Annotated in this window: 32 protein-coding genes and 4 tRNA genes (1 of these 36 running past the window's edge); 20 read left to right on the forward strand and 16 right to left on the reverse strand. The window is 32.6% G+C overall.

Translation table 11 applies throughout. The features are described from left to right. Positions 1–1,119 precede the first annotated feature (1,119 nt). Positions 1,120–1,191, reverse strand: a tRNA-Thr gene (locus P856_RS00950). Positions 1,192–1,620: 429 nt separating this feature from the next. Between P856_RS00950 and murA the strand changes: the two genes are divergently transcribed. The 5 genes from murA to P856_RS00975 all read left to right on the forward strand — a co-directional run bounded on the left by murA (position 1,621) and on the right by P856_RS00975 (position 7,526). Beyond that, positions 1,621–2,886 (forward strand): UDP-N-acetylglucosamine 1-carboxyvinyltransferase, encoded by a 1,266-nt coding sequence (murA, locus tag P856_RS00955; RefSeq protein WP_025300310.1) that lies wholly within the window; start codon positions 1,621–1,623, stop codon positions 2,884–2,886. A gap of 502 nt (positions 2,887–3,388) precedes the next feature. Next, the gene (hisG, locus tag P856_RS00960) at positions 3,389–4,051 is read left to right on the forward strand and encodes an ATP phosphoribosyltransferase (RefSeq protein ID WP_025300311.1); all 663 of its coding nucleotides are present in this window, start codon (positions 3,389–3,391) and stop codon (positions 4,049–4,051) included. Then, complete coding sequence (gene hisD / locus P856_RS00965; RefSeq protein WP_025300312.1) at positions 4,041–5,336, forward strand: histidinol dehydrogenase; 1,296 nt, start codon at positions 4,041–4,043, stop codon at positions 5,334–5,336. The genes hisG and hisD overlap by 11 nt, the downstream gene beginning before the upstream one ends. A gap of 1,338 nt (positions 5,337–6,674) precedes the next feature. Continuing rightward, the gene (infA, locus tag P856_RS00970) at positions 6,675–6,893 is read left to right on the forward strand and encodes a translation initiation factor IF-1 (RefSeq protein ID WP_025300313.1); all 219 of its coding nucleotides are present in this window, start codon (positions 6,675–6,677) and stop codon (positions 6,891–6,893) included. 24 nt (positions 6,894–6,917) lie between these two features. Then, positions 6,918–7,526 (forward strand): Maf family protein, encoded by a 609-nt coding sequence (locus tag P856_RS00975; RefSeq protein ID WP_025300314.1) that lies wholly within the window; start codon positions 6,918–6,920, stop codon positions 7,524–7,526. Between the two features lie 478 nt (positions 7,527–8,004). Here the strand turns inward: P856_RS00975 and P856_RS00980 are convergent. After that, positions 8,005–8,077 (reverse strand) — tRNA-Phe (locus P856_RS00980). Between the two features lie 925 nt (positions 8,078–9,002). Between P856_RS00980 and P856_RS00985 the strand changes: the two genes are divergently transcribed. Continuing rightward, complete coding sequence (locus tag P856_RS00985) at positions 9,003–10,166, forward strand: phosphoserine transaminase (RefSeq protein WP_025300315.1); 1,164 nt, start codon at positions 9,003–9,005, stop codon at positions 10,164–10,166. A 2,126-nt stretch (positions 10,167–12,292) separates the two neighbouring features. Here the strand turns inward: P856_RS00985 and P856_RS00990 are convergent. Both P856_RS00990 and P856_RS00995 read right to left on the reverse strand, forming a co-directional pair. Then, positions 12,293–12,982: a ribonuclease HII gene (locus P856_RS00990; protein WP_025300316.1), complete on the reverse strand. Its 690-nt coding sequence runs from the start codon at positions 12,980–12,982 to the stop codon at positions 12,293–12,295. A gap of 1,224 nt (positions 12,983–14,206) precedes the next feature. Further along, positions 14,207–15,847 carry an electron transfer flavoprotein-ubiquinone oxidoreductase gene (locus P856_RS00995; RefSeq protein ID WP_025300317.1) on the reverse strand — a complete coding sequence of 547 codons (1,641 nt, stop codon included), beginning with the start codon at positions 15,845–15,847 and terminating at the stop codon, positions 14,207–14,209. A 108-nt stretch (positions 15,848–15,955) separates the two neighbouring features. Between P856_RS00995 and P856_RS01000 the strand changes: the two genes are divergently transcribed. Both P856_RS01000 and P856_RS01005 read left to right on the forward strand, forming a co-directional pair. Beyond that, complete coding sequence (locus P856_RS01000; protein WP_025300318.1) at positions 15,956–16,831, forward strand: uracil-DNA glycosylase; 876 nt, start codon at positions 15,956–15,958, stop codon at positions 16,829–16,831. A 902-nt stretch (positions 16,832–17,733) separates the two neighbouring features. Continuing rightward, complete coding sequence (locus P856_RS01005; protein ID WP_025300319.1) at positions 17,734–18,621, forward strand: 4-(cytidine 5'-diphospho)-2-C-methyl-D-erythritol kinase; 888 nt, start codon at positions 17,734–17,736, stop codon at positions 18,619–18,621. A gap of 470 nt (positions 18,622–19,091) precedes the next feature. Here the strand turns inward: P856_RS01005 and P856_RS04460 are convergent, their stop codons facing one another. The 3 genes from P856_RS04460 to P856_RS01015 all read right to left on the reverse strand — a co-directional run bounded on the left by P856_RS04460 (position 19,092) and on the right by P856_RS01015 (position 21,616). Continuing rightward, positions 19,092–19,229 (reverse strand): hypothetical protein, encoded by a 138-nt coding sequence (locus tag P856_RS04460; protein ID WP_158380568.1) that lies wholly within the window; start codon positions 19,227–19,229, stop codon positions 19,092–19,094. Between the two features lie 321 nt (positions 19,230–19,550). Further along, positions 19,551–20,489, reverse strand: coding sequence for a 4-hydroxybenzoate octaprenyltransferase (gene ubiA / locus P856_RS01010; RefSeq protein ID WP_025300320.1), 939 nt, complete (start codon positions 20,487–20,489; stop codon positions 19,551–19,553). Positions 20,490–21,031: 542 nt separating this feature from the next. Next, the gene (locus P856_RS01015; protein ID WP_025300321.1) at positions 21,032–21,616 is read right to left on the reverse strand and encodes an SCO family protein; all 585 of its coding nucleotides are present in this window, start codon (positions 21,614–21,616) and stop codon (positions 21,032–21,034) included. A gap of 911 nt (positions 21,617–22,527) precedes the next feature. Here P856_RS01015 and P856_RS01020 point away from each other — a divergent pair. The 6 genes from P856_RS01020 to rplI all read left to right on the forward strand — a co-directional run bounded on the left by P856_RS01020 (position 22,528) and on the right by rplI (position 29,335). Next, positions 22,528–22,603, forward strand: a tRNA-Ile gene (locus tag P856_RS01020). 3,422 nt (positions 22,604–26,025) lie between these two features. After that, positions 26,026–26,101, forward strand: a tRNA-Thr gene (locus tag P856_RS01025). Positions 26,102–27,117: 1,016 nt separating this feature from the next. Next, positions 27,118–27,504, forward strand: coding sequence for a 30S ribosomal protein S6 (rpsF, locus tag P856_RS01030; protein WP_025300322.1), 387 nt, complete (start codon positions 27,118–27,120; stop codon positions 27,502–27,504). Further along, positions 27,504–27,758, forward strand: a complete 255-nt coding sequence (gene rpsR / locus P856_RS01035) for a 30S ribosomal protein S18 (protein ID WP_025300323.1) — start codon at positions 27,504–27,506, stop codon at positions 27,756–27,758. The genes rpsF and rpsR overlap by 1 nt, the downstream gene beginning before the upstream one ends. A gap of 58 nt (positions 27,759–27,816) precedes the next feature. Continuing rightward, positions 27,817–28,743 (forward strand): DUF2232 domain-containing protein, encoded by a 927-nt coding sequence (locus tag P856_RS01040; RefSeq protein WP_025300324.1) that lies wholly within the window; start codon positions 27,817–27,819, stop codon positions 28,741–28,743. A gap of 109 nt (positions 28,744–28,852) precedes the next feature. Then, positions 28,853–29,335 (forward strand): 50S ribosomal protein L9, encoded by a 483-nt coding sequence (gene rplI / locus P856_RS01045; protein ID WP_025300325.1) that lies wholly within the window; start codon positions 28,853–28,855, stop codon positions 29,333–29,335. A 568-nt stretch (positions 29,336–29,903) separates the two neighbouring features. On the opposite strand, the gene P856_RS01050 is transcribed toward rplI, so the two are convergent. Further along, a complete protein-coding gene (locus P856_RS01050; protein WP_044214831.1) occupies positions 29,904–30,713 on the reverse strand; it encodes an inositol monophosphatase family protein in 810 nt (269 codons plus the stop codon). A 930-nt stretch (positions 30,714–31,643) separates the two neighbouring features. Between P856_RS01050 and P856_RS01055 the strand changes: the two genes are divergently transcribed. After that, the gene (locus tag P856_RS01055; RefSeq protein ID WP_025300327.1) at positions 31,644–32,402 is read left to right on the forward strand and encodes a 3-deoxy-manno-octulosonate cytidylyltransferase; all 759 of its coding nucleotides are present in this window, start codon (positions 31,644–31,646) and stop codon (positions 32,400–32,402) included. 456 nt (positions 32,403–32,858) lie between these two features. On the opposite strand, the gene P856_RS01060 is transcribed toward P856_RS01055, so the two are convergent. Next, positions 32,859–34,007: a DNA recombination protein RmuC gene (locus P856_RS01060; protein WP_025300328.1), complete on the reverse strand. Its 1,149-nt coding sequence runs from the start codon at positions 34,005–34,007 to the stop codon at positions 32,859–32,861. A 1,490-nt stretch (positions 34,008–35,497) separates the two neighbouring features. On the opposite strand from P856_RS01060, the gene def reads away from it, so the two are divergent. The 4 genes from def to dapF all read left to right on the forward strand — a co-directional run bounded on the left by def (position 35,498) and on the right by dapF (position 40,493). Beyond that, positions 35,498–36,040 carry a peptide deformylase gene (gene def, locus P856_RS01065; RefSeq protein ID WP_025300329.1) on the forward strand — a complete coding sequence of 181 codons (543 nt, stop codon included), beginning with the start codon at positions 35,498–35,500 and terminating at the stop codon, positions 36,038–36,040. A 14-nt stretch (positions 36,041–36,054) separates the two neighbouring features. Further along, positions 36,055–36,993, forward strand: coding sequence for a methionyl-tRNA formyltransferase (fmt, locus tag P856_RS01070; protein WP_227028676.1), 939 nt, complete (start codon positions 36,055–36,057; stop codon positions 36,991–36,993). Positions 36,994–37,005: 12 nt separating this feature from the next. Beyond that, complete coding sequence (gene truA / locus P856_RS01075) at positions 37,006–37,761, forward strand: tRNA pseudouridine(38-40) synthase TruA (protein WP_025300331.1); 756 nt, start codon at positions 37,006–37,008, stop codon at positions 37,759–37,761. Between the two features lie 1,889 nt (positions 37,762–39,650). Continuing rightward, the gene (dapF, locus tag P856_RS01080) at positions 39,651–40,493 is read left to right on the forward strand and encodes a diaminopimelate epimerase (RefSeq protein ID WP_025300332.1); all 843 of its coding nucleotides are present in this window, start codon (positions 39,651–39,653) and stop codon (positions 40,491–40,493) included. Between the two features lie 1,983 nt (positions 40,494–42,476). Here the strand turns inward: dapF and hisS are convergent. From hisS to fabI, 5 genes are all read right to left on the reverse strand, one after another. Continuing rightward, entirely contained in the window at positions 42,477–43,838 is a 1,362-nt protein-coding gene (hisS, locus tag P856_RS01085; RefSeq protein ID WP_025300333.1) for a histidine--tRNA ligase, read from the reverse strand. Positions 43,839–46,032: 2,194 nt separating this feature from the next. Continuing rightward, complete coding sequence (locus tag P856_RS01090) at positions 46,033–46,638, reverse strand: cyclodeaminase/cyclohydrolase family protein (protein ID WP_025300334.1); 606 nt, start codon at positions 46,636–46,638, stop codon at positions 46,033–46,035. Next, positions 46,638–47,480, reverse strand: a complete 843-nt coding sequence (locus P856_RS01095; protein ID WP_025300335.1) for a bifunctional 5,10-methylenetetrahydrofolate dehydrogenase/5,10-methenyltetrahydrofolate cyclohydrolase — start codon at positions 47,478–47,480, stop codon at positions 46,638–46,640. The genes P856_RS01090 and P856_RS01095 overlap by 1 nt, the downstream gene beginning before the upstream one ends. Positions 47,481–49,319: 1,839 nt before the next feature. Then, complete coding sequence (gene argB, locus P856_RS01100) at positions 49,320–50,234, reverse strand: acetylglutamate kinase (protein ID WP_025300336.1); 915 nt, start codon at positions 50,232–50,234, stop codon at positions 49,320–49,322. 2,037 nt (positions 50,235–52,271) lie between these two features. Then, positions 52,272–53,084: an enoyl-ACP reductase FabI gene (fabI, locus tag P856_RS01105; RefSeq protein ID WP_025300337.1), complete on the reverse strand. Its 813-nt coding sequence runs from the start codon at positions 53,082–53,084 to the stop codon at positions 52,272–52,274. A gap of 1,551 nt (positions 53,085–54,635) precedes the next feature. Here fabI and P856_RS01110 point away from each other — a divergent pair. Then, the gene (locus tag P856_RS01110) at positions 54,636–55,325 is read left to right on the forward strand and encodes an orotate phosphoribosyltransferase (RefSeq protein WP_025300338.1); all 690 of its coding nucleotides are present in this window, start codon (positions 54,636–54,638) and stop codon (positions 55,323–55,325) included. Between the two features lie 126 nt (positions 55,326–55,451). Here P856_RS01110 and gatB read toward each other — a convergent pair whose 3' ends face one another. Both gatB and gatA read right to left on the reverse strand, forming a co-directional pair. Next, positions 55,452–56,912 (reverse strand): Asp-tRNA(Asn)/Glu-tRNA(Gln) amidotransferase subunit GatB, encoded by a 1,461-nt coding sequence (gene gatB / locus P856_RS01115; RefSeq protein WP_025300339.1) that lies wholly within the window; start codon positions 56,910–56,912, stop codon positions 55,452–55,454. Beyond that, a protein-coding gene (gatA, locus tag P856_RS01120) for an Asp-tRNA(Asn)/Glu-tRNA(Gln) amidotransferase subunit GatA (RefSeq protein WP_025300340.1) crosses the window boundary here: on the reverse strand, positions 56,905–57,671 show its 3' portion. 727 nt of this gene lie beyond the right edge of the window; only the last 767 of its 1,494 coding nucleotides appear in the window; its start codon lies beyond the right edge, outside the window; the stop codon is at positions 56,905–56,907. The genes gatB and gatA overlap by 8 nt, the downstream gene beginning before the upstream one ends.

The following is a 57,671-nucleotide window of genomic DNA, read 5'->3' on the forward strand; positions in this document are numbered from 1 at the left end:
TTACGGAATTAAATTATTTATTTAAAAACCAAAATAAATAATTGCCTTTATACATCAATAAATAATTGCCTTTATACATCATTTTCTTTATGAACTGGAGTAATATTTATTACTAATATAGTAATATTATTTCTAATACTGGTGTACTAACTTGCATTAGTTAGTAATTAACCTTAAGTTTAAATCTTTTTAATAGGCTCTTTGATTGTGTTTAGCACATCATGGATGCGATATAATACCTTTGTATGGTGAATAATTTTTTATATAATTATTTGTAGAGCTAATATTCAAACATAGCATAACATATAGCTAAGGATTGTATTATCGGTAATTCTTAAAGAGTCAGTATTATAATTACTTAGATATTGTTTGTTATGTTAAATTAATTGATTTTCAAATCGAGTTTTAAAATAATGTGCGAAACTAGTTTATTACAGTATTTTCGATAAATTTTTTAATGGATTTGTTACATCAATTTATTATTAATCTAGGGGCGGTTTGGCTTAATGTTTCTGCTAAAACATTACTTTTGAAATCAGTAATTGCTTAAATTTTTCTATTGTAGAATGTTTTTGTTTATTATTTTAAAGATTTTCTTTAAAATATATGGTTGAAAGCAAACTTACACAAGTTTTATAGTCTATTGTATTGTAAATTAACTTTTACAGTAAACATATCATTGAAGTAAATATGGCATTTGAAAAACTCCCAATTTACCATCTGTAGTTTATAAACCAATTACTAAGGGTTAAACTGTTAGTTTTAGAATTGGTTATGGAATTTCATAGTTTAAAAGATGTATACTGGGTACAATATAAATATCTAATCTCAAATAGCAAATCAATCTATAGCCTAATACTTAAGTACAGGCTATAGATTGATTTGCTATTTTTTGCATTCTTTTAAACTATAATATAGGCTAACAAGTAGAATAGGGGCGTTTATATATTTCTTGAATTTATAATTGATTTGCACAATCCTTCTACAATTAACATAACATTATATTGGGAATTAACATAACATTATATTGGGATATGGGATAACAGAGTCTAAGCCTGTTATCCCATATTACAAGAGAATTCTCTTGTCGTAGGTTGAGAAAAATTTTTACTTAACTTATGCTGCCGAAGAGATTTGAACTCTCGACCTCTCCCTTACCAAGGGAGTGCTCTACCTCTGAGCTACGGCAGCATCTACTAACTGGCAAAATAATGGTGTTAAAATGCGAAAGCCACTATCTTACCCTATATACATTGCCAGAGAAAATGGTTAAGCGCAAGTAGATTGATAAAATTAATAATGATGTATTCAAACTATTCTAAAATGCTCTAGTATAATTAGAAATTATCCGCGAAATTAGGCAGATGAATTGTTAAATTGATTTATGTAAAATAGAAGATGAAAAAAATTTTTATAGAAGCTCAACTAACTGTTAACAATTTGCTAATTATAATGATTGTTGAAAGCTTGGGATAAAAATGCATTAGTAATAAGCAAGAAATTAACATCATATTGCTAATCCGTCAGCGGATTAAAAAATTCATAGAAACATGTATCGAATTTGAGCTTTGCTGGGTTCATTAATTTAGACTAATTTATAAAAATATTTTTGTGTTACATATGCATCAGATTCGTGTACGGGGTGGAAGACCTCTCCGCGGGATCATTCCTATAAGCGGCGCCAAGAATGCTGCTTTACCCTTGATGGCAGCATGTCTATTGTCCTGTAAACCAGTGAATTTGAGCAATGTTCCGGATGTAGCTGATATTGCCTCAATGACTAATCTCTTACGTGAACACGGAGTACGCATAGAGCGGGATGGTGGAGATATGACAATGAATGCTGCTCAGGTTGAGAGTACTACCGCTCCTTATGACCTCGTGCGAAAAATGCGTGCTTCGGTTCTTGTACTTGGACCATTGGTAGCACGATTTGGAAAGGCTCAAGTATCTTTACCTGGTGGTTGTGCCATAGGCAATCGTCCGATTGATTTGCATTTGAAAGGTCTTGCAGATCTTGGTGCTGAGTTAAGCATCGAAGATGGTTATATAGAGGCTAAGGCGCCAAAAGGTCGTTTGCAATGCGGGCGATTTACTTTTCCTTTTGTCTCAGTCGGAGCGACTGAGAATCTTATGATGGCAGCGTCTTTGGCTCAGGGCGAGACAGTGTTAATCAATTCAGCACGAGAGCCGGAAATTAGTGATTTAGCAAAATTACTCGTTGCTATGGGTGCTGAAATTGAGGGGGCTGGTAGTGATACTATCTATATCCAAGGTAAATCAGAGCTAGGCGGTGCTACTCATCGAGTGGTTGCAGATCGTATAGAAACAGGCACTTATGCTATGGCAGTAGCTATTGTAGGCACTGAAGTAATCCTTAGCAATACCGATTTATTGCTGATTAACGCAACTGCTAAAACTTTAAGGCAGGCAGGAGTTACTTTAGAAACTGTTGAAGGTGGTGTTCGTGTTTCTAGAGGTGATGAACCTGTACTGGGCGTCGATATGATGACCGAGCCATATCCTGGTTTTCCTACTGATTTGCAAGCGCAGTTTATGTCGTTGATGAGCGTATCTCGGGGTAAGTCTATGGTTACTGAGACTATTTTTGATAATCGTTTTATGCACGTACAAGAGTTGTCGCGTATGGGTGCTAATATCACTGTGCACGAAGCTTCAGCCATTATACGCGGCGTAGAGAAATTGAAGGGTGCGCAGGTTATCGCAACTGATTTACGTGCTTCTGTTTCTCTAGTGCTAGCCGGGCTAGTTGCGGAAGGAGAGACAATAATTGATCGAATTTATCATCTAGATCGGGGCTATCAAGATTTGATTGGCAAGCTATCCGCTTGCGGTGCAGATGTGAGTAAAATAGTTTCTGGTTAATCTGTATCTGCTACTTTTACATAGATATTGGTAGAAAATAGGTTGATTCTTGTTAATGCATTCAGCTTGTTTGTTGTATATACAGAAAACTTTATGGATTCCTGTACATTTAATAATAATATAATCACTTCTATCTTTGAAAGACATTGCTAACTTTTGACTAATAGTTTATATATACTATGTTAATCTTAGATGTTTTCGTAAATAGTGTATGTCGCTATATGCATTGTTATTAGGTTGAAAAAGATACATTGAACTAGCAATAATATCGTACGGTATTATTGCTACTAAATAATAAGTATGTGCTTGTAGTAGGTTACTAGTATATTATGCTACTTTTACTATTATTAGTTGAAATTTTATGGATATTTTACCTCAGCAGGAAAAAATTTTTATTTCTATTTAGCTAAAATTATGTTTGATTGCGTTGACGCAGATGGTGACTTTATTTCAATAAATAAACAATTTTGTTTAGCTTAATCTTTGTACGGTATTGCATTGCATGAACACGAATGATAAGCTGGTATTGGCTATACCTAAGGGGCGTATTTTGAATGCGATTACACCGCTAATGTTGCGTGCTGGGGTCGAGTTAAAAGATAGATTATCCGAAAAATACGCACGTCAGCTTCAATTTGCCACTACTGACCCAAACGTTGAGATTGTCTTAGTAAGTAGCTTTGATGTTGTCACTTTTCTGGCTTTTGGCGCTGCTCATCTAGCAATAGCTGGTTCGGATGTTTTGATGGAGTTTAATCATCCGGAAGTTTATACTCCAGTAAATTTAGATGTTAGTATTTGCCACTTAGCAGTTGCTGCTCCTGCGAAGCAGTGTTCTAAAAAAGATTCGTATCGTTCTTCTTATATGCGTGTGGCTACTAAGTATCCAAATCTTGCTCGTAACTATTTTGCGCAGTATGGAATACAAGCTGAGTGTATTAAATTAAATGGTGCTTTGGAAATGGCTCCAAATCTAGGCTTGTGTTGCCGCATTGTTGATTTGGTACAAACTGGCTCAACCCTAAAGGCGAATGGTTTAGTTGAAATCGCCAAAATCGCAGATGTAAGTGCACGACTTGCAGTGAATCGTACAGCGCTAAAGATTAGACCTAGGCTGGTTAGCGAGTTAATCGAACGTTTTCGAGGGGCTGTCAGTGCCACGTAGACTAGTGACTAGCAATACCGATTTTTCTACTGCATTTGATGATTTAATTAACTGCAAGAGTGTCAATAGATATTATATAAATGAATTGGTGTCGAGGATTATTGCAGATGTCATTGATAGTGGTGATTTAGCATTGCTGGATTACACTCGCAGATTCGACTTTTTTGACCCTATTGAGATAGGGCTATCAATAGACAATGCAGAAATTAAGGCAGCAGTTGCGCGCATCGACTCTGATACTCGGAAGTCACTAGAATTAGCTGTTGAGAGAATCGAAAATTTTCATCGCCGTCAACTTCCTAAGGATTTTGAAATTAATGAAATGCTTGGAGTACGCGTAAGCATGCGCTGGTCTGCGATAAACTCAGTTGGACTTTATGTTCCTGGTGGCACTGCAGCATACCCTTCATCAGTGCTAATGAATTCACTGCCCGCTAAAATAGCCGGTGTATCGCGTAGAGTTATGATGGTACCAACCCCAGATGGAGTGGTTAATGATTTAGTGCTGGCTGCTGCTCATATTGCTGGTGTTAATGAAATTTGGCGAATCGGAGGAGCTCAAGCTATTGCTGCACTAGCATACGGTACGCAAACTATTACTAAGGTTGATAAAATTGTTGGCCCCGGTAATGCCTATGTAACCGCTGCTAAACAGCATGTTTTTGGGAAAGTAGGGATAGATAATTTGGCTGGCCCGTCCGAAATTTTAGTGGTTGCCGATGCTCAAAACAATCCACACTGGATTGCAACTGACCTATTGAGTCAGGCAGAACATGACCCTTTAGCGCAAGCTATTCTCGTTACTGATGATAAAGCTTTCGCTAATTCTGTAGCTACTGCTGTGGAGGATCACCTTGTTACTTTACCTCGCATTGAAATAGCTGAGAAAAGCTGGCGTGTTTATGGTGCTATAATTGTTACCCAATCAATGGAAGAAATACCTGAAATAGTTAATCGGATAGCTCCTGAGCATTTAGAGTTGGCTATAGCAGATCCGGAGGCCATGGCTTTACAAATTCGTCATGCAGGGGCAATTTTTTTAGGTCGATTTACACCGGTTGCGCTAGGAGATTATTTAGCTGGACCAAACCATGTGTTACCTACAGCTGGAACAGCACGGTTTTCTTCCGCTCTTAGTGTGTTTGATTTCATGAAGTATACAACAACCGTAGCTGCTGATCCAAAGGGGCTTGCATATTTGGGCCCAGCAGCGATTAAACTAGCTGAAATGGAAGGTCTCAGTGCGCACGCGCGTTCGGTAGCAATTCGAATAGAGCAGCCCTAACTGGAATTATAAGCTACAATAATTATCTTTAAGAGATAATTATTGTAGCTTATAATTGGCTTATCGATAAAAGCATTGGCATTACAAATTTATTGTCGATGTAGTATGATTATTTATTATATTATCTTTAAAGAATAGACTAACGATTCAATTCTTTATTATGACGATTTTTGATCATATTTTTGTGAATTGCTACTCATGAATAATTCGTAGAATAATTTTTTAATCAAGCTTGGCGACGCTGTTAAATAGCCACTATTTTTAATAGTTAAAGTTATCGAGCCTTCCTAGAAATTATCGAAAATGTAGATAGTCTATAAATTTATTTTTAATTTTTGCTAGAGAAATTGCAGCTACTAAATAATCAAATCTTAGTGTAGATTATTTCAATACATATTGTTTTGTTTAATGTAGTTACTATAACATTAGTATTTTTAATAAATAATTTCTATTAAATAAATATTTAATATTAAATGGCTGAACTGTATTATATGACTTAGAAATGGTATGTATATGAGGTTGATTCTCGCTAAAAAATTCTTTAATTACGTGCTTAAGCCTACTTCATTAAATTTATTATTTTCTTAGCTGATATCATCAGTTTTTTATCACTTTGATTATGATTATTAAATCATGAGCTTATATATTTTTGATAACTAGTCAATTAGCTAACTTTTGCAGTTAAAATCTTATCTCTGAATTGTTAACGTAGTTGTTGGATAAAATTATCCATCACGCTAGTAAAGAATTTATTTAATAAAAGGCTGAAGATGCAAAATAACGCGGCGGTTTTGTTGTTATAGCTAGAAAAAGAGTAATTTAATTAAGAGACTTAAGGATTTCTTGATTATAATTATTATTTCTTTGACAACAGCCTTATATGTTTAACGGATTAAGAGCGTAGTATTTGTGTTAGTTAGAATTTTATTCACTAAATAATCTTACATATTGTTATGCAAATCAATTTATGATTAAAGCAAAGAGATTTAATAAATTTATTATTTACTTTTACTCTAAAAGTAATGATTCCACTGCTTTGTTAGCGGGCTTAGGCTAAAAGTAAGAGAATAATTGATTGATGCCAATTTAGTTATAATTTACTGCTTGAAATTTATTCCTAGCGAATTAGTATATTACGTACCTTTTCTATTATCCCTAGTAAGGATTAGTTGACTTGATAAATCAATACAAGGTGTTTTGGCCTTTTTCATTATTTACAGAGTGACTTTCACAGATCTAATAGTTGCAAGTTATTTTTAATGATTTGTTAAAAAAAACTTGATCTTTGCTACTAGCATTAGCACTTAAGGCTGGCTTAAACTGCGATAGGGCGCAATGATGGCAAAAGAAGACATGATCGAGTTTTCAGGCACTATCGCTGAACTTCTACCGAATGCGATGTTTCGTGTTAGGCTGGATAACGACCACGAAGTTCTAGCCCATACCAGCGGTAAAATGCGAAAGAATCGTATTCGAGTATTGGCTGGTGATCGAGTAAATGTCGAAATGACTCCTTACGACCTAAGCAAGGGCCGTATTACCTTCAGATTTAAGTAATCTTTTCTAACTGACATTATCAGGATGACCTCACCGATATTATTCCGTGCTCCAGAAGGCAGTCAATTTGTATTTGCATCTACTTCTAAGCTACTTAGGAATTTGTTAGCACAAATTGGACTTTTTCCTGACTTGGTAGATAATCCTAAAGTTAATCAATTTCCATTTCCGACCGAACGTGTTCGCATCTATGCAACGCGCATAGCTATATCCCAAGCAAAGTTAGTAGCTCATCGTTATCCCGATAGTTTTATATTGGCCGCTAATACAGTGGTAGCCTGCGGTCGCCGGATTTTACCCAAAACATATAGAGCTAATGAGGCTAGGCAATGCTTAAAGTTGTTGTCCGGCCGACGTCACAGAGTAGTTGGTGGTATTTGCGTAATCGATCCGCGAGGTAGGGGTTATGAGCGCTTGGTGGAAACAAGAGTTGGCTTTAAACGATTATCAGATACTGAGATTGATGCTTATCTTAATTCTGGTGAGTGGTTTGATAAAGTTGGTGGTTACGCAGCCAATGGATTAGCCGGTGCTTATGTTAATTTTTTAAACGGCTCTTATTTTAATGTGCTAGGTTTAGCCTTAGCAGAGACTTATTCCTTGTTGCATGGCCTTGGTTTTACTTATTTATAAACTTTCAATGTAGAAGTATTAAGTAATCTTTTTCTATCAGGCCTTTTAAAGATTATGGATATAATTTTTTAAAGAAATAGAAATACAATTAGCGATTTTATTCCATAAATTGCTTATTTAAGTTGCCTAATGTGTTTTATTATACGACTTACTGGTAAGTAAAACGCTAGTAAAGTATGCAGCATTTATTGTATCAATCAGACTATACTAGCAATGCGGATTGCTAGTATAGTCTGATTGATACAAAGCAACTATCTGGCAATATAATCATTAATAAATCTATTGCCAGATAGTCTACTATTGAAACTTATTATAAAAATAAATGAAGCTATATTCAGTGTATTGATATATCTAAAAAGTTAACTTCATTAATGAATCAACTAATAAGATCAATATTAATCTTTTATTATAACTATTTAAAGTTATTATTTTATTACTTGTATATCTAGGATGAAAAATCTAGACAATATGATGGCGATGCCCAGGGGAGGAATTGAACCACCGACACGCGGAACTTCAATCCGCTGCTCTACCAACTGAGCTACCTGGGCTTTACAAGGGGATGTATCGTAGCAAATATAGTAAAATTTGTCTAGTAAAACTTATAAAAAATTCTGAAATTATGCAATTCGAAGCAACCATAAATGTAGATAATTTAATTTTTATGTTCATTTTCTATGATATAATGTTCTGATATTATTTAATTTGAAACGCAAATGTTATTTTTTTTGCTCTTAAAAATAAAATACTATCACAATTGTTATTAACATTATTAACTCAGCTTCTGTATCGAAACAGAATGGATCGCACTTAACGGTAACTTTTAGCTGATTGCACAAGGAACTGCAGTGAAGAAATAAGATAAGATCGTATAATAATTAATCAAACTATTACAAATGAATGCATTCTACGATAAAGTTTAAAATGTAACATAATTAGCTTCATTAATGGTTGATTAATTCTTCATTTTACTGAATACCATGAGACATAATCTTGTATTCTCAAAAGTAATTTATTTATCAGATAAATAATAATGCTTATGCATTTTTAAATATATTTTATTGTTTGATATATTAGTTCATTAATTTTGCCTATTTCTGCAATGAATATATTGATAAGGTAAGTAAACGTGTTGTATATACAGTTTAGGATGAAACAGTTTTATTGCTAAATAAATCGATTAATTCTACGTCAAAGTCTCCAAAGTTTCTAAAAAGATAAGCATGCTTATCTTTTTAGCGGTCTATGTTTTTTTGTTTTTAACAACCAATATAACTTTTCATAAAATTGATAAAATACTTATAGTATTGTGCTTGTTTATTTTTGATTTGCTAATCAATGCATCAATTATCGTTTAATTGATTACATATTTGTAATTTACTGATATCTAAAAATAACATAACGATATTATGTCTTAAATAAGTAACATTCGTTAATACGTTTTCTATATAACGATCAATTCGAAAGATAATAGTTATGAAGCCACAGCAGTTACCTTCAGTACCATTATTCTCTTCTGGGCCATGCGCAAAACGTCCTGGATGGGCTAACGATGTACTCTCAGGTGCTGCTCTTGGGCGTTCTCATCGCTCGAAAATAGGAAAAGCTAAACTGTGTGAAGTTATTAATCGCTCACGCAATATTCTTGGCATTCCTGATAACTATCTAGTCGGTATAGTACCTGCTTCTGATACGGGGGCTATGGAAATGGTACTTTGGTCTATGCTTGGTTCTCGTGGTATTGTAATGCTAGCTTGGGAAAGCTTTGGGGCCTGCTGGGTTAATGATGTAACTAATCAACTTAAACTTAACAATGTTCAAGTCATGGAGGCTCCTTACGGTCAAATTGTTAATCTAGCGGAGGTGGATTTTTCCAGAGATGTAGTCTTTACTTGGAATGGCACTACTTCAGGTGTACGTGTCCCCGATGGAGATTGGATTCTAGCCAACCGTAGTGGGCTGACTATTTGTGACGCTACCTCAGCAGTATTTGCTATGGATCTTGCTTGGGAAAAACTGGATGTAGTTACTTGGTCTTGGCAAAAAGTTCTAGGTGGTGAGGGAGCGCATGGCATGCTAGCAATGAGCCCTAGGGCAATTGATCGACTGGTAAGCTATGTACCTCCATGGCCAATACCTAAATTGTTTCGCATAGTTAATGGCGGTAAACTTAACAAAGGTATCTTTGTTGGTGAAACCATTAATACTCCTTCTATGTTAGCTGTTGAAGACGCTATTGATACTTTGACTTGGGCTGAAAAGATAGGAGGCTTGATTACTTTGATTAATCGTTGCGAAGCTAATCTTGCGGTAATTGAGCATTGGGTTGCAAATTCTGACTGGGTAAGTTTTCTTGCAAATGATAAATCTATCAGATCTTGTACGTCAATTTGCCTATCAATAGTGGATCCTGCATTTCTTGCACTTTCTTATTTTAATCAAGCTATTATAGCTAAAAATATTGCTAAACTAGTTGAAGATGAAGGTGCTGGTTATGATATTGCTAGCCATCGGGATGCTCCGCCAGGGTTACGAATTTGGGGTGGGGCCACGGTGGAAACTCAAGATATTAACGCACTGCTTCCTTGGCTTGATTGGGCTTGGGGCAAGGTTAAACCTAAAATTACAAACTTTACTTAACTTATTTTATTGTATGTTCTATGAATACGATAACTTTGCTTAATCAACTTTTGTTACTGATTATATATCGTAAGTATTATTCGCAAAATGCTTAATTTAAGCCTGCAGAATACATTCTATCAATAAATATTTGCGATTTAGCTGTTTAGTCAATGCTCTTTATTGTGTATAAGTAATTATAAAAAACCAACATTAGTTTAATTTATACTATTTTTTAGACTATAAAATCAAGACCAGTTCTCGATAATATAGATTATATTTTATAATTTCTATATATTCGTATGGCTGTATTTATACGACTTATAAAGTTTTATATTTATATTTTACTGTATAAATAATGAGGGAATGGATTTATATCATTCTTAAAAAGAATCAATATTTAGCTAATAATGGCAATGTTGTAGTCAATTTTTATCAGTTAAGCTAAACTAAAAAGGCTAAATTAGCCATTATAATCGTCAAATAATCAATAGTTAATTTACTAGAGTATGGTATAGGGAGCGTTCGTTCATTGAACGCTTATTACACAAATATAGTACTAACCGTAGCAATAAATTAGATATAAATAGAGGATAATTAAGTAATAACATTTAATTTATTTTGTATTGATATATTTAAGTATCATTTTTATTTATGACAATATTTATTGTTATCGACTTAAATTATAAAAATATTGTTTAATTTTTAGTTTATATTATGGTCAATCAATTTTTAAAGAAAATTACCAAATTATCTTTAAAAAGACTAGTAAAAACTAGTCTACGATAAAAGCCACCCAATTAAGGTTCTTATTAAGAAAGATTTGCTATAAGCGTATGCCTGTTTGTACCTGGATAAAAGTATTCAGCACTAGTGTTGGCTTAAGCTATCCTTGTTCATTTTAAATTATAATCAAGCAGTAGGCTAAAGTACCATAAAAGATTATAATTACTTATCTTTACGTGTGTGCTTTTTTAAATAAAAGTTATATAAGCTAACCTTTAAAATTACGTTACTGTGTATGGATTTAAACTAATTGTCACCTTGAGGCTGATTGAAATAATTGTACTCTAGTATAATTTTAGCAGTAATAATGTTTAAAATTATACTAGCTAATAATAAAAGATAATTCAGCGCTATATTGATCTTATGTAGTAGCTTTTTCGCAAATTAAGAATTTTATCGATTTGTTTATCAAGCTTCATTTTCGAATAATATTAAAATATTAATGCGGTGCTGACTTGTTATTATTATTAGAGAAAAAATGAAAATAACCATCTTAATCTCTATTTATCTTATACAGAGTTAAATTTCTATCAGCTATTTGCTTTAAAATCTAGATAGTTAACAAAGCTATTTTACAAAAGATAATCTATAAATCTGCAGTTTTTATAATTTTATTAAATGAATTTTTCATAAGCATTCAGAGTATATTAGCTATAACATTTTAATTGTTATGGTATTCATTATTGTAGTGCAATTCTTTAATTAAAAGAAAGCTTCATTAAATCTCATAGAAAAAAGTTACTAATAAGCTCTGATTTTTAGATATTTTTTATACGGAAGCCTACTACATTGAATTATTTATATGTACTGCAATAAATACCAAATGCCAACCTATTCATAATAAAATTTATAAATAGATAATATCATAAGTTATATAAAAAATATAAATAAAATATTTGGGTTATTTTTGATGCTAGTGCTCGGAGTTTTTAAATATTAAATTATTAGACTAAGTCTATTAGTAATTAGATTTTACGCTAGTAAAATTGTTTGATTACTTAATCTTTTCAATACTTAAAAATGACATTATTGCCATTAGTATTGCTCGCTCGTTTTGTTTTATATTTTGACTAAGTTAAAATGTCTTTTAATAATCAATAGACTAATATTGTCTATCCTTTAATAAAAGATAGGGAAATATAATATTTCAAATGATGTTTTTCTATCCATAATTGATTTTATACAAACTATCGTAGGCTATGTAGAATGGTTTATTTGAGAAGATTCCCATTGTTGCCAGTAATTATGATGCTTGCTTATACTTAGATTGATTTATTTTGTTTACTGCACACAGCAATACGATTATAATTGAAATTTTTCAATTATAATTTCGAGAAAATAGAGAAATTAATTTGATTCTCTTACAGAGAACAAGTTGTAATACTAGGCACTTCTGGTTGCTGCAATAATGCCCTGATGGGAGCAAAGTTTTGCCGATGATGTTGGGTTACACCTAATTTTGCTAGTGCTTTTTTGTGTTCTACCGTGCCATATCCAGCATTACGTTCCCACCCATAACCCTGATAGCTTTTTGCTAGAATTGACATTGTAGAATCGCGCGTTTGCTTTGCCATAATGGATGCAAGGGCGATTGATTTGGATATTTTATCGCCTTTTACTACAGCCTGAGTAGGCCAATGGCAAGTGGGAAGCTTATTGCCATCGACTAACACATTAGTTGGTTCTCGATTTATAGTATTTACAAGAGCATTTATTGCACGCTCCATTGCCTTTAGTGTAGCAACTAAAATGTTTGTAGCATTGATCTCAGCAACCTCTGCTATACCTAATTCAATTACTGCATAAGGTTTTGTTGAGATTATGACTTTTGCTCGAGATTTTTGTGTTAAAGCTTTACTATCAACAATCATATAAGATATCGCTTCTGGAATAAGGTCTAGATTGATCCAGGACGCGCCTGCTATTATAGGGCCAGCTAACGCTCCACGTCCAACCTCGTCTACACCAAATACGGTAGCTCCTTTATTGGCGCCGGAAGCTAACTCTAGATTAAAACCCTGATTATCAATCGTGTTTTGCTCAGCTATCACTTTTTATTTTTGGTTTTTTCGCAGAAAAATAAAATTTATACTTTGCTTAACTTTTGCTAAGCAGGCTAAATTTGTCTTTAGTGACTTACAATAGATATTTTGCACTTATTGACCTGACGATTGTATGAACAGCTTTGCCATAACGTTAAGGCAATTTTTAGATGAATGGTTCAATTTTATATCCAATATTGTGATCTACTTATTATTCTGAATAATGAATTCGTAGATATTCGGAATATTGCTAATAAAATTGATTACACTGTTAATCGTGACATCTTTTATTAATATAACTTTAGCTAAAATCATAATGATGACAGAACAGAAGATAACTGCTATTTTCGCTATGAATTTTGATCTAATCATTGCTTAATCTATATTATTGAGAACGGCAGCATACCTGCAGTATGGCATATAAAATATATTTTTTTAAATTAGATTGATTGCCCCGTAAAAGAAAGAAATTTTAAAGAAAAATTATACCAGAGAATATTATTTCATAAATTAGAATTATAGACTGGATTTTGCTTAAATTAGAATGAATTACGATTCACTCAAAACACTATGGATAACACATATTTAATTTCTAATTAGATACAATTATACTAACGCTTATTTTAGATAAGCAACAGCGCGTGAGTAAAATCTTTCAGATAAGTTTACACTTTATAGCTATTGGTAAATTTTATTGACAATCACCCATAACGCCTAAATGTCTAGTTAAGATAGGTATAAAAGAACATACATAATTGTAGACCGATTCAAGCTAGGCGATAATAATTACTATACCATTAAGTATTTTTATATTGTAACTGGTTATTTTAGGCGTAATATTATTTACGCAGTAAGCTTTTGAAAAAACATTGATAACATTTATAAATGTAATTAAATATACACAAAAGTATATTAGTAAGTAAATATTCGAATTTAAAAAATTTTTTCATAAAACCAAACGAAAAACAATCTGATGTATAAAGTACAAGCGTATCCATTATCACGTATATTAATCATCTTATAAGTAAGATATACAGAAGTAAATTAGCATTCTAATCGACAAGAAAGTTCCTAAACCTGTTGGTACTTTAAAAGCAATTCAATATTATAAGCAAAAGTGTAAAGTATAGTACCTCGGTACTATACTTTACGAAAAACAGACACATTGAGTAAATTATATTGTTTCAAAAATACAAAATTACTTGTCGAGTAGCTAGAATAAATTAGAAGATTTTACATATTTTGATATATAGGACCTTCACCTCCTTGCGGTACAACCCACTTGATATTTTGCTTTGGATCTTTAATATCGCAGGCCTTACAATGGATGCAGTTCTGAAAGTTGATCTGCAGACGTGGATTTTGGCCATTCTTGTCACGAATAATTTCATAAACACCAGCTGGACAATAGCGTTGTTCTGGACTATCATAGATTGTCAAATTAAAACGGACCGGCAGGGATGGATCCTTCAGTATAAGATGTGAGGGTTGATTATCCTCATGGTTAGTATTAGACAAAAATATAGAAGAGAGCTTGTCGAAGCTAATTTTTCCATCCGGCTTAGGATAAGAAATTTGTTGCGCTTGTGAAGCTGGCATCATTCTCGTGTGGTCACAGACATGGTGGAAAGTCCAAGGAGCCTTGCCGCGAAATATATAAGTGTCAATAGCAGAATAAGCTATTCCAGGTAAAAGTCCAGCACGAAAAGCTGGACGTATATTGCGTGCTTTATAAAGCTCGTCGTATACCCAACTCTTCTTGAGCCTACTCACATATTCTGATAGCACAATCCTGTGCGATACTTTGTTACCGCTTAAAGCCTCGAATATGGCTTCAGCAGCAATCATACCAGATTTTATAGCGTTATGACTACCCTTGATCTTAGGTACGTTCAAAAACCCGGCTGCGCAACCAATAAGGGCGCCTCCAGGAAATGTTAGTTGCGGAATTGATTGCCAACCGCCTTCGTTTAATGTACGTGCACCGTAGCCGATGCGATGACCTCCCTCAAAAATTGCTCGAATGGATGGGTGCTGCTTAACTCGTTGAAACTCATCAAACGGCGAGAAAAAGGGATTATTATAGTCTAAGCCCATAATAAAGCCTACCGTTACTTGATTGTCTTCCAAGTGATACAGGAATGACCCGCCATAGGTATTCCTCTTCATTGGCCATCCGAGTGTGTGAATAATCTTACCTGCTTTATGCTTTTTCGGTTCAATTTCCCACATTTCTTTTATGCCTATACCGTAAGTTTGTGGATCGCAGTTCTTACGTAAATTAAAGCGCTCCATTAACTCCTGACTGAGCGAACCGCGGCAGCCTTCTGCAAATAGCGTAATTTTAGCGTGCAGCTCTATGCCTGGCTGATATCTAGTAGTTTTTTTGCCAGTTTTGCTAATTCCAAGGTCTCGGGTAGCGACACCTTTTACACTACCGTCCTCGTGGTAAAGTACCTCAGAAGCGGCAAAGCCCTGACATATTTCAATATCTAATTTTTCAGCTTGCTTGCCAAGCCAACGCACTAAGTTCGCTAGGCTTACAATATAATTACCATGGTTATTCATATTTGGCGGGGTAGGTAATTGTATTGAGGAGTTTTTAGTTAAGAAAAGTAGATGATCCTCGGTAGCTGGTGTATTTAGTGGAGCTCCTTTTTTTTGACAATTAGGAATTAATTCGTTTAGGGCGCGAGGCTCAATAACAGCTCCGGATAAAATATGGGCGCCGATTTCAACACCTTTTTCCAAAACAATAACAGATAGTTGCACACCATTTTCAACACACTGCTGTCTTATTCTGATCGCTGCTGCTAAGCCTGATGGACCGCCTCCGACAATAACTACATCGTATTCGATCGATTCTCGATTCATTATTCATTCTCGCTTAAAATTAAATTGTATTATGCATTTTTGTTATTAGTTGGTAATAAATAATCTTTTAGTCTATAATTAAAGCTGGTCGTGTATTTTTAGGTGAATATGCTTGGCAGAATACCTAACATAAAAATGAGAATAACTGATACTGACATTGATGTGGTAATTAAAACTCTTCTCGCTTGGTATGAGGAGGCTGGGGTAGATGAGATAATACTTGACAGACCAGTAAATCGAACAAGCACAGCGCCAAATTCAACACAAAGATCAAAAAAAAAGTACGCGGCGCCGAGCTGTAGTTTATCTAGAGATTTTTTACGATCTGTTGATAGATCAGGTAACATACATTTTGATCTTAAGGAGGCAGTTCAGGCTGCTCGTACTGCTGCGAATCGCGCAGGATCTTTGGATGCATTAAACGTTGCTGTAGAGAGATTTGATTACTGTAGTCTAAAGATTACGGCCAACACTACTGTTTTTGCAGACGGTATCCCTGGCGCAGAGGTTATGATTGTTGGTGAGGCGCCAGGCGCAGATGAGGACCGCCAAGGTAAGCCTTTTGTCGGAGTTAGTGGCCGTTTGCTTGATTGTATGCTAGCTAGCATCGGCCTTTCGCGTTCTAAATCAGTTTATATAACTAACATTATTCCTTGGCGTCCACCTGGGAATCGGCCGCCTACATCTGCTGAAATTAGCATTTGTATTCCATTCGTAGAGAGGCATATCGAATTGGCAGCACCAAGAATCTTGATGTTAGCTGGAGGGACGTCAGCTAGAGCATTGATGAGAATGCAGGATGGTATTGCTAGCTTACGCGGTAATTTTATGAATTGGACCTCACCAAATCATCAGGAAACTATTCCGGCCTTAGCAACTTACCATCCTGCTTATCTTTTACGCACTCCAGGACAAAAAGCTAGTGCATGGAATGATCTGCTTACATTACGCTGTCGTTTAGATGCTATTGCTAATAAATTTTAATTTTTATTGTAATGCTGATATTCAAATTAGGAAAATTGATTAAATAAACAGCGATTCGTTTTTCATATAGTTAAGGATACTGATTGTATATTAGAAATATCCCTTTATTTAAATTTTTATTAAAAATTTTTTAACGGAAAATTTATTTTACAATACTGTTTAAGAGTTAGAACGTAAATAAAATTTCATCAAACACTATTTTACGAATACACAAAAATGTTGTTCTGATTGTATTAAAAATTAATTCGTTTTAGTTATTTTTGCGTATAAATGGATAGCAATTGCTGTTATTGTGCAACTAGATCAAATATACTAGTAATAAGCTGGACATTCTGTAGTTTGTTTATAAACTTTTGGACTTTAACTGAAATGGTCATAATTAAACATGAGGGAGTATTTGTCGATCATATGCTAGTCCATTCAAAATCTTTTCTATAATGCAAATTATGGATGCTATCCTTTAATATAGAAATTTTTTACTGGAAAAATATTTTAATAGCTTTTTACAAGCTATGATATTTTGTGTTAAATAATTAATTTAATCAAACTTTTTCATTAAATTTCCGGATCAATATTGTTTTACTGTATTTTTACTAAAAGTTTTACTTTCTTATTAATCAAGCTAATTGGCACTTTTTGTATTGTATTTACGATTGATTTAAATTTAAAATATAAAATTTTATCAAAATGACAGTGTATTTGAGCGTTATTGGCCGCCAAATTGCTTGAATCTATGCTATGATGCTTGCTGTATTACTAATCTAGTAAAAAGCTACTATCGGGCTGAGTTTTTAAAGCTAGTTGTGTGATTTTTTGCTGAAGTTATTAATTTTTTTATTATTCTAATATAAACTGGCATTTTTATTGCTTATTACAATTAGTCAAGAACAACAGTTTTAACAATGGAGTGCTTTTCTAAGTTTGATACTCAGCCTCGCATTCGTCTTTCGCCAGCAAAAGTTAACCTTGCCTTACACCTGACTGGCAGAAGATCGGACGGTTATCATTTTATTGACACACTTGTAGCATTTGCTGATTTTGGTGACTTAGTGACCTGGCAACCAGGTGGTTCTGCCTGTTCATTTGAAGTAAAAGATTGTTTTAATCGGTCTAAACCAATACCAAGAAACACTTCTAATCTAGTATGGCGGGCTTTGTCACTTTCAGGAAGGCTTAATCAGTCTTTACTATCTGGATCTTTGATCTTAGAGAAATTCTTACCTTCAGGCGCTGGGATAGGTAGCGGGTCAAGCAATGCCGCTACTGTTATGCATTTAATACTTGATGATCTTAATATAGAAAACGATATTTTGTATAGTAAAGCACTAACGCTTGGAAGCGATGTACCAGTTTGCCTATCTGGTTGTCCCAGTCGGGTAGAAGGTGTTGGCGAACAGCTAACCACCATTACTTTAGCTAAACCATTGCCAGTGGTCATGGTTTGGCCCGGAGCAAGCCTTTCTACTGCATCTGTTTTTAGATTAAGAAAATTGGATAATTGCGGCAATATACCAGCAACAGCTATTAACTGTTTAGCTACTGATCCTTTAAGCGCTATTGCAGGATTACGTAATGACCTAGAATGTATATCTTGTTATTTGCTCCCTGCTGTTAAGGAAGCGATGCTAGCGCTGCAAAATTGCAGCGGTTGCCGTGTCGCTCGAATGTCTGGGAGTGGATCTATTGTAGTAGGCTACTTCGAAAATCAAGGCAGTGCCAAGGCTGCTGCAAAATTGCTAGCATTTTATGCACCAAGTTGGTGGGTGTGTGCTTGTACCTTACTGCTATAGTGATTTATTTAGCGTTAGTTAACAATTGTGCTTTAGTAAGTTTTAATAACAATCAAGATGTTTAATGAATTGCTGTCAGATTGATTAGATCCATTAATTTACTAATGTTACAAAATATATATTTTCAGTCATTAAGTTAGAAATTTGCTAAGAATTCATTGAATGATAGTAGAATAATGCCATCGTGATAAAATGTTTTTATTAATTACTGTTAACTTAGTTAGCATTATTATAATTTTAAATTTATTCTAATTTATCAAAATATTTGACTAATTTATTGCCTAAGGCGGATACTACTATTCGAGATGTAATTGTCATGTTGTATATTTTCTTAAATAGAGTGAAAACACTCTATTATTTTCAAGCTTACTAGCCTTTTAGAGTAGAAGGATATTTCTATATAAATAAATTAGCTTGTTCTCTATAATCGTTTATCAATTAAAAATTTACGGTAAGCAAACACTTAATGATTAAGTTACTTTATGAGTAACTATGGCTAATATTGTTACTCTTACGATTTGAAGCTTATTTTCCAAAATAGCCTCACAGTGCAGTGCAATTATCTTAATAGATAAAAACTCATAGGCTTCCCTAAAAGGAATTGTCATTGCTATTATCTAGAGGATTTATACTGTGTTTATTCCTAGCATTGTAGGAGAAATGCTAAATAACTGTCCGAATATGTTTTATCAGCCGTATATTTTAAAATTGCTGCATACAATTATGCGATAGTAATTTATAATCTTTTAGCAATAAAAGAAGCTGTATCATACAATTTTGCTTTTTAGGTTTCTATAATTAAAATAATTGTTAGATGATACATGCATAATTTAGACTGAAAAAATTATGCATTACTTATAATATAAGATATTTAGGATAATTAAATTAATTAATACTACTGTCTTTGGTTAATTTACGATCGTTAGCATTTAGCCTAATACAATAGCCAAGGCTATTATAATACCCGCATTTCTGTTTGATAAAAAGGTCTTCAAACATATACGAGGATTGTCCAGATCTATATTCCATAATTGACATGAAAAATTAACAGCAGATAAAAGGATTCCAATATAGGCTATTGCTCCTAAACCAGCTTGCCAAACACTAGCAATAAGCAGGATTACTGTAAGAACATAAAACATAGCGAGCGCTGGTTTGGTTATATCCCCCAAAAATAGTGCCAAAGAGCGCACACCAACTATGAGATCATCTGTCTTATCTTGATAAGCGTAAATTGTGTCATAACCTAGTGTCCAGAAGAATCCAGCTGCATAAGCTAATAAAGCGGCTGGTGAAATAGCTTCTTTCACTGCCAAAAAACCAAGTAAAACTCCTGAGTTAAATGTTAAGCCAAGTACCGCTTGTGGCCAATAAGTTACTCGTTTAGCTGCTGGATAAAAAATGACTAATAACAATACTAACAACCCTAATACACAGGAAGTTGGATTAAGTTGTAATAAAATAACAAGGCCAACAGAGAGTTGAGCAATCAGAAAGACTATAGCTCCAAAAGTCATCAACTCGCCGCTAGCTAACGGTCGATTTGCGGTACGTGCGACTTGTGAGTCGATTTTACGATCCCAAAGATCGTTCAACGTGCAACCAGCACCTCGCATTACAAATGCGCCAATTCCAAATAGTAATAAGATTTGTAATATATCTAACAAAGGTGTAGCCGAAAGAGGTCTCCCCATTTCCTGCCAAGCTAAAGCTATACCCCATAAGCAAGGCAAGTAAAGTAGCCAGGTACCGATAGGTCGATCAATTCGGGCTAGTTTTGCATAAGCTCGCCAGGACCGCGGTAGCCATCGATCAATCCAATTATCTTGAGGAATATCACTTGCACTGAGCAAAAATTTTTTATTCATAGGTTAGTAAATTAAGTCCATTCGGAAAAAAGATTAAACTATTTACTCATCTAATTTAAGTCGGAGCAAATTAAATATTTTAAGGGAAATTGCTTAAGATGCTTCCCACAAAACATTATGGCCAATAGTCAATTTTCACTCTGTTATTTTTAATCTCAACATAAATTTTTGCATTTCGTTGAAAAATATCAAAAGTATTCTTTGTGTCTTCGACAGCAAGCAACTTTGATAAAAGTTTTTTTAGATAGTTCCTTTGCCCGGAAAGAGACTCAGAGATCGAAGCATAGCATTTAAAATTTAGACTTAATTGTTTACAAAAATTAGCTGCACTTAACTAAACTCATAAGTAAGTACGTTTATTATTCAACCATCAATATATTTATTACAATAATAATTGTACAAGCTTATCTATTATTGTAGAAAGAGTTCATTGTATAACTCAATCCAAAAAAAATCATCTCAAAATCTCCTAAAATTATAATAAACTAGGCCATTATTCCTAAAATTATAATAAACTAGGCCATTAATAATAAACTCGGTCATTAATGGATATATTTTCTTAAAGTTTCCGTCATAATATCAGGATTAGTTCCGTGACTAAAATAGGTTACATAATTGCCTTTTGGATCAAGCAAATAAGTGATAGACGAGTGATCTATCAAATATTCTGAACCAGCTTCATTTTCGGTTTTATTATAGTATACTCGGAAATCCTTGGCCACTTTAGCAATTTGTTGCGGTGTGCCGGTTAGCATCGCAAATCTAGGGTGAAAATACTCGTGATAACTAGCCAATTGCTTAACAGTATCGCGTTGTGGGTCGATTGTAATAAAAATTGGTGTTACTTTATCAGCCAATGGACCAAGTTTGTTGAGCGCCTTTGTAATTACCATCAGATTAGTGGGACAAATATCAGGACAGAAAGTATAGCCAAACAATACTATCTGCCAAGTGCCTTTATAGGTATTTTCAGATACTTGTTTCCCGGTATGATCAATTAATCTTAGGCTCCCACCTATATTGATCTGCCCATCTCTTGCTTGCCAAATATGATATCCTGCTGTAACAGTTCCTATTATTGTCATGGCGAGTAAACTGATGATAAAAAACAAAATTCGGGAGGACATTAGACAACTTTCCTAAATTCCGAAATAATAATTATTCAGTAAAAATTATTAGTAAATCATTATGTGTAAAGCTAGTGAATGGAGTGAACACAACTCATTACAAGCTTAACTTATTAGCTGATTGCTACACTTATTATGTTTCTTGAACTAAAAATAAAATAGTTTCCGTACCTTAAAAAATAAAATAGTTTCCGCACCTTAATTTTATAAGCAGTAGATAAAACCTTTATTTTTTATAAGTCGACAACTAACTGATTTATAATCATAAATCTATTATCTCAACAAGTTTATTACTTAATATTTTTAAGCATTCGTTAGTTATAGATTATTTATATAGTAGTTATAGATTATTTAATAGTTAATCTTTACGTCGTATATTGTCTCATAGCTTATCTATAAAAAAGTTCCAATAATTTATTATTAAAAATAATTGCGTGTTGTCGAACAATTTTAATCAGAAAAATTCAAAATAATTTAATGCTGTATATCTTAGAATATTTTATTAATTAAAATGATCTTATTAATTAAAATGATCTTAAAAATTTACCAATTGTAACGTAGATATTGATTAATTGAATATTTTGCGCTGAAAATAGAATCCTTCTAAAGAAGATTAAGTCATTATCTAAAGAAGATTAAGTCATTAATGGTATTAAGGGAGCATGTACAATGGTAGGTTTATATTTTAAATGTAAAATCTACTTAAGGCCATTATCTTTTAAGGATTTATGATAAAGCATTTATTAAAAAAATTTTATTTACAAAAAATTCCAATTGAGGTGATTTGTTATTATGATTATCAATCTTGCTGATTGAACAAAAGTTGTAAAATAAGTACATGTGGGAATGTAGATAAAATACGAAAGATTAACGATAGTTATAAAACTGAGGTTTTTAGCACAACTGAAGAAGGGCCCGTAGTTCAGTGGTCAGAACGCGCCGCTCATAACGGTGTTGTCACAGGTTCGAATCCTGTCGGGCCCACCATTTTAATTAAACTCTTAATAGACAAACTAAATGATTCAAAACGCTGAATATTGATGACTATTAGTAATTTAAGCTTGAAAATTATTTTGCTAGTTGTGATCTAATTGAAAATTTAAATGCCATGCGAAGTTGCTGTATATAATCCTAATATTGCTTAGTATCATTTGCACGTGGGTTTTATTTGTCGACCCGTAAAAATATTTAACTGGGAGTTAATCTGATTAATAATATCCTTGTAATTATTGAATTTTGAAATGAAGTGCTATAATTAATCATAGCATAATAGAATAATTAATGTTACTTCCCTAATAACCATTAACTGATGCTATCCATTACTTTAGATATGAGTAACAATCATGTGTTTTTGTTTATTTCATCAATATCCAGGCTAAAGGATTAGTATATTTTAATATTGTATAAAATGATACTTAAGGACATTAAAAAGATCAGCATTACCTCTAGCTAAAAATTATTTGAATCGAGTTAAAGTATTATGAGCTAAGAATTATTATTCTCTTAGCACTTTCTAAAAAGATTCTATCCACCGTATTAAAGTGTGCAGAAGTTTATGTTGAGCTATGAAATTCTTCTGTCAAATTGTCGCTATTTGTTTTAAGTTTATAGCTAAATTTTTTATTTTAGTGGAGAATAAATGCATTGCTGTTTTGCATTTTGAAAACAATTAAAATACTTAACTTAATTGTTTTATTTAAGTTATTTGCCAGTGTGCAATTAATTAATAAGCGATTCGGTAAATTTATAGATAGTTCGACTGAACGCTCATAGATTAGCGAAAAATAGTGTTAGGTTGTTATTATAAGAATCAATAGCTTATATAAAATGATACTATAGTTAATCTGTGTCAGACAAATTTTTAATTATATCTAGTATTTTTAAGATTTTAAAAACTCCAAAGACAACTACTTTATCAACTTGATGTAAAAATTAAAGTAAGACTTACTTTACAGGTGTTTAACAGACAATCAATTAAAAATATAGAAATTAATTTAAAGATATCTTAAATTAAGTAAAGTAGAGTACTAATTATTCGTTAAATTTATAAAAAGATTAAAAGGCTATCTCCTTTAATTGCGCTTTTAGGAAAATAATATTTAAATTATAGTACAAATTAGCGCTTATTATAACAAAAATTATCCAATTCATGCTGCTTAACTTAGGATAATTACGCATTAACGCTTACATATGACACTCTATTAAACTCTTCTTTCGAAGAAAAACTCTTTAAATTGTTTCCTTCGTTACGGCGCTTGCTTCTTAAGCAAAGATGAGAGATTTTTTCAACACAAAACAATAGTTTTTTCTTTACTGGTCTAGATTGTATACTTTAGTAGTACTAGGTTGTATAGTAGAGCGATATGATAATATCAAATCTTTTGATTTTCATTAGTTGTGAAAATTATCAAGCTAATCTTTGTAAAAGATTACGCAAAGCTAATTTTTTATTTTTGTCTAGGCAGTTGAGCTAAATGCATCAAATTCTTTTAGATATGCTTTGGATTTTGAATGAAAATTTTTAGTTTTTTAATGATACCTGGAATTAAATAACATTTGTGTAAATGATTGTTATTACCGACAATTTCACTTTATTTTTCAATTCTACCGATAAAAAGTTTTTTGCTAATTATTGTATTTAGTAAATATTTTAATATTTTTTCATTATTTTCCCTCAAACGACATTTGATTAATGTATTACAGTGCAAAGTTAACCTAATCTTTATTATTAGAAAGGTGAAATTAGTGCATTTTATTATAACTAAACATCGTATTTTATAGATTTTTAATATGTTAGAGCGTCTAATATTTCAGACGTATGGAAGCAAATACTATGCCATAGTATTAAGATATCAAATATCTGTTTGTTGATTTGATTCCAGCTATTTATTTGATTTTATTTTAGGTCAAGGTAATATACTATCCTTAAATTACTCTTAGTTTATAATTTTTGTACCTTTACATTAATTTGATAATTATAAATTTTTAACTGATTTAGCATAATGTATTTTGCAATTTATTAGTACTTGGAATTACATCAAAAAATATTTGAGCAACAAAAGTTTAAGATACTAGAGTTTCTGCAGCTTTTGCTTGCTTATTGAAGCAGATTAAATTTTATGAAAACAGAAAATATTGAGGATACTAGGTCAATAAAAAGAAAATTTTTATTGTAATTTATACAATTTAGTCGATTAGTAATGATTATTTAACGTTTTTAGTAGGGTCGCTTATCAATAATATTGATATAATAAACTTCATCTTGCTTATGATAAAGTTAGGGTGTAATTATCAAATAATTATTTGAAATACAATAAGTGTTTAATAAATTTTACTGGTTATAAGCAATGAATCAAATAACCCAAAAGCTAACAATTCGCAGATGAGTTTTATCGAGACCTTTCAAGCACTATAATGATAGGAAGGATATATTTTATAAAGCAGTAATTATTATAATTTGCTTAGCTTCTCATCATGCGGTTTTTTTATTTACGATAACAAAGTAAATTTTGTTGTCGAATAGAATTTTTCGCTGTTTTACACGATAGCTAGATGACATTTACTCTGTTTAAATCTCTACAATAGACTATAATCTATTTGCTTATTAACGAAGATAAGCTCATCTTATTGCTAGTTATGGAAAACCACTTGTTGAGCTAAGCAGCATATCCACTATAACTTGACAAAATTTTCTCCTCTTTAATTATAGTCAATGTATTAGTATCTAGAAGTATTATAAAAAATTATAATAACCTCCTATACAGCATTTGCACCATGAAGAATACAGAAAAACGCAAGAAAAAACATTAAGCGCACGCTTAATGTTTTTTCTACTTTAATATATCAAGTCTCAGATGCTATCTATTTTTAGATACGGACCGTTTGTTAATATGGTGTAGTGTACTATTTTAAGCCAATATTTGATTAAATAGCCTATAAAGCAACTCTTAGATGCTAATAGCGTTTTTTATGTTATAAAATTGGAATAAAATTCGCTCCTATTCTACAGCCCGAATTGTTTATTTAGTGGAAATTGCCGTTTTTTTGGGTAACGGCGAATAAAAGAATGCAAGAGCATGGGATAGATTAAATAAGTATAGTCATGTATTTTTGTAAGTAAAAATCATACACATATGTAGTGAAAATGATAATATTCATCACCGGTACTCTGGGTAGAGAAGTATTTAAGTATTTTCTTGTGATATTCCTTAATTAAGGGGCGGCGAATATAATTTTTTTAAATTATTTAAAATAAAGTAAATTGCTTTGACCAACATGAATTCAGAGACGCTACTGCATTTTGCATGTAAATTTCTTTAACGGATATTTGTGTTAGACACGTATTTTCTTTAATGTTGTGTCAAATCTAATAATATCCCTTAATCTATCTAACAAATGCTACTTCGTGCGCCGACATAGCTCAGCTGGAAGAGCATCTGATTTGTAATCAGAGGGTCGCGGGTTCAAGTCCTGCTGTCGGCACCAAAATAGTTGTGTGCTGTCGGTAATTCTTTATATTATGCACAGGTAAATTTTGCTGCATAAGTAATAATCTATTGTACTTAACTGTTAATAGCTTGTAATACATTATCAATCTTATTGATATCGCGTTACCGTTAAATGTGTTAAGATACACAAAAGCTTTTGTAAAAAACAATTGGTGCGCTATAAGCAATTTGGGTTATATTAAGGATATAAATTGCTCTGATTAAGCAGAGTAGGATGGCTATTTCATTCAAGATTTTAGTTAATTTAGTTTTATACTCAAATTTTTAATTGATTTTTAATAAGCGAATATTTGCCTATTAAGCTGTTTAAACATAGCATAATTTTTATTTTACATAACAGTGCTGGTTAATTAGTAGGTAATATTTAATTAGTAGGTAATATAAAGTATATTGTAAACGTACATGTAGAATCTTATAGTATGTTTGCACTATTTTTAGACGAAGTTTATTAGATTAATTAAAAAAATTAGCTCTAGACTAAAAGAATTTTATTTATCAACAGATAGTTAATTTTTTAATGTAGCTAAATATAAAGTTTTATGTAAAATATAGTTACTAGCTAAATAATTACGCGGGTTATTTTTATAATAAATATTAGTTATTCGAATAGTTATTGCACAGAATAAAATATTTATGTCATGATAATCTTTAAAATGTTTGTTGATTGATTACTCGCATGCACAATTCTCATCTATTAATTTTTAATTAATCGATGATGAATATCTAAATTCAAGCATTACTTAAGGGTAATTGAGATACTATTGTTACGTGCAGTTGTGCTTTTCTCTAATAGCCTTCTTCATAATTTTTAAAAAAACCCTTGCTTGTGGTGGAATTTTACGTATTGTAATGGCTATTATCGGCAGTTTGGAATCCTAATAGAGCTTATAGCTATTGGCCGCCGTATTTAGTTTAAATTATGTTGCATCAATTAGCCCTTTCCTAAGGGGCGGGTGATGGCTTCGGTTGTGATATCCACTTAAGGAGTTAAGGATGGGATATTATGAAAGCGTTTTTATCGCACGTCAGGATGTTTCATCCGCCCAAGTGGAACATCTGACAAATCAGTTTGCTGACGTGGTGACTGCTTTGGGCGGAAAAGTCAATAAGCGTGAGTATTGGGGTTTACGCACGCTCGCCTACAAAGTGAATAAAAATCGGAAGGGCCATTATGTACTCTTTAATTTAGATGCACCTTTCGAGGCAGTAACTGAGATGGAACGTTTAATGCGCTTGAATGAAGACGTGCTTCGTTATATAACTATCAAGATTAAACGCTTTGAGGAAGGCCCTTCTATTATGATGTGTATTAAATCTAATCGTGATCGTGGCCGCGGAGAGCGACGTGAACGTGAATATTTTAGCAAAAGAGATACATAATGAGCAAATTACAGATTGTTCGTGCAGCTGTGCGTCGGCCTTTCGTGCGGCGTAGGAAGTCTTGTCCATTATCTGGAACTAACGCACCAGATATTGACTACAAGGACGTTAAGCTGCTCTCTCGTTTTATTTCCGAGCGAGGTAAGATTGTACCAAGCAGAATTACCGCTATATCGGCCAAAAAGCAGCGTGAGTTAGCTTGTGCTATTAAACGTGCTCGTAACATAGCGCTTTTGCCGTTCGTAATAACTTAGAGTATTAGATTGGTATCTAATAGCATTCTGGAACGTTCTGACACGACGGCAGTCATTGATGAATTATGATTGGCTAAAAGTTGGAATGGCGGCGACAGCTAGTGCTCTGATGGCTGTTGCTGTTCATCCTTCACCTTTATTTGCTGTTCTTCAGTTATCTCTAACCTCTTTGCCGATTTTTTTGATAGGACTAGCATACGGTGCATTTCTGGGCGTAACGACAGCTGCTTCTGCTTTTTTTTCATTAGTATTTTCGTTAGGCATAGAACCCGCAGTTTATCATGCGATACTAACTGGTATTCCAACTGCTTTAATGATTTGGCAGATAGAACGAAGCGGTAGTCATCCAATGGTTTTACTGTTTACGTTGATTGCTTATGCTTGCGGGATGATAGCTTTAGCTGGTGTGTATTTATCAGGTAGTCCTAATGGCATGCAGGGAGTAATCGCCAATGAATTGCAGCGAATATACGAGAAAATTTTGCTTTATGCGAATAAAGATGGACAATTACCAATTACCGCAAATGAGCTACACGACATACTGTCTGCATTAGCTGGTTTATTTCCGGCTTTCAGCGCTGCTGGCTGGGTGATGGCAACAACAGTTAGTGCTGTTTTGGCGCAGTTTGCTTTACGCCAATTTGGAAAAGCAATTTTTTCTACACCAGACATCGCTGATTTGCGGATTCCACGCTGGATTATTTTTATATTTTTAGCGGTGTTAACTTTGGCTTACTTACCTCATGGCGTTGGTTTTGCTGCTAAAAATATGGTTCTAGTTGTATTAATGATTTTTTTATTTACTGGGCTTGGTGTTGTACACGCTTTTGCACGATGTAGCACTAATGGTAGATTTTGGCTTAGCGGGGCCTATACTTTGCTACTAATTTTTAATTGGGTGACGGCAGCAATTATTGTGTTGATAGGGGCTCTGGATGTGATTTTTGATTTTCGTCGTCATACTAGGTCTCCTACTCAGGAATGAATTGTCACGGAGGAGTAATTGGTGAGCTGTTTGCTTCACAAGGCTATAGACCTAATGTAAGAAAATCAACGGAGGTGCGTAAGAGCAATCAAGATTAAGGAATAAGATTATGGAAGTTATTTTGCTGGAAAAAATTGATAGCCTCGGTCAAATGGGCGATTTAGTGTCAGTTAAAAGTGGATATGCACGTAACTACCTAATACCGCAAAAAAAAGCTTTACGTGCTGATCATTGCAATGTAAAGCTTTTTGAGGAACGTCGTGCTCAGCTTGAGGCTGATAATCGTGAGCGTAAAGCTAAGGCAGAAGAAACTTTAATAATCCTAAAAAATATGGCTGTTACTTTAGTTCGTGCAGCTAGTGATACTGGAAATCTTTACGGCTCAGTATCAGCTCGTGATATATCTGATGCAATTACTGAGGCTGGTATCAAAATACATCGCCACCAGGTCAAATTGGATAAAGCTTTGAAAGGACTTGGGGTAGAGCTAGTGCGTATTATTTTACACCCGGAAGTAACAGTTAATGTAACTGTTAATATTGCCCGTTCTCAGGATGAAGCTATTAGCCAGCTAAAAGCGCATAGCAAATAAATATAGTTTGATCTTTTATTAGTAAAAATATTTAATTAATAATTTTATTTTTGTACTCCAAATTGGATATCTTGTAGATGCTATATTATTCCAATTCATGATCAACGATTGAATTCATGTATTATTTCTTTGGGAGAATTTCTGCAACATTGATGCTTTTTGCATAGCCCGCTTAATAGCTAATGATTTATATAATGATTGTTTATTAGTTGTTGTTGTTCATACTAGCATGCGATCAAGTTGTATAACCCAATTAATTAATTTGAAATTTGTTCTTAGATATGCAGTTGATTGACGTATCGTATATTTATTCAACAAATCTTTTGTGATATAAAAGTAATTTTTATTGTTAATCAATAGAGCATAAATATAACCTCTGAGAGAGATTGTATTATTTTAAAAGTAGTTTAATTTTTGACCTTTGGTGTTGGCGGAAGTTGGCAATTATAAAATTGGACATTATTTAGATTTGATTAAAGCATAATTTTATCTTACTTAAAAAAATTGAGTTAAAAAAAATAATGCAGTAATAAAAAAAATTAAAGGTCTGAAATAACTCAATATATCTTCAACTCTGTTGATAAGAGCTAAAAGCCTTACTTTTTATCTCCTTTGTTGAAAGGATCTTAACTGCAGCAGAGTGCAAAGAATGATTACGAGCAGCTACGATGTGTGTAGTAGATCCGAGTTTTACCGGAAGACCACTCCAATCTGTTAGCAAACCGCCAGCGCCAGTAATTATAGCGGATGGGGCAAGATAGTCGTAATCTTTGAGGTTTGATTCTACAACTAGATCAATAGTACCAAATGCTAACAAACAAAAATTGTGGCAATCTCCGCTAAACAATGTAAGCTTGCATTTTGATTTCAATGCGTTAAATATTTCAGCATCTAAGCAATTAAACATATCTGGTGAAGTAACAGTTAAAATAGCCTGATCAAGTGTTTTGTGAACCAAGGACATTAATTTATTCCCATTTATTGTGGTGGTAACTTCGGGGCCACCAATCCATCGCTCGTTTAAAATCGGGCAGTCAATTAACCCCAGTATTGGGTTGCCCATATGTAGCAATCCTATCATAGTGCCAAAGCTTGGACGACCTGCAATAAATGCTTTTGTTCCGTCAATTGGGTCAAGCGACCACACATATTCAGCATCCAGATTCTTTGGAGCAAATTCCTCGCTAGCGATACCGTGATCAGGAAACTTATCTTCAATCATTGCTCTCATGATCTTTTCGATCCTACGGTCAGCTATGGTCACTGGGGTATTATCGTATTTTATGTCAACAATATTTGGGGTACGGAAATATTGTATAATGATAGGACGAGCCGCGTTTGCTAATTCGATTGCAAAATCCATTGCTGCTTTAAGCATAAAATTTACCACAAGTGCTAAATTCTTAAAAATTTAAGATTTTTTCTAAAAGCTTTTTAATTTTTTATTTATAAATCTCTTTATCTCTGAGCAAATTGTCTAAAGAGTGAGCAAAACATATCTTATACTAATAGAAGACTAGATATTTTCTGTCCGTGATATGCAGCTGCTTATTATTGGGGAGACTCGATAGATTCGCCCATAGGATCATATGCTCTGCTGTATATTCAAAAAAAATCGTTTTCATAGTAATAAACTCTAAAAGCTAAAAAATATTTGTAAAATTTTTTACAGTATTGTGTAATGAGTAATTATTAGGCCTATGTCCTAATGATACTTGCATCCAACTAAATCATATTTAAATATATTAGCAGCCAATTGTTGAATCTACGAGACCAAAAATATTTATTTGTTTATTTTTCCCCATTCTTCGGCTTAGCATTTCTGTAATATTTAAATATTAATTAGTTATTTAAGAAGCAATTATACTAAAAGATAATATAGAAATGTTAATAACAATTTTATCCTTTAAATAAATCCTTACTTTTGTTTAATTTTTCTAGATAAAATTGTATGCGATTAATATTTTTAGCTTAACATAATTATCAGCAGGCTAATTTATCTAACATATCATCTTAATATGTTTAGTTGATTTCTAGCAAAGGTATTGCAGCGTTTAAGCTTTGTTGTCATCTTTCACTTTATTTATTAAACAGATTAACTTCATAGAAATTTTTTGTTATTATACGGCTATTGTAGATAAAAATTGCATCACGCATCTTAGATGATTGAAGATATTTGTAAATTGGTACATTTTAATCGATAATTTTCTACGTTATGTTTTTTTTGCTTAAATATTGCATGGAATATTTATATAATATGAATCTAAGATTATTTTGTGGCCCGAAATAGTAAAGCATTTGCTCTTAGATGAATCCAATCTTGCTTATTCCTGCTCGGTTAAACTCGTCGCGCCTACCGCAGAAAGTACTTGCCGATATTAACGGAATGCCGATGATTCTCCAGGTATTGCGCAACGCTCAGGAGGCTGATATCGGCCCTGTAGTAGTTGCTGCTGGAGATCAAGCAATCGAGGACGTGATAGTGCAGGCTGGTGGACGCGTTGTAATGACTGATCCTAGCTTACCTTCAGGAACCGATCGAATTCATCAAGCTTTAGGCAAAATTGATCCGGATGGTATTTATGATGTGATCATTAATATCCAGGGCGATATGCCTATTTTTGAAAGTAAAATTGTGCATGCGACTATTAGAGCTTTAGTTCGAATATCGAACGCTGACTGGGGAACAGCAGCCAGTGCAATTACAGATCCGGATCATTTCGACCCAACTAGTGGTGTTAACAAAGTAGTAACCTCATGGGAGGCTAATGGATTGTTCGGTAGGGCGTTATACTTTTCTAAGTACCCAATTCCTTGGGGTGATAGTGAAGTATTTCATCATATAGGCCTTTATAGCTATCGTCGAGCTTCGCTTGAGAGATTCGTTACCTTACCGCAGTCACCATTGGAACTTAGCGAGCGCTTAGAACAGCTTCGAGCTATTGAAGCGGGAATGCGTATAGAAGTTGCTCGAGTGGAAACAGTTCCTCTTAGCGTTGACACTCAACGCGAACTTGATCAAATCCGCGCTCTTGGGCATGTGATAAAAAAAAGTGCTATTAATTAATATTAATTATTTAAAATAATCTTTAATTACATAAGTAATTGCTCTTCATAGTTACAAAGATCATAGATCTTTAGAATAATTTGCATATATTGGGTATGTTTTTAGTAATCCTATTTACGCATCAATATAAGAAGCATTTGCATCAACACGAAAAGAATATATTGTTGAGCGTATATGATTTATTTAATATAAGCTTAGGTAGAATTCTCTTTTTCGAGAACGAAGATCATTTCGCTTAAAAACTAATCCAGCAATTCTAACATTAGATTAGCCCGACATCATAAGAATAACAAAATAATTATACTACTAAGTGACTATTATTATCGTTTTATATAATGTTTTTAATTTTGATCTCGCGGTTAATCAATAAAGGATTTTACTACTAAGTATCTTAATTATGATAAAATTTTTTTCAGTCTGAAAATTTTATTTTTCAATAATATGAATAGAAGAAAATTAATCTTTAATAGTAGCTAATGTTGTTTTGTTCATACCTGAATCTCCAGCAACGTTTGGTTGCTCTAGTTCCAGCTCTTGAATACGCTCGCTGCGCTTTGTAACTTTTTCGGTAGAAATTCTAATTTGGCGAATATCGTCGATTGTTTGCATAAAATGCCTATCAAGCTTGCATACACGTTCGTCTAGTCGTATTATGTCATCTAATAGCTTGTGAACCTCATCTTGTATTACATTAGCTTGCTCTCGCATGGAAGCATCTTTCAGTATTGCACGTACTGTGTTGAGCGTAGCCATCAAAGTAGTTGGTGATACGATCCATACTCGACGACGAAAGGCTTCCTGCACTACGTTTGGTAGATTTGAGTGCAGCTCCGTATATACAGCTTCAGAAGGCAAAAACATCAGCGCTGATTCTGCAGTTTTACCGGGTAAAATGTATTTTTCAGCTATAGCTCGTAAATGTACGCTAACTTCTTGAGCTAAACGCCGACGTGCAGCTGCGCGCTCATCATCCTTTTTGGACGCTTGGAGCAAATAATATGCTTCTAACGGAAATTTAGCGTCGATAGCAATTACGCCTGGTGGATTTGGTAGATTTAGCAGGCAATCAACCCGAAAATTGTTGCCTAAGGAAGCCTGAAAACTATAAACGCTTGGTGGCAATGTCTGAGTGATTAGATCTTTAAGTTGGATTTCTCCAAATGCACCGCGAGCCTGTTTGTTTGAAAGTATAGATTGTAATTCATCTACTTGACTTGATAAATCTGTAATATTTTTCTGAGCGCGATCAATTATAGCTAACCGCTCCTTTAAATTACCAATGGTTGATTCGGTTGATTTTGATGATTTTTCTATGTCTTCGCTGATCCATCTGTTCATATCATTTAGTCGTTTGTCTAATTTATTTGAGATTTCGCGTTCTTGGATCTGAAGGGCTTCTGCTATGCGCGCTTGGGAGGTGATTTGACTATCGGCAATTTGAGCTATGCGGCCTGAGAGTTGCTCTTGGCTAGCCGATATACGCTCTGTTAAAGTTTGCTGTTGTTCATCTTTTTTTGAACGAGCATTCTGCCCTAGAATAAAGTAAGTTACGATTAAGATACCTGCAATAACAGTTACTAGTAAAATAATATTTATTTCTGTCATGCTTTATGTTTAAAATTTAATTTTTAATGAAATTTTAATATTTATCAGCAGTTAACTAAGAGCACCCCATGACAGTACATTTAATTTAATGCTATGCTAAATATCATTATTATTCTTTATTGCATGGTTATATGCTAATTAAAATTCTTTAATTTTATTAGGAAAAGCTTTATGATTAACCATTATATTGCTCATATTGTATAATACTATGAGATGATAATGTTAACAAGATAATGAAATCTTGTAGGCTGCCTATATCTACTTGTATTGTTTAGACAAAAATTAATGATTGACTTGATATTATGTATTTAGATCTTGATATTTGCAGTAGTATGTTTGTTTTATAATGCAAAGACCAGATCTCCAAAGTGATTATTAGTGATTTAAGGTAATGTACATCTTACTGTATTAAGTCTTATAAACTATAACTAGCATGAGTAACTTTTACTAAAGGTAGTAAATGCAGTTCTAGATTAAGATTAAAATTTTTATAATGTCTGATAATAGATTATCTTTTAACAACTTATAACAAAAAAATTTTTTTTGAAATATTTTCTCTATATTGTTCGCCTGTAACAATCGGGAAAGTTTTTTTTAATTGAAAAATAAGCTATTTTGCTTTACTCAATAAATTTATCAATAATATACGTTAATTATAAATAACAGATGCACTGTTAGTTTAACCTAAAACAAGATTCATAAGAAAATTTTATTTTTATGCATTTTGATATAGAACCTTGGGCAAAGTAAATTGTTTTCTCAAGTAGCATCAGGCCATCGAATGCAATTAATTCTGTTGTTGGTTAGATAATTGTTAATTATGGCTAACTTATTTGACAACATCAAGTGATGTTGTCAAATAAGTTAAACCTACGTTTTTTAATTTGTACAGTAAGATTAGTGTATAATTTTTTACATAAAATAAATACCGAGTTACTAACTGCTAAAACTATATTTTAGCTTATATTAGGTCGCAGTTTAGATATTGTCATGCAGTTAGCTTCTTTTTTACGATTATTGCTCTGATGATATCTTTAAGAAATTTACTTATTACTAATATTAGTAAACATTAGTATTGGAAATAGATCAAGGCATAAAATTTCTGCAAATTTACAGGTTAATTTGATAATAATCAAGTATTTTAGGTAGATACGTGTTTATAACTTTTAATAAATTATAAAACTTTATGATTAGCCGTAATTAAGTTGAAAAAATATACCAATAATCTTCATATTTTTATAATTTTATCCTTGTGTCTTATTTTACTACAATGAGCAAATTACTTGACGTTTGGCATTAAATTCGATATTAATTTTACTTGCATTCCATGAATTTTGGATAACTATTGCTATTAAGCTTATTAAAATGCCTTATAAACTTTAATAAATTTATAATTTCACGGTATCTGACAGTAGTTATCATATTCTTGATATAGTAACTAAAGTTTATATGGGTTGATTTTGATCATACTGTCAGACAGGTATATTAACATGGCAAAACAGTCAATAATCTGGGCACCAGATCCTATTCTAAAGGTTAATTGCACTCCTGTTGCATCTGTGGACAAGAAGATTATTAGTCTGATGGAAGACATGCTTGAAACCATGTATGCTGCACCGGGCATCGGTCTTGCTGCCCCGCAGGTTGGTGTAACCAAGCGTGTTATTGTCCTAGATATTTCTAAAAAAGATGATCAACAAGCTCCGCTGTGCTTAGCAAATCCCGAGATAATTTGGAGATCATGCGAGAATATTGTCTATGAGGAAGGCTGCTTATCGTTGCCTGACTTTTATACGGATGTAGAGCGTTCGGCTGCTATAAGGGTGAGTTATACTGATCGTAATGGTAATAAGCGACAAATTAATGCCGAAGGACTACTAGCAATTTGCTTGCAGCATGAGATTGACCATATTAATGGCATACTTTTAGTTGACAATGTTTCCACCTTAAAAAGAAATATCTTTCTTAAAAAGATGATTAAAGTAAAAAAAATCGCGCGCGAAAATAGACAATCCAACATAGCTACTGCTTGATTGTGATGATATCAATGAATTATCCCCCATTAACAATAGCCATGATGGGGAGTTCAGATTTTTCAGTTCGGATTCTTCGTTCCTTGGTTGATGTTGGTCATGATATCGTTTGCGTTTATGTACCGTCCTCTCGCTCTAGGGGTGGTTGCATAAAAAAAAAATTAACTTCGATTGAAGATGCTGCGATTAAGCTAGGGATATCTGTGCGTACACCATGTAGTTTGCGCGATCCGCTTGAACAGGAGATTTTTTTTTCTCTTGGCCTTGATCTTCTTGTGGTTGCAGCTTACGGATTGATATTGCCGAAGGAAATCTTGAGTGCGCCAAGGCTCGGTAGTATTAACGTTCATGCTTCTTTGTTGCCTAGGTGGCGTGGGGCTGCTCCTATTCAGCGTGCAATCTTGGCTGGTGATACGAAAACTGGCGTTACTATTATGCAGATGAATTTAGGGCTGGATACTGGTAATGTGCTTATTAGTGGTACGGTGCCTATCACGAGGCAGAGTACCTTTCAGAGCTTGGAAACTGAATTAAGCCTCCTTGGTGGGGAACTTATCGTTTTAGCAGTTGAAGCTTTAGCACACGGCGAGCTGATTAGTATACCCCAGCTAGAAAAAGGGGTAACGTACGCCAAAAAGTTAAATCGTGAAGATGCCCGACTTAATTTCCACTTGTCAGCTATAGTGCTTGAGCGATTAGTTCGTGCTTTTAATCCTTGGCCAGGAGCTTTTTTTAGATATAATGGTGTGTCTATTAAGGTGTTTGAGGCAAATACGCTTAATGTTGGACGAATTACTAATTTTCCTGGTACTGTCCTAGATTCAGAACTGAAGATCTCTTGCGGTGATGGAATATTTTTGCCGAGCGTTGTGCAGAGACCAGGAAAGAAAATAGTAAACGTAGAAGCTTTTTTGCGTGGTTTTCCGATTAAGCCTGGAAGTATATTGGATTAGGAGTGTTGATTTGTGCCGCGTTTTAAGCTAAAAATTGAATATGATGGACGGCCCTACATTGGCTGGCAACGTCAGTTATATGGCCCTACAATTCAAAATTTTTTGGAGAATGCCGTATTTAATTTTTCAGGTGAACGCGTGGAAGTAGCTGGAGCTGGGCGAACTGACAGGGGAGTGCACGCTACTGGTCAGGTTGCTCATGTTCAGTTAGCTAACCATAAATTTGACGCTCAAAGAATTATGAAGGCTATTAACGCTTTAATTAGTCCTGAACCTATTGTGGTGGTGGAAGCTGAAGAAGTAAAAGAAAGTTTTCATGCACGCTTTTCTGCTGTCGAACGTTGTTATCGCTATGAAATTTTAAATCGACGAGCACCGACAGCACTTTATCGTGGTTTAGCTTGGCACGTAAAGACTCCGCTCTTCTTGGATGCAATGCAGGAAGCTGCCCAACGCCTGGTTGGACATCACGACTTTACTAGTTTCCGTTCTAGACAATGTCAATCGAGATCCGCTGAAAAGACCCTGGATCAATTGGATATTTTTCGTGAAAGCGAAAATCGAATTTCCATTATTGCTCGTTCTCGATCATTTCTTCATCATCAAATGCGCAACATCGTTGGCACGCTCGCATTGGTAGGCATAGGGAAATGGACCTCTTGTAAAGTATCTGATGTGCTTGCTGCGCGTCAGCGTTCTGCAGCTGGTCCAACTGCTCCAGCTGGAGGACTTTACCTAACTAGCGTCAAATATCCAGATGAACACTAAATCTATTTATTAGCGATTTACGATTTGTACATTACTATACTACACACTATAACTAAATTTTTGAATACTGATTTAGTAAATTAGTTCGAGGAAATTGGTAATGATCAGGGAGGATTTTTTTAAATTTAGCTAAGATAATATGAATAGTAAGCTATGCTATAATAACGAACATACAGGAAATACCTATAGTTTTTATTTTGATACAATTTAATTAAAAAACAATAACTTAACGATTATTTATCTATTAAATAGAATCAATCAATGCTTTAATTGATATAAATTATGAGAATACATACAAATAGATTATTACTTTTATTAACTATATAAGCCAATAGTATAAAATTGGTCTTATCGAATAAATTTACATTATAATTAGTGAATATTTTATTTATTAGTTATACTCATCAATAAAAATATGATCCTAGTTACTTAATATTATTAAGTTAAATTCAGCGGATAATGATTAAATTTATTTTAAAATAGGCAATTATGCAATTAATTATATTTTTGTTAGATTTTGTAAATCTTAGTTACTAGGCAAGCTTTGCTTTTGCTTAATTTTTAGTAAAAATCATCCGGATTTATCTGGGTTATTGTTGGAGCTGATTTATTATTACTAAAACGTTATTGTTGAAATTCATATAAGTAGCTTTTTACTTACGCGGGTTTAATCTATAAGATGTACACGCAGTTGCGTTTTTTTCTTCAGGATTATTTATGCTAAATTATACGTGTATAACTGTGATTATTATTTCCTCTAGCTTGTTAACAAGGTATCTTCGTTGTCTTTGACGCTTAAAAATTAAATGTCTTTCTTAATTAATTGACTATGATGAATACTCTAGCGGGAGTAATTGTTAATTAGACAGTTGACTTTACTCGATTTGAGTATTTTGGCATTTTCTCTTAAATGCAGTACTTGCTGCGCCTATAAGCGAATTTTTTATCTAAATTTCTAGTGCTTTTTTATTTTTCGCTATTAATAACCCACTTAGCTTGTCTTGGCTAGCTATAGTAGATTTTCTTTTATTTCTCACAATAGTATTTTATATAACGTAACTGTATTATAAAAATACATTTGCGTTGTTCAATTTACTTAGTTAGCTTAATCATCTATTTGTAGAACTAGTGAAAGTTGCTGTTTTAAGCAGATCATGGTAGTTAATTATATTAAAATTTTTACCTGAAGATGGCTTTATTTTAGTAAAGACTATTAATCAGTTCAATCCTTGCAAGGATTGTCCGCTTGAGATATAGATTATCAAAAAAGCACTAACTGTGGAATTTGTTTTTGGATTAGTCTTATTCTTTAGCTTAATCTCAGTCTTTTTTTTAACTAAAAGAACGTTAATATCAGTCTTGAGTTTATGCAAATTAACCTATAAAATATGGCATCAATTGTAGTTTATGATGTAAAAACCATTTACGTTATAGTAACGGAGCAATACAGCTACATAAATCAAGTTTACAAAAGTTTATTTTGGTCACAAAAAATTATTTATTTCTGTTTTAACCATTAAATTGTTTGCAGTTATTTGACTAATTTTTGGCATAATGCAGTGTATTATCACACAGTGGGGTAATTCTGATTAAAATAAATCAAAACGATAAATTTAATCCATTAAACTTGCTATATGAAGTATGTTTTATGCGCAATATTTTACTATTGTGTTCCTTTTATTTGTACTATTTGCTAATAATGTTCTATTGTTGTTAGTATTTTCGTTAACAATCAAATTGATTATGATATCTTGAAAAAAATTTTGGCCGCATGCAGGATAAAGTTGTAAATTATTTTCTTTTTTGTTGGCTAGAAGTGTAAATTATTCCAGGAGAATAGATAAATGGTTAGGTATGTGTAAATTTAAGTTTGAGTATTAAGAAGAATTATGATTAACGAATTAGCATTTATAAAAATGCACGGTCTAGGTAATGATTTTATCGTTTTGGACGGTCGTAAATCAGAGGTAGCTTTGAGTCAAGAGCAGTTTCATATAATGAGCGATCGTTGCCGTGGGGTAGGTTGCAATCAGTTACTTACTATTTTGCCGCCAAAGGATAAAGGTTTTGCCTATGTGGAGATTCATAATTCCGACGGCTCCCTGGCGGAAGCTTGCGGTAATGGAATACGCTGTGTAGCTTCTCTGCTAATGGACGAGGATAACGTCAACAAAATAGTACTGGAAACTATGAATGGCAGTTTAGTTTGTACACGTTCATCTAATGAATGCGTGACTGTTTGTATGGGCAAGCCAAATTTTAATTGGAGTGATATTCCAATTGCTGTAGAAACAGACACTCTAAAGGTTACTGTGTTAGGTGCCGAATCGTATGGTCCAGCCACCATGGTGAATATAGGGAATCCTCATGCAGTTTTCTTTGTAGACGATGTTGAGATTTTAGATTTACTTAGTATTGGTCCTTTAATTGAAAATAATTTAATATTTCCGAAGCGATCTAATGTCGAGTTTGTGAAAGTCTTATCACCTAATAGGTTGCGCGTGCGTTTTTGGGAGCGAGGTGCTGGCATGACACAGGCTTGTGGTTCAGGTGCTTGTGCTACTGTGGTGGCTGGTATCTTGCGTGGAGTTATAAATGGTCGTTCTGCTAGCGTCGTACAGGACGGCGGCATATTGGACATTACTTGGGGTAGTGATGAACAAGTATATATGACTGGTCCAGTTGCAATAAGTTTTCTTGGAATAATCGATTTTTCTATCATTAAATCTTGAAATATAACATTCAATAAAGAAAGATTATTGCAATATTTTATATATTGCAATAAATATTGTATTGTTTTTCAAGCTAGTATCGTATGCCTTATGATTTTATCTTGTTACTACCAGAAGTTTCTCCTTTTTGAGGAATATAAATAGATAGAAGATCCTTCTTTAGTTAAATTTTTGACGAGGTTGATTTAGATATGTTTGATTGCTTACTGGCGTAATGTTTTTACTTAGCTTATTGTGCTAAGCAATCTACTTTACCAATTGCACAAGCTAATCGATTACTTAGCTAATAAAATTAGGGAGGAAATTGTATTTGGAATTAATTTTTTAAGGCGCTATTTGATAGCTAAGATTGCGGGTTTGTGGCGCTAACGATAGTGAAATTTTTTAATATTATTTTAAGTAAACAGTTATCCTTAAATATAATTTTTTTTATTTACTAAGCTTGTTCGCTAAGCAATTATCGATTATTTAAAATATCAATAATTAGTTGAAAGTAATGGTTAGAGTAATACTAATGTATTGTTGTCGCTTTGTATACTGCAATTACTGCATCATATCAAATATCAAATAAATATTAACAAATAAAATAATTTTTCGATGCTGAGTAGCTAATTAATTTTTGTAATTGCTTTATGCATTGATCAATAGATACTTCTAATAATAGGGTAATTGTTTTAATACTTATTTAAAAAAAATGTAAGTCAATATATTATTAATTATTTTCTTATCCCTTTATAATTAGGCAATAAAAACTTGATTTTACCTATTTTTAATCCTAATAATTGCTATTAGCTTATTTTTACTTACACAAGTTAATTGAGAATAACTGTTAATCGTATTGTGGTTTTTATTTTGTTGTTGCCGGCATTTGTGCGGCATTAAATGCCTGCTTATTTTTAGGTTCTCCGTAACTAGAAAGAAAATAATCTTAGGTTTTTTAAGCAAAGTATTTTATTAATTATTGTAAACAGCCGCGTTGCATAATTTTTATCGATCTCTGCAATATTTTATTTAAATTACCTAGGGCATTAATTAACGTAAAATACCTCTATGATTAAACGAAATATTAAATAAATTGCCCATTTTAAACTACTTATGCTACCTCATACATTATACTAGAAGACTCATTATTGCTATAAATTATCATTTAATAAAATAATTGCTACTATTTAATCTATAGGTATATTTTTTAGATAATTAATCTATGACTTGTTAGAGCATTGGCTCGCCTGGTTTGATGATTTTTGCTTAAAAAAAATAATCTAAACTTTTATACTATGGCTTATATGAAATAATTCTTTTCAATTGTAATTATTCTCCCCCTAATGTTTATTAGGTATTTTGAATTATTATTTTTGCCCAGGTTGGCAGATTGAGTATGTCAATTGCTAGGCATGTATTTCCTTTATAATCAATTAGGTGTAAGCAAACTTTTTTATTTTACTACGATAAGCATATTTAAAAGGATTTATTTTTGAATGTTTTATGCAGCAAATCATTACTATGAATAGTGAATATTTTTACTCTAACGCTAAAAATAAAAGTCTTCTTTTTCGCTTAATTTAGCATGCTAACAATTAATCATATTTTTTGTTGTTCAGTAAATAAACTTTTATTATACTTAAAAGTATACCTCATAGTAATTACCAAGACTGTTATTAAAGCTGCCTGCAGCGTAAGTTGATCAAGTATGCTTCTGGATATCTGAGTTGGATCGATATATGAAGATTGATGCGTTATGATTAATTATTCTTAGCATAATTCTTAATGTCTTAGGCAGACTTATGAGCTATTTCAGTGAGTTGACTAATTCATAATAATCTTATAAACTTTTTTAAAGATGCTTATAATTTTTTAATCAAAGCTGATCTTTGCTTATAGTTAGACTGTTTTTTATTGCGTTTTGTTACATTAGCAAAAAAAATGCTATTTTTAACGGCATTAATAAATGTTTTGGGATAATAATAAATTATATGCAAACAGCTAGTAGGCAAGAATCTTACGAATTGTTTCAACCAACTTAGCATTATTTACTAAAATCTGACTACGTGTTGTCATGTCTTTTACCTGGTAAATTCCACTGATGAATTCTTTTTCACCAGCAATTATAGCTAATCTAAATCCCTTACGATCGGCATATTTAAATTGCTGACTGACCTTGGCATGCTCTGTTGCAATTTCGGTTGCAATTCCTGCTTGCCGGAGTGTTCTGGCAATACTTAAATAGCGCCCTAAATGGCTAGGATTAAATACAATAATTAAGACTGGGGCAATGTTAGGTTTCTCTTGCTGAAGTAATCCTTGATCCATCAAATGAATAATCAGACGGGTTAATCCAATAGACATGCCAACGCCAGGCAACTTACGATTACTATATAGGTTAGCTAGATTATCATACCGTCCCCCAGAGCATATGCTGCCAATTGTAGGGTGATTGGTTAAAGTTGTCTCATATACTGTGCCAGTATAGTAGCTAAGACCTCGGGCGACAGAAAGGTCAAGAATAAAACTATTAGGTGTTAAGCCAAGACTATAAACTATCTTAGAAACTGTAGTGAGTTCCTTAATACCAATCATATAAGTTTCATTCGTTTTATGGCTTTGCGCTACTAAAGTAAGCAATTTGTCGATTACCTCATCTGCAGGACCTCGCAAGGATGTATATGCTATGATTAAATCTACCTGTTTATCTTTCAACTTATACTTTTGGAAAAACTGTTTGCGTATTTCATCTTGTCCTACTTTTTCTATTTTATCAATCAGTCGCAAAGCGTTAGCGATTGAGCTAGCCGGAATACCCGTGTTTAACAATAAACCTCCTAGTAATTTACGGTTGCTCATGCGAATTTGGAATGGCCCGATATTCATATCTTTAAATATACTATCAATAATTATCGGTAGTTCAGCATCATTTATCAAATTTAGTGTCTGATCGCCAATAATGTCGATGTCACATTGAATAAATTCGCGGTAACGACCGGACTGCGCTCTTTCACCACGCCATACCGGCTGTATTTGATAGCGTCGAAATGGAAAAATTAACTTACTTGCATGCTGTGCCACGAAACGTGCCATAGGAATTGTTAAATCAAAGCGGAGCGCAAAATCAGTTTCATTGTTGCTAGCAGCCAGCCTATGTACTCCGTATATTTGCTTTTCGATATTGCTATTGTTTACTTCTTCTTTTGCCGCAATCACCTCACGCAGCTCGAAGGCTGAAGTCCTTAATGGTAGTGCTCCTGTAAGCTCAAAATGTTTTCGCACAATATCCCGGTAGTGATTAAAGGTGATCTGCTCAGCAGGTAGTAATTCTCGCATACCGCTGATAGAACGAGGGCGAATCATAGCTTTTATAATTCCTTAGTGGATGCTTATGCTTTATATTCTGTTAATAGTCCAGATACCTTATAATTAATTCTACAGCAATTAAGAAATCATAAAATTTTTATTTTAAAATTGAACAAGTTTAGATACAAATATGCGATTTAGTTACAAATTATTAAAAAGATCTTTATCACAAGATAATGCAATTGAATTATTAGTAGATATAGAGTAAATTATTAAAATATCTTAGTATTAAGAAGATTGTTTTCCACCACTTTAATGTTTTACATTAATCATTGTTGTTTTATTTAAATTCAAGAGCTTTGCTCATGTTAGCTTATTGCTATAATAAGCTAACAATTATAAATTGTCTAATGTTATAGTTATCTATCTTATAAACTAAGAAACACCTACCTTGTAGGTAAATAAAAATTTATGTGGTTTTGAATCTATTTTTATTTTTTTACTTCACTTAGGTTAGCATTTTAATTTAAGTAATTACGGTTTGACAGATTCTGGATAATTTAGATATGTGGATGGTTAATACAACCTTAAATTTTTAAAGAAGCAGATAACTGTTATTATACTTTTTTTTGATAAAAGTAATTTGTACCTTGTTATAAGGTATAATAATAATTTTGCATTGAAGCTAAATTTTAAGTTAAAATGTATTATAGCAGCGCATTTGCTGCTTTGTACTTAGTGCTAGAAACTCTAATTGGTTGGATGATCAAGATAAATTAACTATGTTATCCGGAAATTTAATTCTTTTCCAAATTAATATATTCGTAGATAATATAGGAAGATCTGAGCAATGTCATTTAATATAATTAAAATAATATTACACTAATAATAGAATTAATAATACTCGCTATTTCATCAGAAAGCTTTTAAACTATAATGTAGAAATATACTGTTGTTTTATTAATTATATTTCATAAAATAATCTATATCATCTTCTATGGGATATTTCATTGATTAATTTATAGATAAGTTTATAACTATAATGAATATTATTTATTTTATGACTTTTGAATTATATAGGCAAGCCTATATGTGTTGCATTTTTATATAATAGCGATTTCTATATTAGAAAAAGAACTAAATAATTTTTTATTTTACTAACGATTATTTTGGATTGTTTTTGATTTAAAAAATATTAATTCATAAATTAAAAGCTAATCAATTTGTCTTGTAGACAAAGATTGATTTAACCATCGAATTAATAAGATTAACAATATTCCGCCTTACGTGATTGATAATAATAAGCTTATTTTAGTAAAAACTGAGTAACAAGATTTGATAAAAATCCACAAGTGGAAGTTTTTTAACTACATTGAGCTGTGGATAACTTATTGAAAAATAAGTTAATTACTTGGCTGATTTAGCTCAAATAGCGATCAGGCTATTGGCTTAAAAGATTTAAATTAACGTTACGATCGCCATATAAAGATTATCAATCTTTATATGGCGATCGATTAAACTATCAACTCTATCGAGAACTGGTATTATCCTTGCTGCTAAGCAGCAATAAATAACTTATTATTTTTGTTAATCAGCATGAATTGATCGGTTATTTTTTGTCAATAATAAAAGAATGATTGAAACAATATGATAGAATATAAGAACACATCGCATAATTTACATGCTAAAAACCTAAACATCCATAGTCTTTTTACACTATGATGATATACTATTTGATTTACAGAGTATCCAAGCTGGAGCTTACGAAAGACTTATCGAGGATAATGTTTAATTTTGTTATACAATTTGTATATCGTCATTTGACGAGAAATGTCTTATCAAATACATGTGGTTATTAAATTAGCATTTTAATTCTATTAAATCTATCTTATACTACAGAAGTTAGATTTTATCTAAGTTATTAAATTTGCCAACACTAGATAATGTTTATTTGATTTTATACTATTGATACAATAAAATTCCTTAAAACTTTAATTATTGTAGATTGATTACTGATTATAAATAAAGCTGCAATCAATAACGTTAATAAAGAAATTAAATAATTCACTAATTTTTATTTATTATCAGCAAATTATTAAATTTTAAGGCTAAGCAAAAAAAATTAGTATTGTAAAATGTATATTCTGTATATTTTTAATTATATAAAAATATACAGAATATACATTTTACAATACTAATGCAGTATCTAACCAATAAACTTACAATAATTATAACATTTATTAGTGAATATTTATTGCTTAATAAGATGCAACAAGTCAGATGCCTCTATCATTAATTTATTTTTTTCTTTAGAGTAGCTATTCCTTTTAGCTTCTGAGGTAATTAAACTAATATTAGCGTCAACATTAAGCAATATAGATTGGCAAGATGTATTTATCATATTAGCTCCTGTATAGACATCGCTGAGAATTGTTTTACGACAGATTGTAATAGCTTCGTGAGCAATGTGTAAGCCAGCTACACAATGACTGGCAGCAGATATTGGTACGTCGGTAGCTTTTATTGCTGCTTCATTTGTAGCGACTTGGCGAATTTTGTTTTCTGTTTCGTTCTTATTTGGTTTATTTTTGGTTTTCATGAGACTTGAAAAGCATTCAATATCCTCTATTAGACTAACTTTTAATGCATCTATCACAAATTGGCTACGTTTAATTAAATTAATTAATTTATCTTTATTATTTGCTTTCTTAATAGAAATCTTAAGTGCCATTATTACTAGCGCCATACCCGTTGCAGCATTATAGACGCCCACCGAGCCTCCACCTGGAACCGGCTCATCACTAGAAATTGATTCAAGGAAATCATTGATTGATTGTTCAAAAAACATGTTGTTCATCAAAAGTATCCTTGCATATTCATGCACTTCAAAAGGTTGGAAAAGATAATTACTGAGGTTAATGAACCAACACCACCAGGCACGCTGCTGTAAGCCATTACTTTATTAGCTGCTTCAACATCAAAATCGCCAACCAATTTATCATTTTTATAAGCAATTCCTGCATCAATAATTACATGTTTAGCCGTTACGTTATTAGCATTCAGTAGTCCTGGCTGCCCGGTTGCCGTAAAGATAAATCGAGCTGGTGTGAGAATAGTAGCAAGATCCTTACTATGACTATGCACAATGGTTACAGTAGCATTTCGATTGATTAACATAGTAGCTAATGGTTTCCCCACAGTTGGACCACGCCCTATTACAACTACTTGTTTTCCAGAAAGCCAATCGATAGACTCAGCAAGTTTAATACAAGCCTGTGGTGCAGCTGGACATATTGCTTTATTTTCTTGTCCTTGTTGAATAAGTGCTTGATTTAAAGGATTTAGTCCATCTATATCTTTCTTTTGGTCAAGAATAGATAGCAATCGGTTATGATCTAGATCAGCACGTACCGGAAGATCAATTATAATGCCGTGAATTGAGTTATCGTTATTTGATACACGAATTAGTGCTTCACAAGCTTCATGTTTTTTGTTAGCAGCAAGCTCGATTATCTTCATAGTAATGCCAAGATTATCTGCTTGCTTTATTTTGGAAAGGACATAAGGCTTAATTGCTGTATTATTGCTAGCAATAATTGTTTGGATTGTTGGATTTATACCTTTAATCCTATAAGCATTAACCTTTGCTTTTACTTCAACTTTTATTGAATCAATTATTTTATTAGCCTTGATTTTCATTATAAGCTTTACTCTTGTTATGCAATTATTATTAAACTACTAAAGACAGTTCACAAGCTATGTTCTGTTCGAGGCGAAGCTTTAAAATCTGAATATTTGTTACTTATCGGCAGATGATATCAATTTTCAGTAAAAAATGCACAATGTTTTATGTTAAGATAGTCGCTTAAAATTATCCTCTCGGTTTATAAATTTCATTAATATATAACAAGAATTATCTGTTATTGCTTTGATACTTAGTTTAGGAAGCAAATTATGTCAGCTAATTTTAATATAAATGAAGTAGTAAGTAGAAATATTTTATCTTAAAGGTGAGTAAGCATAAGCAAAGGCTTATAGCCTAGTGAAAAATATTTTTATCTAGTTATTTATATTAGTATTGATGATAAATGCATTATTGAATAATCCTTGTCTAAGAATATCTATAATTTTCTTTTAAGTTATTGTACTAAAAATTATAAACGTTCAGTAAAGTATTTAGCTAAGATATTAGGAAATTAATTTTTAATTTATACTGCTCTTGCTATTTTGTAGTAGATCAGAAAAATAAGAACAATACTTAATATGAACTAGATTAATTGGTTAGATATGCTTATGCTCGAAGTATGCTCTTATCCATTACGTTATAAGATAATTTTTACTAAATCGATTGAGCAGCTTGTATACCTACCATTCCTCTGTAGTTTATATTATAAAAATGTTATTTACATAATACATAAAAGATTTGTCTATTAACGTTGAATAACAAATAGCAAAACAATCCAATAACAATTTGTATTGCAACTAAACCGAATTACAGTATAACTAACAAATACTAAGTAAGTATTAAATGATATCATTTAATACTTACTTAGTCAGGATGGCTGTCGATCCAACTATCATTTTGCACTTTACGTAATTAATGATTGTTAGTGTAAAAAATAAATCTGCAACTATTGCTTTACTATAGTAGTATGCAATTAATGTGTCGTATTTTACTAAAGCAATAAAATTATCTACTAGCAAGGAAGTTATGTTTTAGTTGCTTACAAGATATCTAATGTATAATAGCCTATTAAACTTTTTTGCAATGGGTTAACTGATTATATACAAATAATCGAAAATTTTTTATTTCCTTATAATTCTTATGCTTACTTAAAAGTAACATTATGTGATCCATTAAATTTGTTTATTAGTAATAATATTGATTAATAAAGCAAATTCCTCAAATAAATTATTATTTTACGTGAAATTGATTCTGCTGAGAACCTGATTTTTATAATTTTTTGAAGCAGGTTATCATTCTATTGGATATGGTTTGTCAAAAAATGATTCTTAATCTATATCATATAGTTGGTGTTACGTTTATGTCTAAAATTTTGCTGAACATAGTAAAATTATAAATATAATCCGTAATAAGATATCTAAGTAAATGGGTACAGTAAAAATGCTAAAAAATGCTAGTTCAGCATTTAAAATTAGTTTATTTAAATTAAGTAACTTAATTAGCCAAATTCTGCAATAAAATTTTTTTAAAAAATTATAGCAAAGCTAGTTGTAATTTCAATTACATTCCAAATGTAGTCGCTCGAATCGCTCATAAATAAATTTATCATTTACAAATAACGCTTGCAATTATTTCGTGACTTTTCGACTAAAGCAGCATAAAATCAGCCAACACATTTAGCAAGCAACGTTAAAAACTAGGTTTATTAGCATTACAGTAAAATTTTTGAATATTCTGATTATGTATCCCATGAGTTATTTAGGTATCGGATATTTCATTTCAAAAAGTATATTTTAAAGGTTAGTAAAAACTACTTTGATGTTGTATTTAGCCAATAGATGAGTTCATCTCTTTTAGTCGCTTCTAATCCAAGTACCCATACCATGATTAGTAAACAACTCTAATAATACACCATTTTGAACCCTACCGTCTATTATCACAGCACCCTCAGCGCCAGATTCTACGGCTTTTATGCAGGTTTTAACCTTAGGTATCATACCGTCAAGGATTACCCCCTCATCGATTAGTCTGCGAGCCTGAGATATAGTAAGTTCTGGAATCAGACAGCCATTTTTATCTAGCACACCTTCCAAATCAGTCAACAACATAAATCGGCTAGCATCAACAGCAGCGGCAATCGCACCCGCAGCAGTATCAGCGTTAATATTATATGTTTTGCCGTCATATCCAAGCCCAATCGGAGCTACTACTGGTATCAGATCTTGCAATGCTAGCGAACGTAGTAAGCAAGCATTTATTTTGTTGGGTTCACCCACAAATCCAAGATCTATTACTGTTTTTATTTTGCTATTCTGCTCAACTTTGTTAAGAAAAAGTTTTTTTGCCTGGATTAGTCCCGCATCTTTGCCTGACAAGCCAATAGCTTTCCCACCAGCTTGAGTAATAGCAGAGACTATGGATTTATTAATAAAACCAGATAATACCATTTCGATAACTTCTACTGTCGGTTGGTCAGTCATCCTAAGGCCATCTATAAATTTGCTTTTAATATTAAGTCGCTCAAGCATATGGCTAATTTGCGGCCCCCCACCATGCACTACAACTGGATTCATGCCTACTTGTTGCAGCAATACCATATCCGCAGCAAACTTTAGTGCTAAATGAATGTCACCCATAGCATGACCGCCATACTTGATAACTATAGTTTTGCCCGAATATCGCCGCATAAAGGGTAGCGCTTCAGTAAGAATATTTGCTTTAGACAACCATTCAGTTTGTCTTTTAAGATCAACAGACTTACTAGTCATTAAATTAATTCCTTGACTCTAAAAAAATCATTAAAAAGTCTTAAACAGTGCTTTAAATAACCATCAGTCCGACGTCAGAGCGAGTTAGACTCGTTAAAGAAATAAAAATTTATCTATTTTTTTGTGATTACATTCTAATTAACATAATTAATATAACGAGCATAAGTAAAAATTTGATATATTGGTTTATATGAATACATAAGTACATCTTATCCTATTAAAACCAATATATACTAGAATTATTTGAATGATTATGTTGTAATATGACTTTAGTGTATTTATTAGAAAATAAAAGTGCAAGCATTGAGTAATTTATAAAATTACAAAAAAAAATATTAATTATAGTTCAATCAATTAATTAATATTTTAATTTAAACATTTTTTTAGGTTACTATAAATATTTCATAATTATATCAATATAAGCTATTAGCTAATATAATAAAATTTTAAATTATTTCGTAACTAAAACTAAATACTACAAAAAATATATTAATTTGTTATGATAATAAAGCGCAATGCTTGATAGCCAATAATCTATTGTGAAACAATATTATCCAACCCTAATTTGATGTAATAATTAAGTTATTTTATTTTGTTGATATCAGATAACTATCGATTAGTTCCTAAGGTGATGTGAAGACAAAGTCAATTTATTAATGCTGTAAAATGGCATTTCTAGGATAATTAGCTAAAAGCTGTTATCAATTATATTGAAGTTTGATACGAATTAGTAATACTTTGTTATATTATATGTATTAAATTGATTGTAGGACTACACTGTAGAAATTTATTTAAATTTAATACTAGACAATTTTATTTTTTAAGTTTTTAGCAAAAATATATTCAGTTAATATTTAGAGAATAAGAATGTATTTAATATATATAAACTTCTTTTTCTTATACTTTATTTTCGCTCTTTAAAATCAAAAGCTAGTCTGTTATTGAATAATTTGAGAGTAAGTAAATTGTTGTTGTGTATCGTAAAATACGCAGAAAATAACAAATTAAATTTTATGTGTTTTGTGAACCAACTATCTGTTTAATAATCTAAATATCTTATAACAACTTTGTTGAATAGCTGTTAGCTGAAAATATAAGAATAATTACATGTTTAAAGTTTAATACTAGAGAATTATTATGTTTAATTTAATATATTAAAATTAAACATAATTTAATATATATTAACTTTTTATATAAATTAAAATTATAATGCTAGTAATAAGTGGCAATACGCTTAAAATATGGATCCATAACTTTAGCATACAGTAATAAATGCTGCTGATTAATCATAGTTGTTTTTTTTGATTAATTATTTTAAAAGGCTTGCGTAAAAATAGCTAATAATAAATTACGTTAATTATAGATTTTATTGTTAATAGAATTTTTTATTGTGAATAATTTCCATCAGACTATCATAATCCCGTTATAGCAGCTAGATTTATTAGGATATTTGAGATTAAACCCTATTTAAATAGATACTTTCTCGAAGTATAGTACAAAAAAAAAGAAAGTAGAACTAACGGTATACTCAAATCTATATTTGATCGTATAGTATTAATTAGATAAGTTTCAATTCATTTGCGTAGAACAAAATCAATTTGATTTTTTCAGTACAATTCTCTTTATAGTATAGGTTGATTTTACGTTGACAACTGGTATATAATTTTAAGGTCATACAAAAATTAATATGACATTATAATTTAAAGCGCCTGTAGCATTCTTAGGGTACGCTAAGCCCTAGTATAAGCAAACCTGAAGAAATAGTATTTCTACAATAAAACTCAGTATATTACTTTCTTATCAAGAAGATAAGAAACTTATTAAAAGTACTACATGTAGATAATATTGAGTTAACTGTTTGGATATGATATTATCAGTCAATTGGTTCTTCTTTCTATTATAATAAAAGAGCTGAGCAAAAATTCAGCATCGATCATACTCCTGAATTTACCTCTAGTTTTTATAGTTTTTGATATTAATAAATTATTTAGAACGGGAATAAATTCACTGTTCTTTAGGTAAGTATTCTTGACCTTGTCAGATAACGGCAATGTCGGGGGAATCAATAGCTTTCATTCCAACGATATTATAGCCACAATCTACGTGATGAACTTCACCAGTAACACCAGTAGATAGGTCCGATAGCAAATAAACACCTGCGCCTCCTACGTCTGCTAGCGTCACATTTCGACGAAGTGGAGAATTGTATTGATTCCATTTTAGTATATAGCGGAAATTTCCAATGCCTGAAGCGGCAAGTGTTTTTATCGGCCCTGCAGACAAACCGTTTACGCGTACTCCCTGGTCTCCCATATCAACGGCAAGATAGCGAATGCTAGCTTCTAGGGCTGCTTTAGCTACACCCATAACGTTGTAGTGCGGTACTACCCTTTCAGCACCATAATAAGTCAATGTCAGCAAACTACCACCATCTTTCATTAGTGCTGCTGCACGTTTAGCTACGGATGTAAAAGAGTAACAAGAAATATCCATAGTACGCCGAAAGTTATCGCGTGTGGTGTCTAGATACTTACCTTTTAGTTCATCCTTGTCAGAATAAGCGATAGCGTGCACAAGAAAATCGAGATTTCCCCAAATTTCTTCTATTCGACCAAAAACTCGATCAATACTAGCATCATCATTAATATCGCAAGCTTCCACCAAAGTGCTGCCAACTTGATCCGCTAGCAGACGTACTCTTTTTTCAAGTGCATCACCCATGTAAGTAAATGCAAGCTCAGCACCTTGTTCCGCAACTGCTTTTGCAATACCCCAGGCGATCGAACGATCATTAGCCACGCCCATGATCTGACCGCGTTTACCCGCCATAATGCGGAAATCTTTAGCCATTCAGCCCTCAATATCACTGATAAACATTCAATAATCGCATCCTTCACCAATAATCATTCTATGTAAGCAAAAGTGCGATTGTAATCTTTTAATGAGACTAGCTCGTATAACTATTTTTTAAATAAATTTTCTTAAACATAATAATTAAATTGCAATGCAAAAAAGCTTATAGTTTTGATAAAACTAACGGAATTAATGTTACGAGATAAATCCAGAGAATTTTTATAATTAATTTAGATTATTCTTGTAAAAGCATTTAAAACAACAAGTTTAGAAAAATATAATATCCTACTTAGGCTTATGGCAATTTTAAATAACCCTATACAGTTGTCTAGATAACATATTACCTAAAATTTAATTATTGATTATATGATTTTTAATCAAAAACTCCATACATATCATCGTTTATTGTACAGCAGAACCTATCCATTCATTACTCTAAAGATTAAAAGTAGCAAAGGTAAAATGACCTGCCATTATCAAAGCTATTGTTTCAAAATTAACAAATTTATCTTTAGTTGTGGGGCTAAAGGGAATTTTCACATATTAGTTAAATAAATTGTACGACGAAACTTATCTTGGTTTTCTTTAAAGAATGTAGCAAAAGAGCGAATGAATCAACTTATCGTAAAAAAACAAAACTATCATTGTTAGTAAATTAATAACTATAAGTCTTAACTATACTCAGGAGGAAGCAATTTTTCTTATTTAAAAAAACTAAGTTATTCTGTTTAATACAAAACCAATTTTATTATTGGATGATTAGCAATAGAGAATAATTTACAAAAATTTCATCAATCATCGCCTGCTCAAAATATAAATACCATATCGACACAAACATTATAGGTTATATATAACTAACTTCAGGACAAAACAATAAAAATAAATGCTAATTACATCATAATTAAAACTTTCACCAGAAAGATTTGACTAGTAGATTGAATGTCTAATAATATATTTTGTGAATAAGGCATGAAATGCCTTATTCACAAAATATATTATTAGACATGATAGCTGTATATTAATTTACGCTGAGTACAATGTAACAGTACAATTAAATAAATAACTAGTATAATAAACGGTAAATCATATCAAAAATTTAATGAGTAAGGCTAATATCTAATTCATCTATACTTAAACAATTAATGAATTATTTTTCAATTGATAGTTGATTGTTAGACAACTTATACGAGATCAATTACTATAGCTTTTTATTAAAAAATAATTGTTTTTGTACAGAATGTAATTCTGTATACAATTGCTATGCTTATCAAGCGCCTTAAAGGATATCAGCAAAGATAAGTACTAAACGTATAAAACTTATTACTTAAGTTTTATACGTTTAGTAAAGTAGCTCTTCCATAGTCGTTATTCCCAATAGCTAATTTTTTATAATATATTTATGAATAGAAGTATCATTACAACTGTTGCATTAGTACTCCTAGTAGGCTATCGAGCTAAATAATGAGCGTATTCCATATCTTTTATATTATAAACTAATTATGCTAGCACATAAGAATAATATTTGTGCATCTACGTGGGAGCTTTATTATGAGCAGAATTATCAAATCATTAGATTATTCGCATACACCAGCTAAAAGCGCTGCTGATATTTTATTAGAAATACAGGCAGTTTATATTAGTAAAAATAAACCTTTTATTTTTACTTCAGGTCGTCTTTCACCTATTTATGTGGATTGTCGTAAGATCATTTCTTTTCCCATTGCCAGGCGCCAGTTAATAGCCATGGGTGTGGAGCAGCTTATCGCTTTGAACGATGAAACTGCCTTTGACATGGTAGCTGGTGGTGAAACAGCTGGGATTCCATTTGCTGCCTGGATCGCTGACGCTTTTGACTTGCCAATGCTTTACATTCGAAAGGCAGCCAAGGGCTTTGGCCGTAATGTTAGAATTGAGGGAGAAGTGCGTGAAGGTGCCCGCGTATTATTGGTAGAGGACTTGGCAACTGATTGCGTCAGCAAAATTTCTTTCATAGATGCGATACGTGATGCAGGAATGCAGATAGCTCACTGTTTTGTTATTTTTGAATATGGAGTACTTGCAAAGTGCAATTCTACTCTTCAAAAAAAAAGAGTAGAATTGCATAGCTTATGCAATTTGTCGGATATTGTGGCACTTGCAAAGCAGTACGGCTATACTTCTAAAGAACTTGTTAATGTTTATAGCTTTCTTAATGATCCTGAGGAATGGCAATCTCCTGTCAAAGGCGCAACTGTATAAACAATTTTAAATACTTTAGGTGCTAGATATGAAAGTTCTATTTAGGTTCTATAATTTAATGAGTTGGCATATCACAAATGCTAAAAGTACACGGAGTTTTTTTTAATTGTTCCAACAAAGGCTGTGTTAGCTATCAAGCTTATCGCGAAGCAATTGGTTAACCACATTAGGGTTAGCCCTTCCCTGACTTTTTTTAATAGCTTCACCTACAAAAAAGCTAAAAAGCTTGTGTTTGCCTTCTTTGTATTTTTTGACATTACTAGCATGTGCAATTAGTATATTGTCAATTATATTCTCGATTATAGAATGATCTAATGTTTGTGATAAATTTTTCTCCTTTACGATGCTAATTGCAGATTTGCCAGTTTTAAACATCACAGCGAAAACTGTTTTAGCAATACGACCAGAGATATACCCATTTTCAATCATATTGAGTAATTCACTTAGTGCTTTTGGTGAAATCGGGCTATCCGATAAATTTTTGCCAGCTTTATTTAAAGCTCCAAAAAGCTCAGAGATCATCCAGTTGGCTGCAATTTTTGGGTTACTTTGTTTAGCAAGCTGCTCGTACCAGTCGGCGACTGTACAATCCTCCACCAAGATGTTTACATCATAGGATGATAAATTAAATTCTGACATTAATCTAGCCTTTTTGGCATCAGGTAGTTCAGGTAGTTCATTGTTAAGTTCATCTATTAGCAACTGCTCCAGCACAAGAGGCGGTAAATCTGGATCTTTAAAGTATCGGTAGTCGTGCGCCTCTTCTTTAGAGCGCATCGACTGAATCTTGTTTTTCATCGGATCAAATAAGCATGTTTCTTTATAGATTTGGCAGCCGTTTTCTAGAATATTAATTTGTCTATTAGCTTCTTGCTCTATCGCTTGGTATATAAAACGCACTGAATTTATATTTTTAATCTCACAATATGTACCCAGTGGTTTACCAGGTTTGTTCACCGACACATTTACATCAACACGTAAAGAACCCTCTTGCATGTTGCCGTCACAAGTACCTATATACCGCATGATTAGACGTAGCTTGTTTACGTAAAGCTTCGCCTCCTCCGGCGAAGAAAGATCAGGTTTAGAAACAATTTCCATTAACGCTATACCGGCTCGGTTTAGATCTAGATATGTAGTATATGGATTTTGTTCGTGTAACAATTTTCCAGCGTCTTGTTCCAGTTGCAATCGTTCAATTTTGACTGACTTAATCTTTCCGTTTGGTAGATCTAGCAGTAACTCGCCATCATTAGCAATTGGGTCTTTGTATTGCGTGATTTGATAGCCATGAGGTAAATCAGCGTAAAAATAGTGTTTGCGTTCGAACACACTATGTAGATTTATTTTTGCTCTCAAAGCTAAACTGGTTCGTAAAGCCTGTTCTACACATTTGCGATTAATAACTGGCAGCATGCCAGGCATAGCGGCATCAAGCAGACTTACCTGAGTGTTAGCATCTCCTCCAAAAGTAGATGCGGATCCTGAAAATAATTTAGCTTTAGAGATTATTCTTGCGTGCAATTCCAGGCCTATTGCCACTTCCCAAAGGCCGGTTTTGCCCTTGATGTAATAACTCTCATTCATCTTTAGTAGTATCTTCTACCATGGCCGTCATTGCTTTAAACTGTGCGGCCCGTTCTAGCGTTCTTCCGATTCGAACTACCGAGTTCTCGTCGAACATACGACCTATAACTTGCAAACCTATAGGTAAGCCACGCTTGGATAGACCGACTGGCACGGAAATACTTGGTAGACCAACAAGGCTAGCAGGCACGGTAAACACATCTTGCAAGTACATTTTAAGCGGATCATCTTTATTGTCGCCAATTTCAAAGGCATCCGATGGCGTTGTAGGAGTTAGAATAGTGTCAACTTTCTCAAAAGCTTGATTAAAATCTTGATATAGTAAATTACGCATCTTCTGCGCTTTTAGGTAATAGGCGTCGTAATAGCCAGAAGAAAGCACGTATGTACCTAGTAATATCCGGCGCTTTACTTCTTCACCAAATCCTTCCGTTCTTGTATGAGTGTACATATCTGTTATATTTTTTTCATTTATCCGCAGTCCGTAGCGAACCCCATCATAGCGAGCTAAATTAGATGAGGCTTCAGCCGGAGCGATAATATAATAAGTAGCTAGCGCATACTTGGTATGTGGCATAGATATATATACAATATCTGCTCCTTCAGATTTTAGCCAATTGACACCCTGCTTCCAAATTTTGGATGTTTCTTCTGGTAAACTATCAATTTGATATTCTATTGGCACACCTATAATCATACCCTTAATGCTCTTATTAAGATCTGATAATAAATTTGGCATGGCTGCTTGCGCTGAAGTTG

It is taken from the genome of Candidatus Endolissoclinum faulkneri L5, assembly GCF_000510265.1.
GTDB lineage: Bacteria > Pseudomonadota > Alphaproteobacteria > Thalassobaculales > Thalassobaculaceae > Thalassobaculum > Thalassobaculum faulkneri_A.

Excerpts from the sequence above, each read along its gene's own strand:
- P856_RS01015 (WP_025300321.1), bottom strand. The coding sequence starts at position 21,616 with ATGTCCTCCCGAATTTTGTTTTTTATCATCAGTTTACTCGCCATGACA.
- P856_RS00985 (WP_025300315.1), top strand. The coding sequence starts at position 9,003 with ATGAAGCCACAGCAGTTACCTTCAGTACCATTATTCTCTTCTGGGCCA.
- argB (WP_025300336.1), bottom strand. The coding sequence starts at position 50,234 with ATGACTAGTAAGTCTGTTGATCTTAAAAGACAAACTGAATGGTTGTCT.
- P856_RS01050 (WP_044214831.1), bottom strand. The coding sequence starts at position 30,713 with ATGCTTAAAGCAGCAATGGATTTTGCAATCGAATTAGCAAACGCGGCT.
- rplI (WP_025300325.1), top strand. The coding sequence starts at position 28,853 with ATGGAAGTTATTTTGCTGGAAAAAATTGATAGCCTCGGTCAAATGGGC.
- P856_RS01005 (WP_025300319.1), top strand. The coding sequence starts at position 17,734 with ATGGAGTGCTTTTCTAAGTTTGATACTCAGCCTCGCATTCGTCTTTCG.
- P856_RS01040 (WP_025300324.1), top strand. The coding sequence starts at position 27,817 with ATGAATTATGATTGGCTAAAAGTTGGAATGGCGGCGACAGCTAGTGCT.
- P856_RS01090 (WP_025300334.1), bottom strand. The coding sequence starts at position 46,638 with ATGAACAACATGTTTTTTGAACAATCAATCAATGATTTCCTTGAATCA.
- fabI (WP_025300337.1), bottom strand. The coding sequence starts at position 53,084 with ATGGCTAAAGATTTCCGCATTATGGCGGGTAAACGCGGTCAGATCATG.
- P856_RS01060 (WP_025300328.1), bottom strand. The coding sequence starts at position 34,007 with ATGACAGAAATAAATATTATTTTACTAGTAACTGTTATTGCAGGTATC.
- gatB (WP_025300339.1), bottom strand. The coding sequence starts at position 56,912 with ATGAATGAGAGTTATTACATCAAGGGCAAAACCGGCCTTTGGGAAGTG.
- infA (WP_025300313.1), top strand. The coding sequence starts at position 6,675 with ATGGCAAAAGAAGACATGATCGAGTTTTCAGGCACTATCGCTGAACTT.
- P856_RS00995 (WP_025300317.1), bottom strand. The coding sequence starts at position 15,847 with ATGAATCGAGAATCGATCGAATACGATGTAGTTATTGTCGGAGGCGGT.
- P856_RS04460 (WP_158380568.1), bottom strand. The coding sequence starts at position 19,229 with ATGACAATTCCTTTTAGGGAAGCCTATGAGTTTTTATCTATTAAGATA.
- murA (WP_025300310.1), top strand. The coding sequence starts at position 1,621 with ATGCATCAGATTCGTGTACGGGGTGGAAGACCTCTCCGCGGGATCATT.
- P856_RS00975 (WP_025300314.1), top strand. The coding sequence starts at position 6,918 with ATGACCTCACCGATATTATTCCGTGCTCCAGAAGGCAGTCAATTTGTA.
- P856_RS01095 (WP_025300335.1), bottom strand. The coding sequence starts at position 47,480 with ATGAAAATCAAGGCTAATAAAATAATTGATTCAATAAAAGTTGAAGTA.
- def (WP_025300329.1), top strand. The coding sequence starts at position 35,498 with ATGGCAAAACAGTCAATAATCTGGGCACCAGATCCTATTCTAAAGGTT.
- P856_RS01000 (WP_025300318.1), top strand. The coding sequence starts at position 15,956 with ATGCTTGGCAGAATACCTAACATAAAAATGAGAATAACTGATACTGAC.
- rpsR (WP_025300323.1), top strand. The coding sequence starts at position 27,504 with ATGAGCAAATTACAGATTGTTCGTGCAGCTGTGCGTCGGCCTTTCGTG.
- hisG (WP_025300311.1), top strand. The coding sequence starts at position 3,389 with ATGAACACGAATGATAAGCTGGTATTGGCTATACCTAAGGGGCGTATT.
- P856_RS01110 (WP_025300338.1), top strand. The coding sequence starts at position 54,636 with ATGAGCAGAATTATCAAATCATTAGATTATTCGCATACACCAGCTAAA.
- rpsF (WP_025300322.1), top strand. The coding sequence starts at position 27,118 with ATGGGATATTATGAAAGCGTTTTTATCGCACGTCAGGATGTTTCATCC.
- hisS (WP_025300333.1), bottom strand. The coding sequence starts at position 43,838 with ATGATTCGCCCTCGTTCTATCAGCGGTATGCGAGAATTACTACCTGCT.
- P856_RS01055 (WP_025300327.1), top strand. The coding sequence starts at position 31,644 with ATGAATCCAATCTTGCTTATTCCTGCTCGGTTAAACTCGTCGCGCCTA.
- dapF (WP_025300332.1), top strand. The coding sequence starts at position 39,651 with ATGATTAACGAATTAGCATTTATAAAAATGCACGGTCTAGGTAATGAT.
- fmt (WP_227028676.1), top strand. The coding sequence starts at position 36,055 with ATGAATTATCCCCCATTAACAATAGCCATGATGGGGAGTTCAGATTTT.
- ubiA (WP_025300320.1), bottom strand. The coding sequence starts at position 20,489 with ATGAATAAAAAATTTTTGCTCAGTGCAAGTGATATTCCTCAAGATAAT.